The 57,671-nt window shown below is 37.3% G+C and carries 58 protein-coding genes, 1 tRNA gene and 1 pseudogene (2 of these 60 cut by a window edge); 37 read left to right on the forward strand and 23 right to left on the reverse strand.

From position 1 onward, the window contains the following. A protein-coding gene (locus tag OK18_RS13450; RefSeq protein WP_053328311.1) for a hypothetical protein crosses the window boundary here: on the reverse strand, positions 1–683 show its 5' portion. 364 nt of this gene lie to the left of the window's left edge; the window shows 683 of its 1,047 coding nt (coding positions 1–683); its start codon is at positions 681–683; its stop codon lies off the left edge, out of view. A 344-nt stretch (positions 684–1,027) separates the two neighbouring features. Here OK18_RS13450 and OK18_RS13455 point away from each other — a divergent pair, with 344 nt between their 5' ends. From OK18_RS13455 to OK18_RS13505, 11 genes are all read left to right on the forward strand, one after another. Next, the gene (locus OK18_RS13455; protein ID WP_228377612.1) at positions 1,028–1,477 is read left to right on the forward strand and encodes a type VI secretion system contractile sheath small subunit; all 450 of its coding nucleotides are present in this window, start codon (positions 1,028–1,030) and stop codon (positions 1,475–1,477) included. Positions 1,478–1,494: 17 nt separating this feature from the next. Beyond that, positions 1,495–2,856, forward strand: coding sequence for a DUF5458 family protein (locus OK18_RS13460; protein ID WP_050021571.1), 1,362 nt, complete (start codon positions 1,495–1,497; stop codon positions 2,854–2,856). 77 nt (positions 2,857–2,933) lie between these two features. Continuing rightward, positions 2,934–3,395, forward strand: a complete 462-nt coding sequence (locus tag OK18_RS13465) for a hypothetical protein (RefSeq protein WP_228377613.1) — start codon at positions 2,934–2,936, stop codon at positions 3,393–3,395. 115 nt (positions 3,396–3,510) lie between these two features. Then, positions 3,511–4,719 carry a peptidoglycan recognition protein family protein gene (locus tag OK18_RS13470; protein ID WP_053328313.1) on the forward strand — a complete coding sequence of 403 codons (1,209 nt, stop codon included), beginning with the start codon at positions 3,511–3,513 and terminating at the stop codon, positions 4,717–4,719. Beyond that, positions 4,716–5,369, forward strand: a complete 654-nt coding sequence (locus tag OK18_RS13475) for a hypothetical protein (RefSeq protein WP_053328314.1) — start codon at positions 4,716–4,718, stop codon at positions 5,367–5,369. Before OK18_RS13470 ends, OK18_RS13475 begins: the two co-directional genes overlap by 4 nt. Positions 5,370–5,469: 100 nt before the next feature. After that, complete coding sequence (gene mutY / locus OK18_RS13480; RefSeq protein WP_082129193.1) at positions 5,470–6,549, forward strand: A/G-specific adenine glycosylase; 1,080 nt, start codon at positions 5,470–5,472, stop codon at positions 6,547–6,549. Between the two features lie 44 nt (positions 6,550–6,593). Next, the gene (gene gldD, locus OK18_RS13485; RefSeq protein WP_053328315.1) at positions 6,594–7,151 is read left to right on the forward strand and encodes a gliding motility lipoprotein GldD; all 558 of its coding nucleotides are present in this window, start codon (positions 6,594–6,596) and stop codon (positions 7,149–7,151) included. Positions 7,152–7,178: 27 nt separating this feature from the next. Then, entirely contained in the window at positions 7,179–8,102 is a 924-nt protein-coding gene (locus tag OK18_RS13490) for a PfkB family carbohydrate kinase (protein WP_050021567.1), read from the forward strand. 86 nt (positions 8,103–8,188) lie between these two features. Further along, positions 8,189–9,556, forward strand: a complete 1,368-nt coding sequence (locus OK18_RS13495; RefSeq protein ID WP_053328316.1) for a peptidylprolyl isomerase — start codon at positions 8,189–8,191, stop codon at positions 9,554–9,556. A 192-nt stretch (positions 9,557–9,748) separates the two neighbouring features. Then, positions 9,749–10,738 (forward strand): NAD(P)H-dependent flavin oxidoreductase, encoded by a 990-nt coding sequence (locus tag OK18_RS13500; RefSeq protein WP_228377614.1) that lies wholly within the window; start codon positions 9,749–9,751, stop codon positions 10,736–10,738. A gap of 12 nt (positions 10,739–10,750) precedes the next feature. Further along, positions 10,751–11,521, forward strand: coding sequence for an alpha/beta fold hydrolase (locus tag OK18_RS13505; RefSeq protein ID WP_053328317.1), 771 nt, complete (start codon positions 10,751–10,753; stop codon positions 11,519–11,521). Between the two features lie 107 nt (positions 11,522–11,628). On the opposite strand, the gene OK18_RS13510 is transcribed toward OK18_RS13505, so the two are convergent. Both OK18_RS13510 and OK18_RS13515 read right to left on the reverse strand, forming a co-directional pair. After that, a complete protein-coding gene (locus OK18_RS13510) occupies positions 11,629–12,249 on the reverse strand; it encodes an HD domain-containing protein (RefSeq protein ID WP_053328318.1) in 621 nt (206 codons plus the stop codon). Positions 12,250–12,273: 24 nt separating this feature from the next. Further along, positions 12,274–12,573, reverse strand: a complete 300-nt coding sequence (locus OK18_RS13515; RefSeq protein WP_050021564.1) for a rhodanese-like domain-containing protein — start codon at positions 12,571–12,573, stop codon at positions 12,274–12,276. Positions 12,574–12,726: 153 nt separating this feature from the next. On the opposite strand from OK18_RS13515, the gene queG reads away from it, so the two are divergent. The 8 genes from queG to OK18_RS13555 all read left to right on the forward strand — a co-directional run bounded on the left by queG (position 12,727) and on the right by OK18_RS13555 (position 22,090). After that, on the forward strand, positions 12,727–13,671 hold the full coding sequence (gene queG / locus OK18_RS13520) for a tRNA epoxyqueuosine(34) reductase QueG (protein WP_050021563.1): 945 nt from the start codon (positions 12,727–12,729) through the stop codon (positions 13,669–13,671). Positions 13,672–14,022: 351 nt separating this feature from the next. After that, positions 14,023–14,706: a TIGR02117 family protein gene (locus tag OK18_RS13525; RefSeq protein WP_050021562.1), complete on the forward strand. Its 684-nt coding sequence runs from the start codon at positions 14,023–14,025 to the stop codon at positions 14,704–14,706. 3 nt (positions 14,707–14,709) lie between these two features. Beyond that, positions 14,710–15,357 (forward strand): murein L,D-transpeptidase catalytic domain-containing protein, encoded by a 648-nt coding sequence (locus tag OK18_RS13530; RefSeq protein WP_053328319.1) that lies wholly within the window; start codon positions 14,710–14,712, stop codon positions 15,355–15,357. Positions 15,358–15,365: 8 nt separating this feature from the next. Continuing rightward, the gene (locus tag OK18_RS13535; protein ID WP_053328320.1) at positions 15,366–15,830 is read left to right on the forward strand and encodes an SRPBCC family protein; all 465 of its coding nucleotides are present in this window, start codon (positions 15,366–15,368) and stop codon (positions 15,828–15,830) included. Positions 15,831–16,062: 232 nt separating this feature from the next. Continuing rightward, the gene (locus OK18_RS13540; protein WP_050021559.1) at positions 16,063–16,359 is read left to right on the forward strand and encodes a hypothetical protein; all 297 of its coding nucleotides are present in this window, start codon (positions 16,063–16,065) and stop codon (positions 16,357–16,359) included. 59 nt (positions 16,360–16,418) lie between these two features. After that, entirely contained in the window at positions 16,419–17,507 is a 1,089-nt protein-coding gene (locus OK18_RS13545) for an efflux RND transporter periplasmic adaptor subunit (RefSeq protein ID WP_050021558.1), read from the forward strand. A gap of 28 nt (positions 17,508–17,535) precedes the next feature. Next, positions 17,536–20,658: an efflux RND transporter permease subunit gene (locus OK18_RS13550; protein WP_053328322.1), complete on the forward strand. Its 3,123-nt coding sequence runs from the start codon at positions 17,536–17,538 to the stop codon at positions 20,656–20,658. Beyond that, positions 20,639–22,090, forward strand: a complete 1,452-nt coding sequence (locus OK18_RS13555; RefSeq protein WP_053328323.1) for a TolC family protein — start codon at positions 20,639–20,641, stop codon at positions 22,088–22,090. Before OK18_RS13550 ends, OK18_RS13555 begins: the two co-directional genes overlap by 20 nt. A gap of 93 nt (positions 22,091–22,183) precedes the next feature. On the opposite strand, the gene OK18_RS13560 is transcribed toward OK18_RS13555, so the two are convergent. Then, positions 22,184–22,612 (reverse strand): cold shock domain-containing protein, encoded by a 429-nt coding sequence (locus tag OK18_RS13560; protein WP_050021556.1) that lies wholly within the window; start codon positions 22,610–22,612, stop codon positions 22,184–22,186. Positions 22,613–23,293: 681 nt separating this feature from the next. On the opposite strand from OK18_RS13560, the gene OK18_RS13565 reads away from it, so the two are divergent. The 13 genes and pseudogenes from OK18_RS13565 to OK18_RS21950 form a co-directional block, all read left to right on the forward strand. Then, positions 23,294–24,049 carry an SDR family oxidoreductase gene (locus OK18_RS13565; RefSeq protein WP_050021554.1) on the forward strand — a complete coding sequence of 252 codons (756 nt, stop codon included), beginning with the start codon at positions 23,294–23,296 and terminating at the stop codon, positions 24,047–24,049. Between the two features lie 173 nt (positions 24,050–24,222). Then, positions 24,223–24,918 carry a VIT1/CCC1 transporter family protein gene (locus tag OK18_RS13570; RefSeq protein ID WP_050021553.1) on the forward strand — a complete coding sequence of 232 codons (696 nt, stop codon included), beginning with the start codon at positions 24,223–24,225 and terminating at the stop codon, positions 24,916–24,918. 208 nt (positions 24,919–25,126) lie between these two features. Further along, entirely contained in the window at positions 25,127–25,534 is a 408-nt protein-coding gene (tssD, locus tag OK18_RS13575; RefSeq protein WP_050021552.1) for a type VI secretion system tube protein TssD, read from the forward strand. Between the two features lie 238 nt (positions 25,535–25,772). After that, positions 25,773–27,632 (forward strand): type VI secretion system Vgr family protein, encoded by a 1,860-nt coding sequence (locus tag OK18_RS13580; protein WP_082129194.1) that lies wholly within the window; start codon positions 25,773–25,775, stop codon positions 27,630–27,632. Position 27,633: 1 nt separating this feature from the next. Continuing rightward, complete coding sequence (locus tag OK18_RS21250) at positions 27,634–27,933, forward strand: hypothetical protein (protein ID WP_156173286.1); 300 nt, start codon at positions 27,634–27,636, stop codon at positions 27,931–27,933. Positions 27,934–28,118: 185 nt separating this feature from the next. Then, positions 28,119–29,105 carry a DUF2931 family protein gene (locus OK18_RS13585; RefSeq protein ID WP_228377615.1) on the forward strand — a complete coding sequence of 329 codons (987 nt, stop codon included), beginning with the start codon at positions 28,119–28,121 and terminating at the stop codon, positions 29,103–29,105. Positions 29,106–29,116: 11 nt separating this feature from the next. After that, complete coding sequence (locus OK18_RS13590; protein ID WP_053328325.1) at positions 29,117–30,949, forward strand: phospholipase effector Tle1 domain-containing protein; 1,833 nt, start codon at positions 29,117–29,119, stop codon at positions 30,947–30,949. Between the two features lie 3 nt (positions 30,950–30,952). Then, positions 30,953–31,654, forward strand: a complete 702-nt coding sequence (locus OK18_RS13595; RefSeq protein WP_053328326.1) for a hypothetical protein — start codon at positions 30,953–30,955, stop codon at positions 31,652–31,654. Then, positions 31,642–32,910: a hypothetical protein gene (locus tag OK18_RS13600; protein WP_053328327.1), complete on the forward strand. Its 1,269-nt coding sequence runs from the start codon at positions 31,642–31,644 to the stop codon at positions 32,908–32,910. Before OK18_RS13595 ends, OK18_RS13600 begins: the two co-directional genes overlap by 13 nt. Next, entirely contained in the window at positions 32,897–33,583 is a 687-nt protein-coding gene (locus OK18_RS13605; protein ID WP_053328328.1) for a hypothetical protein, read from the forward strand. Before OK18_RS13600 ends, OK18_RS13605 begins: the two co-directional genes overlap by 14 nt. Before the next feature lie 154 nt (positions 33,584–33,737). Continuing rightward, positions 33,738–34,571, forward strand: coding sequence for a tetratricopeptide repeat protein (locus OK18_RS13610; protein ID WP_053328329.1), 834 nt, complete (start codon positions 33,738–33,740; stop codon positions 34,569–34,571). Then, complete coding sequence (locus OK18_RS13615; RefSeq protein WP_053328330.1) at positions 34,571–34,879, forward strand: hypothetical protein; 309 nt, start codon at positions 34,571–34,573, stop codon at positions 34,877–34,879. The genes OK18_RS13610 and OK18_RS13615 overlap by 1 nt, the downstream gene beginning before the upstream one ends. 146 nt (positions 34,880–35,025) lie before the next feature. Beyond that, a pseudogene (locus OK18_RS21950) lies at positions 35,026–35,211 on the forward strand (T9SS type A sorting domain-containing protein); the annotation flags it as partial. A 26-nt stretch (positions 35,212–35,237) separates the two neighbouring features. Here the strand turns inward: OK18_RS21950 and OK18_RS13620 are convergent. After that, positions 35,238–35,317, reverse strand: a tRNA-Leu gene (locus tag OK18_RS13620). 79 nt (positions 35,318–35,396) lie between these two features. Further along, complete coding sequence (locus tag OK18_RS13625) at positions 35,397–36,164, reverse strand: MBL fold metallo-hydrolase (RefSeq protein WP_053329374.1); 768 nt, start codon at positions 36,162–36,164, stop codon at positions 35,397–35,399. A gap of 54 nt (positions 36,165–36,218) precedes the next feature. On the opposite strand from OK18_RS13625, the gene OK18_RS13630 reads away from it, so the two are divergent. Beyond that, positions 36,219–37,646 (forward strand): hypothetical protein, encoded by a 1,428-nt coding sequence (locus tag OK18_RS13630; RefSeq protein ID WP_053328331.1) that lies wholly within the window; start codon positions 36,219–36,221, stop codon positions 37,644–37,646. A gap of 12 nt (positions 37,647–37,658) precedes the next feature. After that, positions 37,659–38,108 (forward strand): GAF domain-containing protein, encoded by a 450-nt coding sequence (locus OK18_RS13635; protein WP_050021536.1) that lies wholly within the window; start codon positions 37,659–37,661, stop codon positions 38,106–38,108. Positions 38,109–38,219: 111 nt separating this feature from the next. Here the strand turns inward: OK18_RS13635 and OK18_RS13640 are convergent, their stop codons facing one another. The 7 genes from OK18_RS13640 to OK18_RS13655 all read right to left on the reverse strand — a co-directional run bounded on the left by OK18_RS13640 (position 38,220) and on the right by OK18_RS13655 (position 42,609). Beyond that, the gene (locus tag OK18_RS13640; RefSeq protein ID WP_050021535.1) at positions 38,220–38,687 is read right to left on the reverse strand and encodes a cupin domain-containing protein; all 468 of its coding nucleotides are present in this window, start codon (positions 38,685–38,687) and stop codon (positions 38,220–38,222) included. Between the two features lie 110 nt (positions 38,688–38,797). Continuing rightward, positions 38,798–39,535 (reverse strand): ABC transporter substrate-binding protein, encoded by a 738-nt coding sequence (locus tag OK18_RS13645; protein WP_053328332.1) that lies wholly within the window; start codon positions 39,533–39,535, stop codon positions 38,798–38,800. A gap of 27 nt (positions 39,536–39,562) precedes the next feature. After that, on the reverse strand, positions 39,563–40,885 hold the full coding sequence (gene mgtE / locus OK18_RS13650; protein ID WP_053328333.1) for a magnesium transporter: 1,323 nt from the start codon (positions 40,883–40,885) through the stop codon (positions 39,563–39,565). A 161-nt stretch (positions 40,886–41,046) separates the two neighbouring features. Continuing rightward, complete coding sequence (locus tag OK18_RS21260) at positions 41,047–41,220, reverse strand: hypothetical protein (protein ID WP_156173287.1); 174 nt, start codon at positions 41,218–41,220, stop codon at positions 41,047–41,049. Between the two features lie 34 nt (positions 41,221–41,254). Then, positions 41,255–41,398 carry a bacteriocin-like protein gene (locus OK18_RS21265; RefSeq protein WP_156173288.1) on the reverse strand — a complete coding sequence of 48 codons (144 nt, stop codon included), beginning with the start codon at positions 41,396–41,398 and terminating at the stop codon, positions 41,255–41,257. Positions 41,399–41,580: 182 nt separating this feature from the next. Further along, positions 41,581–41,724, reverse strand: a complete 144-nt coding sequence (locus OK18_RS21270) for a bacteriocin-like protein (protein WP_156173289.1) — start codon at positions 41,722–41,724, stop codon at positions 41,581–41,583. Positions 41,725–42,060: 336 nt separating this feature from the next. Further along, positions 42,061–42,609 carry a hypothetical protein gene (locus OK18_RS13655; RefSeq protein WP_053328334.1) on the reverse strand — a complete coding sequence of 183 codons (549 nt, stop codon included), beginning with the start codon at positions 42,607–42,609 and terminating at the stop codon, positions 42,061–42,063. A gap of 172 nt (positions 42,610–42,781) precedes the next feature. On the opposite strand from OK18_RS13655, the gene rpsO reads away from it, so the two are divergent. Continuing rightward, a complete protein-coding gene (gene rpsO, locus OK18_RS13660; protein WP_050021533.1) occupies positions 42,782–43,051 on the forward strand; it encodes a 30S ribosomal protein S15 in 270 nt (89 codons plus the stop codon). A gap of 111 nt (positions 43,052–43,162) precedes the next feature. Here the strand turns inward: rpsO and OK18_RS13665 are convergent, their stop codons facing one another. Continuing rightward, positions 43,163–43,522, reverse strand: a complete 360-nt coding sequence (locus OK18_RS13665) for a DUF4260 domain-containing protein (RefSeq protein ID WP_053328335.1) — start codon at positions 43,520–43,522, stop codon at positions 43,163–43,165. A gap of 271 nt (positions 43,523–43,793) precedes the next feature. Next, complete coding sequence (locus OK18_RS13670; protein WP_228377616.1) at positions 43,794–45,206, reverse strand: sugar MFS transporter; 1,413 nt, start codon at positions 45,204–45,206, stop codon at positions 43,794–43,796. A gap of 420 nt (positions 45,207–45,626) precedes the next feature. Here OK18_RS13670 and OK18_RS13675 point away from each other — a divergent pair, with 420 nt between their 5' ends. Next, on the forward strand, positions 45,627–47,834 hold the full coding sequence (locus OK18_RS13675; RefSeq protein ID WP_053328337.1) for a polyribonucleotide nucleotidyltransferase: 2,208 nt from the start codon (positions 45,627–45,629) through the stop codon (positions 47,832–47,834). Positions 47,835–48,009: 175 nt separating this feature from the next. On the opposite strand, the gene OK18_RS13680 is transcribed toward OK18_RS13675, so the two are convergent. From OK18_RS13680 to OK18_RS13705, 6 genes are all read right to left on the reverse strand, one after another. After that, a complete protein-coding gene (locus OK18_RS13680; RefSeq protein WP_053328338.1) occupies positions 48,010–50,298 on the reverse strand; it encodes an outer membrane beta-barrel family protein in 2,289 nt (762 codons plus the stop codon). A 6-nt stretch (positions 50,299–50,304) separates the two neighbouring features. After that, positions 50,305–50,745, reverse strand: a complete 441-nt coding sequence (locus OK18_RS13685) for a MarR family winged helix-turn-helix transcriptional regulator (protein WP_053328339.1) — start codon at positions 50,743–50,745, stop codon at positions 50,305–50,307. Between the two features lie 100 nt (positions 50,746–50,845). After that, positions 50,846–54,085, reverse strand: a complete 3,240-nt coding sequence (locus OK18_RS13690; protein ID WP_053328340.1) for a M1 family aminopeptidase — start codon at positions 54,083–54,085, stop codon at positions 50,846–50,848. A 2-nt stretch (positions 54,086–54,087) separates the two neighbouring features. Continuing rightward, the gene (locus OK18_RS13695; RefSeq protein WP_050021527.1) at positions 54,088–54,960 is read right to left on the reverse strand and encodes an ABC transporter ATP-binding protein; all 873 of its coding nucleotides are present in this window, start codon (positions 54,958–54,960) and stop codon (positions 54,088–54,090) included. A 133-nt stretch (positions 54,961–55,093) separates the two neighbouring features. Then, positions 55,094–55,297, reverse strand: coding sequence for a helix-turn-helix domain-containing protein (locus OK18_RS13700; protein ID WP_002980904.1), 204 nt, complete (start codon positions 55,295–55,297; stop codon positions 55,094–55,096). 1 nt (position 55,298) lies between these two features. Then, positions 55,299–55,814 carry a DUF2975 domain-containing protein gene (locus OK18_RS13705; RefSeq protein WP_053328341.1) on the reverse strand — a complete coding sequence of 172 codons (516 nt, stop codon included), beginning with the start codon at positions 55,812–55,814 and terminating at the stop codon, positions 55,299–55,301. A gap of 165 nt (positions 55,815–55,979) precedes the next feature. Between OK18_RS13705 and OK18_RS13710 the strand changes: the two genes are divergently transcribed. Continuing rightward, complete coding sequence (locus OK18_RS13710; protein WP_050021526.1) at positions 55,980–56,321, forward strand: TfoX/Sxy family protein; 342 nt, start codon at positions 55,980–55,982, stop codon at positions 56,319–56,321. 57 nt (positions 56,322–56,378) lie between these two features. On the opposite strand, the gene OK18_RS13715 is transcribed toward OK18_RS13710, so the two are convergent. Further along, on the reverse strand, positions 56,379–57,455 hold the full coding sequence (locus OK18_RS13715; RefSeq protein WP_053328342.1) for a nucleotidyltransferase domain-containing protein: 1,077 nt from the start codon (positions 57,453–57,455) through the stop codon (positions 56,379–56,381). 37 nt (positions 57,456–57,492) lie between these two features. After that, positions 57,493–57,671: the 3' portion of a nucleotidyltransferase domain-containing protein gene (locus tag OK18_RS13720; RefSeq protein WP_053328343.1), read on the reverse strand. Its footprint extends 574 nt past the window's final position; the window shows 179 of its 753 coding nt (coding positions 575–753); its start codon lies off the right edge, out of view — the gene reads right to left on this strand; it ends in the stop codon at positions 57,493–57,495.

Here is a 57,671-nt window from a genome sequence, read left to right on the forward strand (position 1 = left end):
GGACGGATTCTGTAAATAACCTGGTCGAAGTCATGTATAGGAATAACAACGTAATTATAAGATCGCATGTCACCAAGGAGCCCTATAAGGCAGCGCTCATTGAATTTCACAAACTCCTTGGAAATCTGTGCTTTTTCCAGTTCCGTACAGTTGAGCATATGTTTCTGAATAAAAATATCTCCGGGGATTCCTAAAATATGCTCTTCTATTAAGGTGTTTTTATAAATCAGGAAGTTAATTCTGTTGGGAGAAAGCAGGTCCTCAAGTTCCAGTCCGTAGATGCGGGAAGCATCCGCCTGTTTAATATAAAAATTGGTATAGTTATCATTCAGGATATTTCTCACCCGAACCCGAAATGGCTTAGAATTTCCAAAAGTACAAAAGTCAATTGTATCCACTTTCAGATAGGGTAGAGTAGCGGTATCTCCGTCAGAATGTAGGAGCGTATAAATCTTATTTAAACTAGCCTCTATTTCTTTAAACTCATGTTCAGGGTACATCACGCCAAGCCACAAAGTATCTTTGCCGTCTTTATCGAGAATATTCACGCTGTCACTAAATCTGAGAAGGTCTTCGTACAAAAATTGGATCTTGGTCGTTCTGTTATATTTTTCCAGATATTGCTGTAATTCCTCCGAAATTGGAAATATGGGTTTTCTAAACGCTATTTTTACATCTTTCATCACACAATTCACTTTCTTTAAATATAAAGAATATTTTTTGTAAGATTTGAGGAATTCTTATTTTAACATTCATGTGATACTTTTTATATAGAATAAATCAAACGAAAGTTTTATTTTTTCTTAAATTATTTTATTTTTCATAGCTTAGTGACATCGTAAGGCTTTGGTTTTATGTTGAATAATTGTAGATAAATTTAAATAAATCAAGAAAAATCTTGACAAAATTTTGTATGTTACAGTTTTTTTTTAAATTTAAACGTTGGATTGGTAATTTATTTGACCCATCGGTAAATTACTCAGAAACAGATCCAAACCAGAATAAGAAATCTCAAAATAATAATAATATGGCAATGTTTAATTATGGAGTTGGCGGAAACGAGGTAAAAGTAGACGCTAATGAAGCTATTCAGGAAATACAGGAAAATAAATCACTGATAGTAAGCCAGCTTACAACAGAAGAATCTTATACCCCTGAAATTGTAACAGGATTAAAAACAGTGGAAGACGTTTTCAAACATTTTCAGCCTTCAGTGTCGGTACAGCATGAAACAGAAGACGGAAGTGTGGTGGAAGAGGAATTCCGTTTTCAAAATCTTGGAGACTTTACTCCCAAAAGCCTTACTCAGAAATCAGATTATCTGCAGCAACTGAGTATGGAGCAGGAGCAGTACAACAAAATTGTACGTCAGCTGAAAACAAATAAAATTCTACGCAATATGCTGGAGAACGATCAGACAAGAGCGGCGTTCATAGAAGTATTGAAAGAAGTGGCACAAGAACTTGAAAATAATTAAAGACTTTACATTAAATCATGGATAGTAAATTACAGGCGCAAGAAAGTCAGCAGCAGGGACAGCAGCAACATTCAGGGCAACCGAAAGGTAACCCGCTTGCGGAACTCAATAAAATGGGAGGCTTTGGCTTTGTTGAATCCGTTGTAGACGGAATCGCCAATATGAACCCTACAAGAAAGGCAAGAAAAGAAATCTTCCTTAACGATAGCAATAAAGCAGACGAAAGAAAAGAACTTCTTCAAAAAATCAACCTTTGGGTAAGTCTTTTGGAAGGGAATGAATCTGCAGATAAAATGGCAGAAACATGTAAAAGCAAAGCTCAACAGGCAGATCAGAATCTAAAGAAAAACCTGAAGAATACACTGGATGCTGTACGTTTGCTGGAAACCAACTATAGAACAGTAGCCCAATTCTATAAAAATACAGAACTGGACAAAGTGGATAACGTAAGCATTGTGAATGCAAGCCTTGAGCAGGTTTCGGATCTGGATAACCCTTTGTTCATTGATGCCATCGCTGAAGAATTCAAAAATTACTATGACCGTCTGGACCTTAGGGATAACTATTCAATCCTTGCCATACCAGGATATTTAGGATCCAATAAAGTGATTGAGAAATGGGCCAAAATCTGTAACGAGAATAAAGTAATGATGGTTACAGACTTTGCTAACCTTGATAAACCGGATGACGTAGTAGACTTATTCCACTCAGCAAACCTTACAGGAGGCGAGCTTCACAGAAGTAATGTGATTATGACATGTAACTGGCTGGTAGGAAGAGGAAAAGCTGAAGAAGTAGGCGAAGAGGAAAATGTAGAACTTCCACCTTCCACCTCATTAGCCGGTAAAATCCATAAGACATTAATGTCTCAGGTAGCGGCCGGTAAAAAACATGGTAACATCAACGAAGTAGACGCTGTAAAATTCGAATTGAAGAAAAGTGAAATTTCGCAGTTAGAAAAAATGGGTCTCGTTCCAATGGTAAATGAATACGGAAAAATTATGGCTTTCTCTGCGAAAACATTATTTACAGGAGACAATATTGGTCTTCAGACGTATTCAGTAGTTCGTGTATTCGATTACGTAACCAAAGTTTTATTAGACTTCCTGAACAGAAGAGCCTTCGAAAACTGGAATGCTAAAAATGAAGATGATCTTAGAAGACAGATCGTAACCTTCCTGGATAATATCAAAGGACCGGATAAACTTATTGAAAAGTTTAAAATTGTTCGTTTTGAGCAGGATAGAGTAAACAAAGACAGAGTATGGCTTGACATTCGTATGACGCCTTATTTCCCTACAAAAAGCTTCGTTATTAAATTAGACGGACACAAAGGAGATGATGGTAACGAATGGGATGCAGAATACGCACAGGAATAAAAAAAACATATTTAAAATATAAAAAACCGATGCAATTTTACATCGGTTTTTTTCTACCAATACTTATGAATATTAATATGAAAAAAAAACTTACCATTGTTCTCCCTGCATTATTAATGGTGTTTTTGTCCAGCTGTGAAAAGAAATATCAAAGTCCCGGTCATTATAAAAATGATCTTTTTGCTGATGAGCATCAGGCAGGAAAAGCTTATATCATGAATGAAGATGAGTGTTTTGATGGTAGTGAGCTGGTGATAGCAAGTTCCGGAGTGAAACTGGCAGACAGTTCAAAAGGTCGGGGAAAACCGTTTTTTATTTATAAAATAAGTTCCGGAAAAGTTTTGAAGACCGTCAGAGATTCAGTAGTGGAATATCCGCTTCAGTTTTTATCTAACCAAAGATTGAAACTGAAGAAGGGAGATTCTATGTATGTTTATCTGAAAAAGCTTGAAGGATACCGCTTTATTGTAAAAGACAAGCAAAACCTTAAGTACCAATGGCTGAGGGCAGCACCCGTATATTCTGTGAAGAAAGAATAATTTTTAACGGATTCATTTCAAAATATATATGAAAAAAACAAGCTTCTCGTTATAAGTGAAAGTATGAGTATCCGGAAGATTATTCTTTTGGATCTGACTTAAAAAACACAAAGATATGGTAGGAGTTAGTTTTGAAACGTGGTCTGAGATCAAAAGAAAGCCGATGAATATGGGCAATGCTATGGTCCTGAATGCTTATGTTGCTAAATTTGAAGACAATAAATATGTCCAGATCAATTCGGCTTCTGTAGGCGATACAGTGTATATTATTGTTGAAACAATAGGCTTAACCGGTAAAAAAATAGAAGTGAATCTGTTGGACCGTGATGGGATCCTGGACGGTAAAAACTTTTCTGTAGTAGATTTACTTCAGGATGATAAAGATACACAAGGCTTACTCACTGCAATTGTGGATAAACAGGGAAAGGCCATCTACAAAGTTAAACTCCAGCCTTCTTCAGATAAAAAAGACATTGAAAACTGGGGAAATAAAATCAATAAGACCAAAGATAAAAAAATATATACCTGTTTATTGGTGGATGCTGATAAACATAATCCAGGAGTAAATATTACTTATACCGGACGAAATGCGAAAGATCATGAAAACGATTCCCGGAAATCTTCCAAAACCAATTACTGGCTTGATGAAAACGGAAAATGGTTTGAATTGAAATATTGTGAGTGTAATATTTACTCAATAGACAAAGAATTATTAAAAGGCCCCAATGTTGTTTATACAAAAACAGGCAGTAAAGTAAAAGGAAATATTGGTATCCGGAAAGTTATTGCAATTGTTCTGCATCGAACTATTGGATCTTCAATTTCAGGAGCTATTGCACATTCAAAAGGAACTCATTTTTATGTTGAAGGAACATATGGTGTGGATGGTGAGATATTCCAACCGATCAAACTGGATCAGTATTCCAATCACATTATGAATCAGACTGCAAGAACCAGTCGTTTAGAAATCCAAACTGAAAATTCTATCGGAATAGAAGTGGTGGGAATGGCTTACTATAAAGTAGGGAAGGACTTATATACAGTGTATGATACAAAAATAAAAGATCCGGCTTCAATTAAACTAACAAAGCCCTTCAAAGGAGAAAGGAAAATTGATGGGAAATGGGCTGTTGAAGATATTTATTGGGATAAATTGACAGAAGCACAGATAAAATCTGTGAAATGTATTGTTGCTACTCTGATGAAAAAGTATAATTTAAAAAAAGAAAATATTTTTACCCATGAAGAAATACAGTCAAAAACTGCTGGGGAAGGACAGGTTGTTAAAGATGCTATTTTTCCACTATTAAACGAATGCTTATGAAAAATCTGTTATTGATATTTCTTACATCCATTCTTTTTTCTGGTTGTGGTTCTTTACACGGGCAAAATAAAGTAATAGAACAGTTTGTAAAAAAAGTGGTGGAAACTTACAATCAAAAAGATTCGGAAAAGTTTAACCGGTTAATAAATAAAAACACAGGTCTTATACTTATTACCACTCTGGGGCCTAATAATAGCTGGTCTAAAGTCCAAAAGATATGTCTTGATAAAAAATGTTTGGAAAAAGGAATGGCAGAATCAGTGGGGAATCCTTATCAGTTATTTCTGGAAGAATATAAAACAGGAAATTTGAATTTAAATAAAGTAGAATTTTCGGAACAGTCTTATTTTGAATGTGACAAGATTACGAAGCAGGGGATTTTCATCGCTTCTGAAAATAAATTCCATACACTTTCAGAGTCTGTTAGTCTCTTTATTAAGCATTTTCAGGATATTATTGGTGAAAAGCCTGATCAGAAGAAGAAAAGCGAATTAGAGAAAGATAGAGCAGAGTTTAAAAAAATAGAATTTAAAAGCAGAAGAGTGACGGTAAACAGTAAAGCCGGAACTTTTATTTTTTATATGACTTATATAAATGGGAAATGGTATTTGACGATTATAGACTTTGCTTCTGTGGATTGTAGTGTATAATAAATATTATTGAAATCCTGTTTGTTTATAAACAGATTGTGTCTAAGGGGCAAAAGAAAAAGAATAAGCTTATCTTTGCAGCATTGAATAATGTACATGGATGAAGAGAAATAAACTCTTCAATGAATTAAACAGACTAAGCTTTTTGGAAAAAAATAAAACAGTCACAAGCTTTCTTCATATAGGAAACAGGCTTTTGGAATGGTATAGGAATAATGCCAGGGATTTACCTTTCAGACAGACTAAAGACCCATATAAAATCTGGATCTGTGAAATTGTATTTCAGCAGACAAGGATTAACCAGGGCCTTAATCATTACAACAACTTTATTAAAAGGTTTCCGGATGTAAAAACCTTAGCTGAAGCTGAGGAAAATGAAGTTTTGTTACATTGGAAAGGATTGGGCTATTATTCCAGGGCAATTAATATTCATAAAGCTGCCCGGCAGATTATGAATGATTATCAGGGAATTTTTCCTGCAGAATATGAAGAAATTTTGAAATTAAAAGGCGTAGGCAAATATACGGCTGCAGCGATTTCGAGTATTTGTTTTGGCGGAAAGATTCCTGCAGTTGACGGAAACTTTTACCGCGTTCTAAGTCGCCTGTTTGCTGATGATTTTGATATTTCCAACGCAAAGGCTTTTGCTTATTTTTCAGAACTGGCAACTTTAGTGATGCCCGATAATGTGGGGGATTTCAACCAGGCGATGATGGATCTCGGCTCTGAAATCTGTAAACCCAAAAACCCTCTTTGTGGAGAATGTCCGGTCCATGAAGATTGTCTGGCTTTTTCATTGCAGAAAATTTCAGCCTATCCGGTAAAAACGAAGAAAGTAAAGGCAGAAGACCTGTCTTTGACGTATTATTTTGTTCATAGAAACGGGGAATTTCTGATCCGCCAGAGAAAAGATGACTTTATCTGGAAAAAATTATTTGAATTCCCGTCTTTCCTCCCTGAGACAATGAAAACTTTTATTACCGGCTCAAAAATAATCAGTCATAAGCTTACCCATAAGAACTTAAGCATTGAAATATTTAATGTTGAAGTTACCTCGGAAAAGATCTGGAATGATTTTATCACTGAAAATCAATACCTGATTACCAACTTTGAAGCCTCTCATGAAAAATCATTTCCAAAGCCTTTGGAAAATTACATTCAAAACTCTCTGAAAGACTGAAATTTGTCTTCTGAAATCTGAAATCTAATTTGTACTTTTGCAAAATGATAAAAAAAGTCATTTTTATTTTTGTATCACTGCTTTTAATCTCATGTGGAAAAGATCCGGTTCCGAAACCTTACGGTGAACTGCGTTTGGAATATCCGGTTCCGAAATACCAGAAGTTTGAAAACAATTGTGCCTATACTTTTGAATATTCAGATTTTGCTTCAATAAGCCCGGCCAAAAAACCTTGCTGGTTCTATCTGAATTATCCTGAAATGAAAGCCAAGGTTTTCGTTACGTATTATCCGATACAGAATGACTTTGCAGAACATATTAAGGAAGCAGAGAAAATGGTATATGAGCACACCATTAAAGCCAGTGCTATAGACACTAAATCTTTTGAATATCCGGAAAAGAAAGTGTATGGAAACTTCTATGAACTTAAAGGACAGAGTGCTTCCAACCTTCAGTTTTACATTACAGACAGTACAAAACATTTTGTAACTGCTTACTTATACTTTAATTCCAGGCCTAAACCGGATTCTTTAGCTCCTGCAGTGAACTATATCAAAAACGATATGAAACACCTGCTGGATTCTTTTGAATGGAAAAAATAATTACTTTTAATATACATTGAAAAATATATGAAACTTTTAGTTGTAGGAAGTGTTGCATTTGATGCAATCGAAACGCCATTTGGTAAGACGGATAAAATTTTAGGTGGAGCTGCCACTTATATTGGAATTACTTCATCTATTCTAGGCGTTAAATCTGGTATCGTTTCTGTAGTAGGAGGAGATTTCCCACAGGAACATCTTGATATGTTCACAGACAGAGAGGTAAATATTGAAGGAATTGAAATCGTAAAAGAAGGAAAAACATTCTTCTGGTCTGGTAAATACCATAATGACCTGAACACCAGAGATACATTAGCCACAGAAGTAAATGTGCTGGAAAATTTTGACCCTAAGATTCCGGATTCAATGCAGGACGCTGAAATCTTATTACTTGGAAACCTACACCCGGGTGTTCAGTTGTCCGTACTTGAAAAAATGAATAACCGTCCTAAACTGGTTATCCTTGATACAATGAATTTCTGGATGGATTCTGCATGGGATATATTGATGGATATGATTGCCAAAACCGATGTGATTACCATTAATGATGAAGAAGCAAGACAGCTTTCAGGAGAATATTCCTTAGTAAAAGCAGCTAAAAAAATCCATACAATGGGTCCTGAGTATGTGATCATTAAAAAAGGAGAGCACGGAGCTTTACTTTTCCATGATAACAAAGTATTTGCGATCCCTGCACTTCCGTTAGAAGATGTTTTTGATCCTACAGGAGCAGGAGATACCTTTGCCGGTGGGTTTGCCGCTTATCTTGCCAAAAAAGGGAAAATAGATTTCGATACTATGAAATCTGCTTTGATCGTAGGGTCTGCAATGGCTTCATTTACCGTAGAAAAATTCGGAACAGAAAGAATCCAGGAAGTAAATGAATCAGATATGTTCAGCAGATTGAGACAATTCAAAGAATTGACAACATTTGATGTTGAACTGCAGTAAATAAGTCTTTTTAAGAAATATTTATAATAAAAAATTGAGTGAAATTCGTTAAGAATTCTAAATTTGCAACTTGTTAAAATAGTAAAATGACAAATAAACTAAAAATCACTTTTCTTCTTGGGATCTTCATGATGGTATTCTCTTCCCATATGATGAACGCCCAGCTTAAACAAGGAGATTTAGTGGATGGTATTGCTGCTGTTATTGGGGATGAAATTGTTTTGGAATCTGATGTGAATGAACAGATGAATTATGCAAAACAGCAGGGAGCTTCCGATACAGACAAATGTGAATTCCTGGAAAACCTGATCAGCAATAAACTTCTTGTATATGAAGCAAAAAAAGATACGTTAATTGAAAACCGTTCTGCTGCAATCAAAGAACAGGCTAATGCAAAATACCGTCAGTTGCTTTCTCAATTTCCGGATGAAAAAACAATGCTTGCCGCTTATAAGTTCAGAAATGCTTATGAAATGAAGAATGCGATCGAAAAGATCGATACAGACCAGTATTACGGACAGGCAAAATACCAGAGGGTAACGGATAAAGCAGATGTAACTCCGAATGAAGTTACAGACTTTTATAATATGTATAAAATGCAGTTGCCGCAGGTAAAAGATGAGGTAACCTTAGCGCAGATCATGATGTATCCTAAGTTGACCGAAGCTCACAAGCAAGATTTAATCAACAGATTGAAAAAGATCAAGCAGGATATTCTGGGAGGAGAAAGTTTCGAAAGCCAGGCAAGAATCTATTCTGAAGATGAGGGATCAGCTTCCAATGGAGGTCTGTATAAAAACATCAACAAAGGGCAGATGGTAAAGCCGTTTGAGGCTGCAGCATTAAACCTTCAGGAAAATGAAATCTCTGATCCTGTAGAATCGGATTTCGGGTACCATATTATTCAGCTGGTGAAAAAGTCCGGGAAAGTATATGATGCAAGACATATCTTGCTGAAAGCTACTCCAACGGAAGATGAGATTAAAACAGCAAAAGCAAAATTAGATAGCATCAGAGGTCTGGTTTTAAACGGTAAAATGACATTTAAAGATGCCGCTTTCAAATTCTCAGATGATAAAAGAACCAAATTCAACGCAGGGGTAATTCCTGGAGGAGACGGCTCTGATAAAATTGAAAGAGAAAGTATTCCGGGAACGATCAGCTATGAGCTGGCAGGGTTAAACAAAGGAGATATCACCACAGCTTTTGAAGATGAAGATAACAGAAGAAAAGTGGTAAAAATCATCAGAATGGATGATGTAATCCCTTCCCATCAGATTACTCTGGAAACAGATTTCAGCAGAATTAAACAAATGGCGCTGAATAAAAAGAAAAATGAAATGGTTGAAAAATTCGTCAACTCCAAATTGCCGACAACCTTTATTTCCATAGACGGACGGTATGATAACTGTAAATTTAAGTCCAACTGGAAAAAAGAATCAATCAAAAAATAAACAGATAAGCCTTCAGAACTCCTGAAGGTTTTTTTGTGTGTGAAACCAAGCTTATTCATACTGTTAAATGATTCTGCAAGCCTATTTCATCAACTCCCACAATGAGGCTTTTATTCAGATTTCTGTTTCTCATTTCTGACTGAAATTTTCATTATTTTTTCTTCCCAATCGTTGTTTTTAGTATTTTTACACATGAGCAATTTTATAGATTTCAACTCTGCGAAAAAACTTCATGATATGCAGACAAGCCAAAACAGAATTACACAGCTTTTTGAAATAAAATATCCTGTTATTCAGGCCGGTATGATCTGGCATTCCGGATGGAGGCTGGCCTCAGCCGTTTCTAATTGTGGCGGATTGGGATTAATAGGAGCAGGAAGTATGTATCCGGATATCTTAAGAGAAAATATTCAAAAGTGTAAACAGGCAACAGATAAGCCTTTCGGGGTAAATGTCCCTATGCTGTATCCCAATATTGAAGAGATCATTCAGATTATTTTGGAAGAAGGAGTTAAAATTGTATTTACATCGGCAGGTAATCCCAAAACCTATACGGAATCTTTGCAAAAAGAAGGAATAAAAGTAGCCCATGTGGTTTCTTCTACCAAATTTGCCATCAAATGCGAAGAGGCAGGAGTAGACGCTATTGTTGCCGAGGGGTTTGAAGCCGGAGGACATAACGGTAGAGATGAGACTACAACTTTCTGCCTGATTCCTAATGTTAAAAAACATACCACCAAACCTCTTATTGCTGCCGGAGGCATTGCTTTAGGCTCACAAATGAAAGCTGCCATGATATTGGGAGCAGATGGAGTGCAGATTGGTTCCCGTTTTGCGGCAACTACAGAAGCCAGTGCCCATGAGAACTGGAAAAAGAAAATTACACAATTACAGGAAGGAGATACCCATCTTACACTCAAAGAACTGGCACCGGTAAGAATGGTCAAAAATAAATTTTTCAACGAATTGGAAGAAATCTATCAGAGCGGAAGAGATAAAGATGCCTTAATTGCTTCATTGGGCAGAGCCAGAGCTAAACGGGGAATGTTTGAAGGAGATATGGAAGAAGGAGAACTGGAAATAGGCCAGGTTTCTGCTTTAATCGATGATATTCTTCCGGTGGAAACAGTTTTTAACCGTCTGCTGAAAGAATTTGAAGAAACAAAAATGCCTGCCTTTTAGAATTTTGAATCAATGGGAGGAAGAATAATAGAAGTAAAGGGTAAGAAACTATATACAGAACACAACTATTCATTCGAAAACAGACCAACAATTGTTTTCTTACACGATTCTTTGGGATCTGTCCAACTGTGGAGGGATTTTCCGGCTGAATTGTCTGATGCAACAAATTGTAACGTCCTTGTGTATGATCGTTTAGGTTATGGAAGATCTTATCCTATGCCCACCCACGAAAGACCGGTTAATTATATGGAACTGGAAGCAGATCTTTTGAATGACCTCCTCATCAGGCTAGATATTGATAACGCAATCCTTTTCGGGCACAGTGACGGCGGAACTATTGCTTTAATTACCGCTGCAAAATACCCGGAAAAGGTAGAGGCGATCATTTGTGAAGCCGGGCATATCTTTGTGGAAGAAGTGACCTTAAAAGGAGTGTATGCTGCCTGGGAAGCTTATAAAACTACCAATCTTCCGGAACGTTTACAAAAATACCACGGAGATAAAGTGGAAACCCTCTTTAAAGCCTGGACAGAAACCTGGACCCGGGACGATTACAGAAACTGGAATATTGAATATCTTTTGAAAAATATCACCTGTCCATTGCTATTTATTCAGGGAGAAGCCGATGAATATGGTACATTGGACCAGGTAGAAAAAACCATTTCCCAGGTAAGCGGAAGTGCTGAAAAATATATCATTCCCGGAATTGGCCATACCCCTCATAAAGAAGCACCTGAACAGGTCTTGGAAAAAGCTGCGGATTTTATCAGTAAAAATTCCTGATGTAGTAATTAGCTAAAATGATATTATTTTTGACGTCTTTCAGTAAGGATGGTTCACGTCCGTGTTCGGATCTTAATATTTAGTCCTGGAAAGAGAAACTGCTTTAATTATAACAACTTAAGTTCCGTAGCTATATTTTCTTTGGCCTGCGCTTCGTATTTTTCTTTAAAATAGGCTGTTTTAAAGATGCTCTCAAGTTCAAGAAAATGTTTGAGAACCTTTTTTCGTCCGCGCTTGTAAAGCAGGTCGGGATAAATAGAATATTCTTTACGGATCTTTCGGGTATAATCCAGGTAGATTCCAAAGTCTTTTCCAAGAATTGAAAGATCGGCATCCAGCAAATAATTGAGATCATGATTTTCAGACAGCAAATGCTGCTTGGTTGCTATAATTTGTGTTGAAATAATTTTTATTTCAGATTCATTCACTCCAAGTTCCCGGAGTCTTGATTCTGCAGTTATAGCACTGTTCTCTTCGTTGGACTGAGAAGTGGCGTTATAAATAATATCATGATAGAATACAGAGAAAGAAACGGTAAGGTAATCCGAAATATCATTTTTTACGGTTTCAAGTTCCCGGAACATATTTTCAAGATGCAGAAGGTTATGGTAATATCTGTTTTTTTCAGTGTACTTTGTTTCAATTTCCTTCCATAATCTGCTGATCAGATCCTGATCTTTAGTAAAAGGAAAGCAAAGTTGTTCAAACTGATTTTTTAAATTTACCATGGCAAAAGATAAAAAAAGGAACTTTTAAAAAGTTCCCTTATTCGCTTCCAAAACAGCTTTCAGCTCGGCCCAGCCTCCACCGTTATAACCGTCTTTCAATCCCTGAGCGTTTAAATACTCCAATGCTTTTCCGCTTCTGTTTCCACTTCTGCAGAATAAAATCACTGGTTTCTCAATTGATAGAATCTCATCTTTTCTATCTTCTACCTCACCCAGAGGAATATTCTTTGCTCCCTCTATGCTTCCGTCCATTTCAAGCTCCATAGGCTCGCGAACGTCGATCAATTCATAATTTCCGGATTGTATTACTTCTATTAAAGACATAGTTGTTTATTTAAAAATTAAATTAAGACGAAAGTACGTAATTTTTTTTTGAAATTTTCTATGAATTTACTTTAGAACAGAGTATATCCCAATATAGGATTATTTTAAAAGCTGCAGATTTATAAAATAATCTTAGTTTTGCACTGTGAAATTATGAATCCAACCGCTGAAAAATATTCTTTACTGATTAAATCCAAAGCAAAAAGTTTTGGGTTTCAGAACTGTGGTATTTCTAAAGCAGACTTTTTGGAAGAAGATGCACCGCGTCTTGAGCAATGGCTTAAAAATAACTTCAACGGAGAAATGAAGTATATGGAAAACCATTTTGACAAAAGATTAGATCCCAGGCTGCTGGTGGAAGGCTCCAAATCTGTAATTTCACTGTCTTATAATTATTTCCCCGAAGAAAAGCTGCCCGTTCTTGAAAATTATAAAATCTCAAAATATGCTTATGCAGAGGATTATCATGAAGTGATCAAAGAAATTCTTCGTGAAATGGTGGCAGAACTTCAGGATGAGATCGGCGAATTCGGATTCAGGGTTTTTGTAGACTCGGCTCCTGTTTTAGAAAGAAGCTGGGCAAGGAAATCAGGAATAGGCTGGGTAGGGAAAAATGCCAATCTGATTACCAAACAAAACGGATCCTTTTATTTCCTGGCAGAAATTATCTGTGATCTGGAGCTTATTCCTGATCATGAAACAACAGATCACTGCGGAACCTGCCGGAAATGTATTGATGCCTGCCCCACAGATGCTATTGTTTCTGAAAAAATTATCGATGGAAGCCGCTGTATTTCCTATGCAACTATAGAATTGAAAAACGACATTCCCGGTTATTTTAAAGATAAAATGGAAGACTGGATGTTTGGATGTGATATCTGCCAGGATGTATGCCCCTGGAACAGATTTTCCGCCCCTCATCAGCAAAGCAGGTTTAAGCCTAATGAAGCTTTGAAAAACTTTAAAAAAGGAGAATGGAAAGAGCTTACCCAGGAAATTTTTTCAGAAATCTTCAGAAAATCACCTGTAAAAAGGACTAAGTTTGCAGGATTGAAAAGAAATATTGAATTTTTAGAGCAATCCTCAATCAAATCTTAGTTGAGATTTTTGGTGACAATTCCTTTTCCGGAATTAGTGAAGTTCCGAACAAAAGCAGATAATCAGCCCATTCCTTAAGATTTCTACTCTAAGGAGGGTGAAGATTTTTTTCAATAAGTTCTTAAAAGCCTTTCCCTAAAAAGAAAAATTGACTTTCAGGAGATTAAATCTCACCGAAAATCAACGTCTTTTTTGTATTCTTTTTGGAGCCGTTTTTACTCTTATTTTAAATCTTTTCTGTGACTTGGTGTTTTTACGCATATTTGTGAATATTTCGTAACTAAATATAGTCATTTTTTCGATTAAAACAAATACTTTTATAGAAAATTACAGATTAAATTTTATTAAAACATGACCGTGAAAAGTGCATTATTATATATTTTAAAAATTGTAGGGATCATTTTGGGAATAGTAATCATTTATGTGCTTCTGGGATTACTGATCCCTTATATCCCCGTTTCAGCGAAAGACGACGGACAAAAAAAGGAGATTCCGGTCTATATTTATACCAATGGGGTACATACCGATATTGTAATGCCCGTGAAGAATGATCTTCAGGACTGGAGCCTGAAAATTCCTTTTGCCAATACCAAATCCAAAAGAACGGATTATCAGTATATAGGAATAGGATGGGGAGATAAAGGATTCTACCTTGATACGCCTACGTGGGCTGATCTTAAATTTTCAACAGCTGTGAAAGCTGCATTTTGGCTGAGTGAATCCGCAATGCATTGTACATATTATACAAACATGAAAGAAGGGGATGACTGTAAGATGATTATGATCAGCAGAGGTCAATATGAAAAACTGGTTAAATTTGTCGAAGATAAGTTTGACAGAGACCGGAATGGAAACTTTATGCTGATTCCTACCGATGCTGTTTACGGTGATAATGATGCATTTTATGATGCCAAAGGAACCTACAGCTTTTTGTATACATGCAATACATGGACCAATAATGCTTTGAAAGCAGCAGGTCAGAAAGCGGCACTCTGGACTCCTACTGATTTTGGAATTTTTCAGCACTATAAGTAGAATATGAAAAGACTTTATTTGCTTTTTGCAGTTTTTTTGATTTGCGCCTGTGTCCAGGAAAAAAAAGAAATAAGTGGTAATGATATTATTTCTGAAACAGCCATTGAAAGGAAGCCGGAAGCAGATCTGTCTGCATTAAAAAGCAAAGCAGATGAGGCATTGAAGTTCTGTACGACGAAGGATTTTAATACTGATTTCTGTATTTTGATTGATATGAGCCTTCATTCAGGGGTAAAACGCTTTTTTATATGGGATTTTAAAAATAAACGTATTTCAAAAAAATATCTTGTAGGCCACGGATGTGGAAGCAACTCCTGGAGTAAAGACGATTCCAGAGATCATCCGGAATTTAGTAACGAGGATGGCAGCCACCTTTCATCACTGGGAAAATACAAACTGCAGGGAAGGGGATATAGTGAATGGGGAATTAATGTAAAATACCTGATGCACGGCCTTGAAGAAACAAATGATAATGCATTGGCAAGATATATTGTTTTCCATTCATGGGATATGATGAGCGACGAAGAAACCTTTCCTAAGGGCTCTCCGGAAGGATGGGGTTGTCCAACCATATCAAACAATGCGATGAAAGAAGTTGACCCTATGATTCAGAATTCAAAGAAACCGGTTCTCATGTGGATATATAATTGAAAATAAAAATGAAACATATACTTTGCCGTGAACAGCAATTAAGCTGTGATCTTGAAACTGCCTGGAAATTCTTTTCATCCGCGAATAACCTTTCCCAAATTACTCCGGAAGATATGGGATTCATTGTCCTCACAGAACTGGATGATGATCGTATCCATGAAGGAATGCTTATCGATTATTATATCTCTCCGTTGTTTGGAATTAAAATGAAATGGCAGACAGAAATTATCCATGTTGATTTTCAGAAAAGCTTTACCGATTTTCAAAGAAAGGGTCCCTATAAACTCTGGAAACACCATCATGAATTTTTTCCTAACGAACATGGAGTCCTGATGAAAGACACAATAGAATATGAGCTTCCTATGGGTTTTATTGGAGAAATAGCCCACGGCCTTTTTGTCAGAAAAAAACTGGAATATATTTTTGATTATCGTTTTCGGGTACTGGGTAAATTGTTTAAACAGTCACTTTGACAAATCTCTTAATGTGCAGATGTTTTAATGTTTTCATAAGAGAAAATTTTTAATCTTTGAGAAATTTCATGGTGAAAAATGCCTGTTATTTCTACATTCTTTAAGTTTTTTTAACAAATCGTGGAGCTAAAATCCATCAAAAATTCTTATTTTTGCAAACCACTGTTTTTTACTAAAACTAAGTATTCTGATTGACATGGCAGGTCTGAGGTCATTTTTCTTATTGTATGTAATGTTGCTTTTCACCCTATTCAATTCGAATTGGGCAGAAAAATCATTACAAAATATTCCTCATCTTCCGCACGTAAATAACATCCACCTTTTAGATGTTTATGAGGAAGCAGACATGAATACTCATGCTTTACCTGCGGCTTCAAAAATCGTGAAATACTCAGCACGTAAGGATGATCAGGCCGTCGGAGACTTTTCAGAAATCTTAAAACTGACACCGAAAATCACGCTTCCGGATATTGCGCTTTCCATTATCTGCGGCGTCAGGTCGTTTCTTCATCTCTTCCAGTTGTTTTAGCTTAAGTTATTGAATATCCGCTATTTTTTACGAAAATTTATAACTTAAACATTTAAAAAATGTATTTGAAAAATGTAATAATTTGCAGTCTTGCAATATTATTCGCTGTGTCATGCAGTAAAGCCAAGAACAAAAACAGCCAAAAAGAAAAAGAAGTTCCCATTCTGGAAATCAAAGAAAAAGATACATTGGTCAGCAACCAGTTTGTAACCGATATCCAGGCAAAAAAGAATGTGGAAATACGCTCCAGAATCGGAGGAATTATACAGCAGATTTATGTTAATGAAGGGCAATTCGTACACCAGGGACAGGCCTTATTTAAAATTAATGATGCCGAATTACAGATGGAACTTTTGAAAGCGAATGCTGCTCTCAAACAGACTGAAGCAGATGTTCGTATTGCAGAAGTAGAACTTAAGCAGATTCAGAGTCTCCATGCCAAAAAGTTTGTGGCGAATAACGAACTGGAAATGGTAAAAGCAAAATTGTCTTCAGCAAAAGCAAAACATGCCTTCGCCGAAGCAGAGAAAAAAGCCGTATTACAAAAAATAAGCTTTACCAGGATTACCGCCCCTTTTGATGGGGTTATAGACGTTATTCCCCATAAAGACGGAAGTTTGGTGGAAAACGGAACTTTACTGACGACCTTGTCTCAATTGAATGAAGTCTATGCCTACTTTTCCATTCCGGAAAACTTATATTTTGAGCTTTTAGCCAATGATAAAATCGGAAACCATCAAAAGATCGAGCTTACCTTACCGAATGGGGTGAATTACCAGTTTAACGGAGCCCTGAAGACGGCGGAAGGAGAAATCGACCGCACTACGGGTTCTATTCGTTATAAGGCACTGTTTCCTAATCCGGACCGCCTGATCAAACATGGAACATCCGGAAAGCTTATCATTTCCGAGCACCAGGCCAATGCTATCCTGATTCCTCAGAAATCCACTTTCTCCATTCAGGATAAAACCTATGTTTTTGTGGTGAATAAGCAGAATAAGGTCAAAATGACCAATATTAAGATCGGGACAACACTGAGAGATTCTTACCTGGTGGAAAGTGGTCTTAAAAAAGGAGATTTAATTGTTTATGAAGGAACCCAGTCACTGAAAGACGGAGATATGATTACCGTCAAAAAGAAGTATTAACCTTTCCTAATCTTTAAATCAACTTACCATGGTAGAAATGTTTATAAGACGAAAGGTACTTTCGTTGGTTATTTCCATATTATTTGTACTCCTGGGAATTATGGCATTACTGAAGATGCCGATTACCCAGTTTCCCGATATCGTCCCTCCTTCAGTAACCGTAACGGCAAAATATACAGGAGCTAATGCTGAAGTATCGGCCAATGCAGTAGCTCTTCCTTTGGAACGTGCCATTAATGGAGTTCCGGGAATGACCTATATGTCTACGGTAACTTCAAATGATGGTCTTACTTTAATTCAGGTATTCTTTGAAGTAGGAACCGACCCCGATGTGGCGGCAGTAAATGTTCAGAACAGGGTGACAACTATTCTTGATGAACTCCCTGAAGAAGTGATCCGGGCCGGGGTAACGACTGAAAAAGAGGTCAACAGTATGCTGATGTACCTGAATATCACCAGTACGGATCCTAGCCAGGATGAGCAGTTTATCTATAATTTTACAGATATTAATGTTCTTCAGGAGCTGAAACGTATTGACGGAGTAGGGCGTGCAGAAATTATGGGCCAGAAAGAATACTCGATGAGGGTATGGCTGGATCCGCAGAAAATGGCAGCTTATTCAATTTCAGCAGATGAGGTGATCAGCTCATTGCAGAAACAAAATATTTCGGCCGCCCCTGGAAAAGTAGGGGAAACGTCAGGAAAAACTTCCAGTCAGTTACAATACGTCATTAAGTATAAAGGTAAATTTTTTGAACCCAAACAATATGAAGAAGTCCCAATCAGGTCTGATGTGGACGGAACTATTTTAAAACTGAAAGATATTGCCAAAGTAGAATTCGGGGCAATGAACTATGGAATGGTTTCCAAAACGGATGGAAGACCCTCAGCATCTATTATGATGAAACAACGTCCCGGTTCCAATGCCTCAGAGGTTATCGAAAGCGTAAAGGCAAAAATGGAAGAATTAAAAGTAACTTCCTTTCCTCCCGGTATGGAGTACAATATGGCGTACGATGTTTCCAGATTCCTCGATGCCTCTATCAGTGCTGTATTGACAACCCTGATCGAAGCTTTTATCCTGGTGGGAATAGTGGTGTTTATTTTCCTGCAGGACTGGCGCTCAACGTTGATCCCCGTACTGGCTGTTCCGGTGGCACTAGTAGGAACTTTTGCTTTTATGAATATGCTGGATTTCTCTGTTAACCTTTTGACTTTGTTTGCTTTGGTTCTGGCCATAGGAATTGTAGTGGATAACGCCATTGTTGTCGTTGAAGCCGTCCATGTAAAGATGGAAGAAGGAATGAATGCCCTGGATGCTACCATCAGCGCCACCAAAGAAATTGCAGGTGCAGTAGTGGCTATTACCATTGTAATGTCTGCCGTATTTATCCCGGTTGCTTTTCTTGATGGCCCTGTAGGCGTATTTTACCGTCAGTTTTCACTGACATTAGCTATAAGTATTGTCATCTCAGGAGTAAATGCATTGACACTTACCCCTGCACTCTGTGCAATTATTTTAAAACCTCATGATCATAACAAAAAGAAAACGGTAGTTGACAGGTTTTTCCAGAGTTTTAATACCGGTTTTGACAGACTTACCAACGGATATGTAGGGACTTTATCAAAATTTGCGACAAAAACTACTGTCACTTTTGGTCTATTGTTTCTATTTATTGCACTGACTTTCGTGACGGGTAAATTTTTACCGACAGGGTTTATTCCTATGGAAGACCAGGGAATGGTATATGTAAGTGTTACCACCCCACAGGGAGCAACAGTAGAAAGAACGGAAAAGGTACTGGATGAAGTAACGGTTATTGCCAAAAAGATAGAAGGCGTTGAAAATGTAACCACCCTTGCGGGATACAGTATTGTAACAGAAATTGCAGGTTCATCTTATGGAATGGCTATGATTAACCTTAAAGACTGGAAACAGAGAAGTATTTCAGTAAATGAGCTCATAGCTGAACTTTCCGAAAAAACCAAATCTATTGCAGATGCTCAGATTGAGATCTTTGCACCGCCCACGGTTCCGGGATTCGGAAATACAAGTGGTTTTGAACTGCGTTTATTAGACAGAACCGGAGGTACCATCGAAAATACAGATAAGATTACCAAAGATTTCGTGAAAAAACTTAATGAAGCGCCTGAATTACAAAATAGCTTCACCAGTTTTGATGCTACTTTCCCTCAATACATGATCAATGTAGATTATGATATGGCCGCAAAAAAGGGAATTTCCGTAGAAAATGCGATGTCTACTTTACAAACCATGCTGGGTTCTTACTATGCGACCAATTTTATCCGTTTCAGCCAGATGTATAAAGTTATGGTTCAGGCAAGTCCGGAGCACAGGGATACCCCTGAAAGTATTCTGAACCTGTATTTGAAGAATGATAAAGGTGAAATGGTTCCGTTCTCTACATTTATTACCATAGAAAAAGTATACGGACCTGAAGTATTAACGAGGTACAATATGTATATGTCAGCGATGATTAATGGGGAGCCCGCGGATGGTTATAGCTCCGGAGATGCTATTGCAGCAGTAGAGCGGGTAGCCAAAGAAACCCTTCCGAGAGGCTTCGATATAGAATGGTCAGGAATGACAAGAGAAGAAATTCTATCCGGAAATCAGACCATTTATATCTTTTTGATCTGCCTTCTGTTTGTATATCTTTTACTGGCAGCACAATACGAAAGTTTCCTGCTCCCGATGCCTGTATTATTAAGCCTTCCTACAGGAATTTTCGGTTCCTATATAGCATTAGTACTGGCAGGCCTGGATAATAACATCTACGCACAGGTGGCTTTGGTAATGCTCATCGGACTTTTGGCCAAAAATGCAATTCTGATCGTGGAATTTGCCGTTGCAAGAAATAAACAAGGATTTGATATTGTCCCTGCTGCCATTGAGGGAGCGAGACAGCGTCTGAGACCTATTTTAATGACGTCATTTGCATTTGTAGCCGGACTTATTCCGCTTTGTATTGCCTCAGGAGCCGGAGCGGTAGGAAACCGTTCCATCGGTACTGCAGCAGCAGGAGGAATGCTGATCGGAACTGTTTTCGGATTAGTGATTATCCCTGGCTTGTATATATTCTTTGCAAAACTTGAAAATAAAAAGAAAGATGAGAAGATTAAATCATAGAAATATATGGTATGGCGTAGCTGTATTGAGCCTGATGTCATGTGCTGTCCCAAAAGTAGCTGATCTGAAAAAAGCCCGGAAGCTCCCGGAAGAAATTGTTAAAAACGAGAAAGATGTAAATACAGATGAATTTCAGCAGCTGAATCTGAAAGCGTATTTTACAGATGTCCACCTGCTGGAGCTTTTTGATAAGGTGGTACAGGCAAATCCCGATTTTCAGATCGCACAGCAAAGAGTAGAAATTGCCAATAGCTTTCTCCAGCGATCTAAAATGGATCTTTTGCCTTCTCTTGAAGTTGGCGCAGAAGTTTCCGGAACCCGGTACGGGAAATATACCATGGAAGGAGTAGGGAACTATGATACAAACCTTTCACCCAATATTACTGAGGAACAAAAAATCAACAGGAATGTTACTCCGAATTATTGGCTGGGCGCAAGAAGCAGCTGGGAAATTGATGCCTGGGGAAAACTGAAAAATAAGAGAATTGCCGCCCAGAAAAAATATCTAGCTTCTGCAGAAGGGCTACGCTTGCTGCAGGTAGAACTTTTTACAGATATTGCCAATTTGTATTATCAGCTGGTGGCTTTGGATAATCGGCTTGCCATTTACCAAAAGAACTATACCCTTCAGCAGAGAGCATTTGAAATTGTTTTGGCACAGCGTGAAGTAGGAAAAGCAACGGAGCTTGCTGTGCAGCAGTTTAAAGCGCAAAACAACAACTGGCTTGCTGAGATAGAACATATTAAAGTTGAAATTGTAACTGTTGAGCAGGCAATTACCACACTTACAGGAAGCTATGGAGGGAGTGTAAAGCGTGGAAATACATTGATGCCCACCAATATGGATATTTTAAATAAGAATATTAATGTAGAAGCAGTAATCCATTCGCGCCCTGATGTAGCAGCCAATTATTATGTACTGGAAGCCTCCCAGGCTGATGCTAAAGCAGCCAGAGCAGCATTTTATCCGAAAATCGATATTGGAGCCGGCATTGGACTTAATTCTTTTTCCGTTGAAACCTTTTTCAGGCCCGGTTCACTGGCAGGGCAGCTGTTAGGTGGGTTGATGGTTCCTGTATTTAATAAAGGCCAACTGAAATACGAATTTAAGGTGGCCAGTAAAGAACAGGAAATTGCTTTTCTGAATTATCAGAAGAGTATTACCACGGCATTTAACGAGCTTCAGTCTATTTTAAAACAAACCAGAATATATGAGCGTGTTTTGAAGTTAAAATCGGAAGAAGTCAGCTTCCTGGACCGTGGAGTTGAGGTTTCCAATGATTTGTATCTTACCGGCTACGCCAATTATTTTGAATTGATAAACTCCCAGAAAAGCAAATTGACTGCGGAGCTGGATTTATTACAATTTCAACATCAGAATACCCGGAATAATGTCCTTTTATTTAAGGCGCTGGGTGGAAAACTGGAGTAATAAGTACAGGATAGTTTCTGGTTTGAAAACCAGGGATTATGTACGAAGAAAGCCACCTGAAAAGGTGGCTTTTATTTTATAGGTTATCGATAATTATTTGATTATCTGAATATTAACTGCGGAAAACCCTTTTGGAGATTTCTCTTTTTCGAAAGATACCTTATTTCCTTTTTTTACCAGCTCAGCACAGTTGTTGTTGTGGAAAAAGATATTCTCCTTTGTATGGTCCTCAGTAATGAATCCATACCCTTTTTCACTGTGGAAGGTAATGATTCCGGTTTTTCTTGGATCCTCCTCAGCAATAGGAGCTGCTCCCAACTGAATTTCATCAAGGTTTACTTCCTGTCTGTCTTCAGGAGGGGTAGAAGTTAATCTTCCGAATTCATCTACATACATGAATACATCCTCCAGGTCTTTACCTTTGTTGTTGTTCGTTTTACGTTCTTCGCGTCTTAACGCCTTTTCTTTTTGCTTTTGAATTTTTTTCTTGAAATTTTCCTTTTTAGAAAAAGAATCTGCCATAAATTATTTTTAGTATTTAGTTTCTATATTTTGTATTGGCCGGTTTATTTGTTGTAAGCCCTGACAGTAGTGCACATCTGCATCCTGTTTTGGATTTCCCAATCATCCAGAGCTTTAAAATTCCGACAAGTAATATTCTTAGAAGAACTAAAGTTAAAATAGGGTTGCTTTAAAAGCAGAGACTGAATAAAAGATACCCAGGCCGAAGCTGAAAACAAAGTAGTATATGACCTAATAATAGGCAAATATACAATAATAAAATGAATAATCCTGATTAAATGATTGATAATCAGAAATACTGTTGATAGAAAAATAACATGATGAGCAATGTCACCGTAAAGGACATATAAAAAAATCCCCAGCGGCTGGGGATATGGAAAAATATATTATAGATGATGTGGTGTTAATATGGCTTTGAAATCAGCAAATGCTGTGCCTAAAGCCCATGAACATTGGAATGTTGTCGATAAGTCACACGTTTTTACAACCTTTTTGGAAGATATTGATCTGATAAATAGCAAGATATTGATAGCCATTTTTTTTTTGCCATATTTGAATAAGAATAAATTTATGCAATAAAATACAACCTGAAGGCTAAAAAATAAAATCCGAAAAATTCACCATACTGAGATGACTTTTATTGCCCACCTTTGTTTTATTAATCTTAAAAAAATAAAGAAAATGTCAACACAAGATGTAAAGGGAAAAGTGATTTTAATTGCCGGAGGAGGGAAAAACCTTGGTGGTTTATTAAGTAAAGATTTTGCAGCAAAAGGAGCAAAACTAGCCATTCATTACAATAGCGATAGTTCTAAGGCTGAAAGTGAAAAAACACTTGCCGAAGTGCAGGCTTTAGGGGCTGAAGCTTTCCTGTTTCAGGGAGATCTTACCAAAGTGGAAAATCTTACCCGTTTTTTTGATGAAACTATTTCGCGGTTCGGAGGAATCGATATTGCCATCAATACGGTAGGAATGGTATTGAAGAAACCTTTTGCAGAAACTACAGAAGCCGAATATGATACCATGTTCAATGTAAACTCAAAGTCAGCCTATTTCTTTTTACAGGAGGCCGGTAAAAAACTGAATGATCATGGCAGGATCTGCACCATTGTTACTTCTTTACTGGCAGCCTATACGGGATTGTATTCTACCTATGCCGGAGCAAAAGCACCTGTAGAGCATTTTACGAGAGCTGCATCCAAAGAATTTGGTGCAAGAGGTATTTCTGTGACTGCCGTAGCGCCGGGACCAATGGACACTCCTTTCTTTTACGGACAGGAAACTGATGATGCTGTGGCCTATCATAAATCTGCATCGGCATTAGGAGGACTTACTGATATCAAGGACATTGCCCCATTGGTTGAGTTCCTGGTAACAGACGGCTGGTGGATCACCGGACAGACTATTTTTGCCAATGGAGGGTATACCACAAGATAATGGATATTCCTTAGTTTAATAACAGACCGCTGATAATGTATTGGCGGTCTTTTTTTATTATGTAAACAGAAGTGTTATTGATAGAAAGGCTTTAAAAGTCAGGTAATTTAAAATGATTCTTGAAAAAACATTTCATAACTTTAATTACCATATCAACACAGAAACCGATTAATATGCATCATCAGCTAGAGAAACATTATGTAAACAGGGTTGGCTGGCTTCGGGCAGCAGTTTTGGGAGCCAATGACGGATTGTTATCCACTACAAGTATTGTTATTGGAGTTGCAGCAGCAGAGCCCGAGCGCCATATCATCATCCTTGCCGCCCTGGCAGGAATGATTGCAGGTGCCATGTCTATGGCAGCCGGTGAATATGTTTCCGTAAGTTCACAGGAAGACACGGAAAAGGCAGATCTAATGCGGGAAAAGCGTGAACTTGAAGAAATGCCGGAAATAGAGCTCAGGGAGCTCGCCAAAGTTTATGAAAAAAGAGGTTGTAGTAAAGAAACCGCCATGCAGGTTGCTATTGAACTTACAGAGCATAATGCATTGGAAGCCCATGCCCGTGACGAATTAGGAATTAATGAGATTACACAGGCCAAACCTTTACAAGCTGCCATGGCTTCATTCGGATCATTTGCTGTGGGAGCCTTATTGCCCTTTATCGTTTCTTTGTTGGCTCCTATCACTCAAATGGTATATTTCCAGTATGGATTTTCTATAATATTCCTGATGCTTTTAGGCGCAATTTCAGCCAAAGCCGGAGGAGCTCCCATTGGAATTGCCATGTTGAGAATCTGCTTCTGGGGAACGGTAGCAATGGGAATTACAGCGCTGGTAGGACATCTTTTTGGAATAAATGTAGCATAATACCCAACGGAAATAAAATAGGATTCGAGATCTTTCATTATGTAATATTTTGATTTACAATAAGTAAAAACCCTAACAACTGTTAGTCGTAGAAATACTACACTTTTCCATATTTGCATTGAAATATTCTTTTTATATTGCAAATACTTCTAAATTTGGTGACATACCACATCAAATCACAAAATAATAACGATTAAAATTTACAATCATGGCAGAACGAAATTCAAGAGGAATATTAAAATTCAACAATGGCGAAGGGCAAAAGCTGTTAAAACTTAATTACAGTGTATCCCGTGCTACAGATGTATCCGGAAGAGTAGCATCGGATCCTTCCAATGCTCTTATCAAAATCACAGTAGAAGCTACAGAAAAATCTGATATACTGGAAAGCCTCCTTAACGGTAAATATAAACCTACAGTAGGAGAAGTAGTATTCAATAAATCCCACGAAGAAGGAACATTGACAACCCTAAAATGGAACAATGGCTATGTAATCCACCATGAAGTAGATTTTGATGCTATAGATGAAAACAGTATGTACATCAGTTTTATTGTAAGTGCAGAGCAGATCGATCTGGGAACTTCGTCCTACTTTGGAGCCTGGCCTACAGCGTAAGAATTTTTATTTTTTTAATTTAAATAGACAAAACAGAATAGTACATCCTGAAGGATGCTGTTCTGTTTTTTTATCCGCTATTATTTCTACCGATAATTCAATGGTTTTAAATAATACTTTCATGACTATTTACTTTTAAATATAAGAAGCTTGTGAATTTTGTGTTATGAAACTCATCACTTATGAAAGGTTCGTTTATTTTTTAAGGTAAGAACCTTTAAAAAACACCTTATCTGATATGAATAAAAATATCTCAAATTCTGATATGATTTCGGAGAATCATATTCCCGGGATCAACCGTGTAGTAAAACTGGATATTGTAATTGAAGGCAGGATCATCAGGCACTTCAGGCATTTTCGTCTGGAGCAGAGTGTAAGAAAACATCATGAATTTGAACTTACACTGGCACATGACACATTAGAAGGAGTACAAAACTACGATTTGGAAGAAGCTCAGCAGTTTTTAGGCAAGCGACTGACTGTAGTTTTTAAATATAAAAATGTGGAAGGAACTCCTGAAAGAACTTTTGTGGGAGTCATTACAAAAGTAGGATTCAGTCAGGAAAATCACAGTCTCGGAAATATTGTGCTGAAAGGTTACAGTCCCACTATTTTATTGGACGCTGCTCCCCACACCCAGAGTTTTGGCGGGAACCAGCCCGTAAATATGGGGATTATTGCCACAGAAGTTATTAAACAGGGAATTGACAGCGGTAAGTTTGATGTAAAAGTTAATGCTAAGGCAGCTTCCCAGATTCTATACAGCGCCCAGTATAATGAAACCCATTACAATTACCTTTGCAGGATGGCAGAAGCCTACGGAGAACAGTTTTATTATGATGGGGAAATATTGCATTTTGGAAATATGCCTCCACAAAATAAAGCCCTGGAACTGATCTATGGGAGTAACGTTTCCGATGTGAATGTCGAATTGAAAGCCGTACACATCAAACCGAGTTTTTATGGATATAACAGCAGCTCCAATACAAAGCTTGTTTCCGGAGAAACACCGATAAAGCATGTGGGAAATCTGGCGAAAACAGCCTATAAAAATAATGATGGGATATTCAAAACACCCTCATTACAGGTAGCCCCTATAAAAGCGGCAACGGATATGGATGTGGTTATCTCTCAGACCAGTACTTCAGGAAGCAGAGCCGTAGAAGTTTTTACCGTTTCAGGTGGAACCACCATTCCTTTTTTATACCCCGGTTGTGTGGCAGATATAAAAATGCGGAAAACGGACAGCAATCAAACCGCTTATTTTACCAAACTGATGATGACAGAGGTGATACACGAAGTGGACACCTTAGGACGCTATCAGGGAAGATTTGAAGCAATTGCGTCAGATACGGGATATATTCCCACTCCGGAATTTATTGTTCCCATTGCACAGCCACAAATTGCCACGGTAATATCAAATACAGATCCTTTGGGACAAGGTAGGGTAACGGTAAGATTCGACTGGCAGCTGAATGATCATACCAATTTTATACGGATGATGGCCCCCGATGCGGGAGGAACAGATCAGATTACCCAAAACAGAGGCTATGTAGCGATACCGGAAGTAGGAGATCAGGTGATGGTGGGATTTGTTCATAATCATCCGGACCGTCCGTTTGTAATGGGTGGAATGTTTCACGGAGGAACAGCTTTGGGAGGCGGCGTGGATAACCATTTGAAATCCATACAGACCCGGAGTGGCATCAGGATTTTGATGAATGACGCGGAAGGAAGTGTCAACATTATAGATCCCAGCGGAAATAATTATTTTATGGACGGAAAAGGTAATATTGTAGTGACTGCCCCTAAAAATATGACATTCAATGCGGGAGAAGACCTCAACATTAATGTAGGAAAAGATATGAAAACAAGCGTGGGAAATGATAATGCCATCAATGTTATCAATGATCACAGGTTTACGTCCAGGAATTATAAACAGACCGTTAATGAAAATAAAACAGTCAATGTTACTGGTGATTTAAAAGAAACTACTTCTACCACTACCCATAAAGCAAAAAATGGTGATATTGTATTACAAAGCTCGGGGGTGGCCAAGGTGCTGGGGAAAATAGATGCTAAAGTGAATAAAGGATAATATGCTGAAAAAAATATTGATTGCGCTATTTTCAAGTATATTTTCTGTAATACTCACCGGTATCATTACATTAGGTATCCTGGATCTTACAAGATATAGTCATGGAGATTGCGGATGGATTGCAGTATGGCTTTGCGGAGCATTTTTGCCTATATTGTTTTTTCTGCCGTTTATAATAGCAGATCGACGGCAAAAGAAGACCATAGATGATTTTATGCTGTTCTGTGTATATTCAGGCTGTACCGTTTTTATCATCATATCTGTGATATTACTGATTCTGGTTCCTCAAATCTGTTCATAAATGAGGTAAACGGAACGGAATTACACCGTAAAAAGAATATTAAAAATAAATCATGCACCATAGCAGAGGTGATGATTTATGTTAAGGTTTTAATAATGAATAATATAACGAAATATCTAGTTAGCCTTCTGTTTTTTATCCAGATTTCGTGTCAGGAGAAAAAAGACTATAAAAAAACTGAAACTATGACAAAATATGAATGGACTGAAGGGACGTCTGCTCCTTTAGGATTTCCGATGGAAGTATACAAAGGCGGAATAGAGTGTGAAGGTGGGGAATGGGTAAGCTTAGGCTTTGGCATAGTTCCGGGAAGAAATGATTGGGGAGCTATTAACCATGGGATGGGGAATGGTTTTAAAAGCCTTCCTTCCCGGCTTGATTTTATCTGGATGTCTTATATGGAAAACCAGTTTTACATGATTGATACTCCTATTGATATCGCTATAATTAAAGAGTATTTTGGAAAAGGATATGATACAAAGGGAAGAAGCGGTAAAAACAAGCATTTAAACTTTGATGAAATCGGTGTGGGAATGGCTCCCGGAGGTGTAGTTGTCGTATGGGTGGCAGGTGTAGGAGTCCAGAAAGAAATAGGAAGGTATCAAGGTAAAAAAGTAACGATCCCTGAATCCGAAATCGCTAAGCTGGACAGCCATGAAAACCGTTTTTGGCGGAAAGATTATCTCAATGAAGTATTCAATAATGGTAAGGTTATTCCTGCAGAGATACGGGAAAAAAATAAAGACAAGCCTATTCCGTTCGGTTTGTGGGATACCTATAGAATACGGTACAGCTGGAAACCGGTCTTTGAGCTTCCGGGAAATGCCAGGCTCAATCCATCAATAAATGTTAAAATATTTGCAATTAATGGAGAAAAAGAACAGTTTGACACTGCAACAGGCATATTGGCTGAAAATCAACAGAGGGCAATTCCAAAAAGCATTATTTTTGATTATATAGGTGCGGATAATAAAGTGTATGGAGCAAATTGCGACCTGAATGAAGAATCAGGTTTCGAAGCTTTTAAGGTTGTGTTTGGTGATGATCCTGGTTCAACCAGGGCTGATATTATTGTTAAGGTAAATGAGGCGAACAGCTACTTTACGATAAAAGTAAAGGGAGAAAACGGAAAAGAAGCCTTTATAAAAGCAGATAAAATAGAAGTTTTCTAAAAACAAAAGCTATGGGAAAAACTTTCGTATACAACACCGGCACTGCTAAACCTCCTGTGGATGAGCTGCATGTGGAAATAGGAGTGTTTTTTGATGGTACTTTGAACAATCTGAAAAATACCGAATTAAGAGCCAAGTACAGGGATGGCAAGAATCAGATAGAAAGCACTGATGATAAAGAGACCATACTAAAAAAGGAAAAGGCAATTGAAGATACAAGGGCCTTACAGGAAAAAGAATATAAAAAACTTAAAAATAAAGAAATATCAGATACCGATTCTGAATATGAACGCTACCTTAAGGCGAGTCATCGGGCATGGCTGGATAAACAGGGAGTAGATAACAGTTTTAGTAATGATTATACCAATGTTGCAAGAATGTATAAATGCTGCGAACAATATAATTATGGCGTCTATGTGGAAGGTATTGGTACCCTTGATAACAGCAGGGATGTAGATGACGGATTCCAGTACGGCTCCGGTAAAACAGGAGTGAGGGGAAAAGTAAGAAAAGGATGTGAAATGGCTGCTGACAGAATTAAAAAACTTACTTCTGCGGCAAACGGTAAAATAAGAATAACAAAAATTACCATTGACACCTTTGGATTTAGTCGAGGAGCTGCCGCCGCAAGAAATTTTGCTTATGAGATCAACGGGAATAAAAGAACCAAAGATGTTGAGATCAGAAAATCAAGGAAAATTGTGGGGTATAACCAGGTTAACTCTCCTGAAGGCCCGGTTATGGTTCCTGAATACGGAGATATCTGGGTGGATAAGGACAATACTGAAGTAGACCCGCAATATGTTATAAATGGGAAGCTTCCGAGATTTGGTTTTCTGGGATATTATCTTCTCAGTAAGGATATCCTGACAAAAGAGGAATTAGACAATCTGGATCTGGATGTTCGTTTTATTGGAGTCTATGATACCGTATCGTCGTATGAAGAATATGGTGATATGGGAGGAATCAGGCGTGTAGGGTGGGAAGGAATGAAACATTCTGCCTTAGGGCCTAAATACAATTTCGGAGACGATGTGGAACAGTTACAGTTGCTGAACCCCGGATCTTATTTTAAAGCCGTTCATTTTACAGCAGCTAATGAGCACCGGGAAAACTTTTCATTGACACGGTTCCCCGGCAGTATCGAAAAAGAATTTCCGGGAGTTCATTGTGATGTTGGTGGAGCTTATGAAAACGGGATGGAAGTGGTGGACGAAATAGAAACTTCTAACCATAAACCTTTATGGTTTTTAAATAAGCGGAGACAGCAATTGATAGATGAGCATTGGTACGACGAGGAGCAAATTGAGATTAATAACAGTTTTCTCAATGTAATAACAATGGGAGGGGTATACCGTAAAATTACAGGAACCCGTTTTTTGAGGAAAGAATACAGCTATATTCCGCTTCATTTCATGGAAGAACATGGGGTTAATTTGTATGATCATCAGTTGATCATGAAAACAGAGACAAGCTATTCCATAGAGCATGATCAGTACCTGCCTTCTGCAAAAGATCTCCTGCATGGCTACGTCTTTGAGGGTGAAGGAAAATGGAACTTTAAAACAGATGAAGAATTTGAGAAGGAAAAGCAGGAAAGAGCAAGAGAAAGGCTATTAAATCCGGAACCGGAACCTACATCAGAACCGGTACCTGATGAAATACTGGATGAAAATGGTAATAAAATTAAAGCCACCACGTTGCAAGGAGTTACCGTTACCGGCTATCATCCTCAGACGTTACTGAGGATTATCCGTAATCAGTATCTTCACTGGTCTGCCAACAGAGACTGGATGGGGATGGACCCCAATAATGATTATCAAAGAAGAATATATCCGGAATAAATAATGGTTAGTATACTGCAAAATCTTCATCAGAAAACATACAGGCTGGAAACAATAGTTACAGAACAGAAAAATCCGGTTTATTTTACCACGAAAAGCTATGCAAGACAAGTTGAGGTATATTATTTCGGAAAAGTAAAGGAGCTGCATCAGTTTCAGGTTTTAATAGTAGACTTTGATTTTTCGGATGATGAAAACGCCATGGGGAAACTGATAAAAAAGATAAGCTATTTATTTGATGAACTGAAATGTAAGGCGGATGAAGAAGGAAATATAATGACAGTAGATAATCTGTTATCCCTTCGGCTAAGATGGGTACAAATACAGGAAGAATTATCCAAAAGTCATAAAGGAGATGTGATGGACAGGTATTTTGGTCAGGTCACCAATTTACTGGAGGATGAAGATAAGCTTATTGGATTCCTGGGAGGTTATAATATGTTTGGACTTCTTTTTAACGGTCTATTCAATTCCTTTGACACCAAAATGAAAAGAGAATCTTCCGAAGGCTTTACAGAAATAATGACTCCTGTAAAAAATGGAGATACAGTGACTTTGAAAATCTCAGCAGAAAACCTCGAAGGATCAGGTGTCGAACATTTCAGAGGATTGTTTGTATGTAAAAAGAATCACTATGAAGAAGGATTTATAGAAATCAGGAAACACAATTATCATTTAAAACATTCATTGGTATGGACAGGGTAAAACGTGATGGAGAAAATACTTCTCCCGAAACTCAGACTCAAAATACAGCACAGGATAATGATAAAATGAAGGCGGCCAATAGCCAGAAAATAGACGGCAAACGTGCGGAAAATGAAGAGAAAGATAAAGCTGAAGAAGGTTTATTATTGGCCATAGATGGTGCTAAAATAAAATTCAATGCTCATATGGGAACATTTAAAGTGCTGAATAATGTACCGACCACGCAGGATAAGCTTACAGGAACTGTAGTAGAAAAACAGATACCTAATTTTATTTTTGATGATGGTTTTCAGATGATTTCCCTCACAGACTGGCAGGATTTTGGAACTGCAAAAGTTCAGGATAATTATGTATTGTTAAAAAAATCCACTTTACCGGGAACAGGCAAAATGCCGGGAAATGTACCGCCCGAAACAGGAAAAATAGAATTTGTAACCTCCGGACAGGTAAATATTCCGGAAAGTATTGATGCGAAGGGAGCGCCGGTGCCGGAACAGGATATAGAATATATTTATTATTCTAGGGATGGATTTTATTTGGGAGGATTGGAAAATAGTGGTAAAGTTTATTTATCTAATCACGAGGAATATGATAAGGCTAAAAAGGAAAAAAAGTGGTCTTTAATAAATAAAGAGTCGAATTTACTGAAAGATAAAGGAATAAATATTTCCCATACAAAATTTGTAGAAAAAGCGTCTACAATATATGGTGAAAGTTCAGCGTATAGAAATAATATTGGTATTGAACGAGAACTTGAGTTAGAAATGTTTGCTATAGCATCGGTCCATAAAATAAATAAAGTTGCTTACGGTATTAGCAGCCAACAGGCGATTTTATTTAGAAATACAAAAATTATAAAAAGAAATAATACAAAAATGCAGTTAGCTTTATCTGCTATTATTAGTTCGCTAACTACAGATGACGATCCTAGCAACGGAGCAACAATGTGGGATGGAGCAGAACAAGCTGCATTTCCAATTGGAGATGACAGATTTTCTTCAGGAAAATTCGAAATTCATATGAATACGATGGGTTGGTCAATTTCAGAAGAGCATTATAGTAAATGGAAAACCGGAGTAGAGAGACTAGGAGCACCTTTCAATGCACCAAGAGAAAAGTATACCCCTGGCAAAAACCCTAAAAATAAGTATTCTACAATGAATACAATAGCACTTGAATCAAGAGCAGTATATTTAGGAACTATTTTTTGGAAAGAATTAAAAACCAGAAAAAAGAAACCCAATGAAAAGAAATAATCTATATCTTATTTTGTTGTTTTTTTATACCAGTTGCATGTCTCAGAAAAACGATTATAAAGTAGTTTATTCGAGCAACAATGATATTAAAATTAGCTACTATTTTCATTCTGATAATAAAGAATATGCAAGAGTGTATGGTAATTCAATAAAGAGTGACTCTTTAGCGTTTGTTCAAAATAAAAATGATTTAATTGTAAATGAATTTAAGTATAATGATAAGGAGAAAAAAAGATTACCTACAGGAAATATTAAGTATATTAATTATTATACTAAGCTTTCGGATATTATTGCCTCAGAAAATGCTTTTTCAATAGATGAGGTCCCCGTAAATAACCTTAATTTTATCAAGAAAGACTGGGAAATAAAAAATATTATTGAGAAAAATTGTAAACAATCAAAAGTTGGATTTAATAATTGTGATTTTATACTTCCATCAAATAATGAATTTCCCTATTGGCCGAGTAGCGCAGTTATAGCATCAGCTAAAATAAGAGTCAAAGAAAATAGCCTGGAAGAAATAGAATTAGAAGCGAAATATCAGGATAATTCTTTTAATTATAAAAGAAGCTACTATTATAATGATGACCAAAAAATTGAAAAAATAATTACTTCTATAAAAGATAACTCTTCAACAGAATCTTATGAAGATAAATTTATTATCGTAAAATAAATAATTAGTTTTGAGGGTTTATTTTCATTATTCCTAATTTTAACAGGATTCTATTTTAAAAAAAATATATTTTCAAAGAAGTTATAGAATTATTCTACAAAATCATATAGCAACAGAAGAGATGCTTTTGATAGAACGGTTAAAATATTTAAAGATGATCAATAAAATTTTTTTATTACTTTTATTTTTAGGAATAAGTTGTAATTCTCAAACTTCTCGATTAGAATCTTTATTAAAATCAAATGAAATTGTAACCCAGCTCCATAATGATTTTAACAATGACGGTGTCCGTGATGATTTATATATTTTAACATTAGAAAATACTAAAAGTAAACAACAACCAGAAGACCTTACTCGAAGAAAACTTCTGATTGTTTTTAATAATAAAAATAAAACATTTACTTATGAAAATGACGTTATTCTACCTTGTAAAGAATGCAGTGGCAAATCTGATATGAATATTGATAATCTGAAATTTAAGAATAATCTGCTTTCATATACCACTTGTATTGCCCCTTTTGCCTCGGATAAATACTCTGTTATAGATTTTACATTACAGTTTTCAAAAGACAATTTTTATCTTGCTAAATACAGAGAGAGTTACTTTTCAGTTGAAGCTGATGACAGTGTCACAATAGTGTTAGATAACACAGATCTTCCAGGAATGAAGTTTAATTATTATGATTGGGTAGCTAATAAAAGTTGGTTGGATTATATAATTATTTCGTCACATAACATTACTAAACTCAATGATTTTGCATTTAATCTTGGAAATGTTAATCCCTCAATATCAATTCAAATACTTGAGAAAATAATTAAGAAATATCCGGATAGGGTGGTAACATATCTTAATATCGCAGATAGTTATTGGGCGACCGGGAATAAAGAAGCTGCAAAAAAGAATTATAAACAATATCTTTCTTTAATGAAAGCTCAAAAGAAAGATCTTAATAAAATTCCCAGGTATGTTGAGGAAAGGATAAAATAATGAAAAATCTTTTTACAGTATTTATATTTTTTATCGCAGGTTTTGCTTTTTCTCAAACGGGAAAGAGATTACCCATTATTTCGGTATCAAAATCTTATAAATTAGGGTTTAATGAATACAATAAAGAATTCAATATGTATCAAAACCCATTTATTTTGAAAAGAGGTAAGAAGTATAAAATACAAGGCTATGATAATTCCAATTATTCAGGAGGTCAAATTTTAAGCATATCACCCAATAGAAGATTTATAGTTATGGATTACACCGTAACTACACAGCTAAAATTGCCGGAAATCCTGGGGAACTAATATTGGAAATAAATAATATTGAGGTTGCAACAATACCCTGCAGCTCCATTGCAACTACAACGACTATTGATAATCTGAATGTAACCGGTGATTTTGTAATTAAAATTTTGAACCCCAATACAGGACAGCGAATTGCAATTGATGATTTGACCTGGACATGTTTTTCAACTTTAGGAGTTAATGAAAGCACTAAGTCAGTTCAGCTTTCAATTTATCCTAATCCAATTAAAAACGGTGAGTATCTACACCTTAATAAAATGGTAGAGGAAATTAGTATTTATAATAGTCAAGGGAGATTAATTAAGAAGTCTGGAAAATCAAAAACCTCTGAAAATCAAAAGATTTCAGAGGTTTTTTGTACCCAGGACCGGGATCGAACCGGTACTCCTAAGAACTGGTGTTTGAGACCAGCGCGTCTACCAATTCCGCCACCTGGGCAAGTATATACCTTGTTTTGAATCGGTGTGCAAATATAGAAATTTTTATTAATATTCAAAAGTTTTTTGAATAAAAAAAATTAGAAATTAATCTCTAAACCATCGTAGGCAAGGTGGATTCCGGGTGGAAGCTGCTTATCCTCAATATCATGCAGGCCAAGGTGATGACTGATGTGGGTTAGAAATAATTTCTCAGGTTGTAGTTCTTCAAATAATTTAATAACATCCGGAAGAATAAAATGAGCAGGGTGCGGATCAAATTTTCTGATACAGTTTAAAATCAATACATCCAGACCCTTCAGTTTTTCCTTTTCTTTTTCTGAAATGAAACCCGCATCCGTAATATAGGCCAGCTTTTTAAATTTATATCCGAAGACAGAGATTTTATAATGAATCACTTCAACAGGAGTGATTTCTGTATCCAAAACAGTGAATGGCTTATTTTCAATTTCATGAAGTTCAAAGGCAGGAGCTCCGGGGTACCTTACATCTGCAAAAGCATAGGGAAAGCGGTTTTTAATTTCATGGGCCACTCTGTGGTAGCAGTAAAGCGGGACGTCTTTGCCGCTTTTAAAAATCAGGGGTCGCATATCATCCAGTCCGATGACATGATCATTATGTTCATGAGTGATCAGGGTAATATCTACGGTATGCTCATGGTTGCTAAGCATTTGCTGTCTGAAGTCAGGGCCGCAGTCGATCAATATTTTTTTATTTTCCTCCGTAGTGACCATCACGGAAGAGCGTAAACGTTTGTCTTTGGGATTTTCAGAAGTACACACTTCGCATGTACAGCCAATAACGGGCACACCTTGCGAAGTACCGGTTCCTAAAAATTTCAACTTCATTTTGTTTTGAGGTTGGTTTAATTTTGGTAAATTTACAAAAAATTTCATGTCCTAATGTATCAGAAACTAACTCCTAAGCAAAAAGCATTAACAATTAATCTAGATCCTACTATTTATGGTACTTTCGCAGAAATTGGAGCAGGGCAGGAGACTGTTCGCCACTTTTTTAGAGCAGGGGGAGCTTCCGGTACAATTGCTAAGGCGATGTCTGCTTACGACAAAGATTTTAGTGATGCCATCTACGGAAAAGAAGTAAAAAACAGGTACGTTACCCAAAACAGACTTCGTAAAATGCTTCGTTATGAAGTTGCATTGATCGAAGAAAGAATTTCAAGGGATAATAATCCGGACAGAAAGTTCTTTTCCTATGCCAATACCGTTACCACGATTAACTTTGACAAAACAGTAAAAGGCCACGGTTGGGTAGGAATCCGTTTCCAAACCAAAGAAAATGAAGATTACAACGAGATTGTTATCCATGTGAAATTCAAGGAAAATGATGCCACCTTACAGCAGGAAACGTTAGGAAACCTGGGAGTGAACCTTATTTTCGGAGCCTTTCATTATTTTGACAATCCGAGAACCCTTGTTGAATCTTTATATGATGATATAGCAAAAGACAACCTGGAAATTGATATGATTGATTTCAGCGGTCCTGCATTTGAATATGTAGATAACAGGCTGATGTCTCTTCAACTGGTAAAAAATGGTATGACCGATGCCGTTATTTTTAATTCCCAGGGAAACAACATGCTTCCTGCAGATGTACTGTATAAGAAAAATATTTTTGCGGTGCGGGGAAGTTTCAGGCCGGTAACGAAAGTGAATATTGATATGCTTCAGAACGGTCTGGATATGTTTTTAAAAGATGCCACCTGCACCCATGAAGAAACGGAAGTTCTTATTGAAATCACAATTTCCAACCTGAGGGCAGATGGTGATATTGATGAAAGAGACTTCCTGGATAGAGTAGATATTCTCGGGAAATTAGGATATACGGTTATTATTTCAAACTTCTCGGAATATTACAGGCTGATTGATTACTTTGCTTCCTACACAGGAGGAGACATTGGAGTTGCCATGGGGGTCAATAATCTATTGATGGTATTTGACGAAAAATACTATAAAGATTTATCCGGAGGAATTCTTGAAGCATTCGGGAAATTTTTCCGAAACGGTATGAGGGTGTATCTGTATCCTTATAAAGATCCTGAAACCCATCTGTTGCTGGATTCTTCAAATCTTAAAGTAGAGGAAAACCTGAAAGAATTGTATAAATATTTCAAACGTAATAATCGTATTGTAGATATTACGAATTATAATCCGGAGTTCTTAGAAATTTACTCACGGGAAATATTAAGAAAAATTGCATGCTGCGTTAAAGGATGGGAGACCCAGGTTCCGGAAGGCGTTGCAGAAATGATCAAAGAACGTGGAATGTTTGGTTACAAAGAAGAACTTTCATTTAAACAATTCTCTTAAAAATATTAAATAATGTCAGAATTAAAAAAAAGACTTTCCTCTATTCTTGAAAGTCCCAAACATAATACAGAAGAAAAACTTGAAAAAGTTTGCCACCTGCTGGACCAGGAAATTTCTTATTTCAACTGGACAGGCTTTTACTTTAAAAATGGGGATAAAGATGAACTGATCCTGGGACCCTATGTGGGAGCCCCTACAGACCACACCATTATCCCTTATGGAAAAGGAATTTGTGGCCAGGTTGCCGTTTCCAATGAAACCTTTGTTGTTCCCGATGTAAACGAAGAAAGCAATTACCTGAGTTGTTCCATTGATACCAAAGCTGAAATTGTGGTCCCGATATTCAAAGATGGGAAAAACATTGGCCAGATTGATATTGATTCCCATACCATAGATCCTTTTACAGATGAAGATCGCGAACTATTGGAATGGTTATGTAATGAAGTTTCAAAAATTTTATAATTGAATTTCAGCAATACATCATATAGACTCCGGCTTTTACAGCTGGAGTTTTTTTGTCACTATTGAAAAAATGAGGTATTCAAATAGAAATCTTAGAATTACGGTTACTTATTATGGATTATAAGTGGTAATGACAAACAGTATTAACGGTTCATCCCCTGTGTTTTCAATAGAATGGTAACCAATAGAACTAATGGCGGTAATGTCTCCCTTTTGAAGGGTTTTTTTACGCACAGGACCTTGTATCCCCGTTCTTTCCCGGTATTCCCCGGTTCCATGTACCACAACATATAATTCCTCTTCATTTCTTTCATTATGGGTATGAAATCCGGATTCATCGCCTTTTTTCAATAATACCATGTAAGCCGCCAGCCGGTTATTAGCCAGTTCCTGGTGACCGAACATCTGTATCATATATACGGTTCCGTTACCGCCATACATGTTTTCACGTTTATCTATGCGGGTAATGCTCCGTTCATTCTTTCCGAATGCCATTACATACAGGTGAATGTATTTTGAAACTTCTTGTATAACGTGGTCAAATTCTACGCCTTCAGATAATATAACTGTACCGGACATGTGCTTTAGTTTAATGCAGCTCAATGTACCCAAAAATATATCATAAAGCAAGCAGAGCTCATTAAAGTTTTAAAAATAGTCTGGGTATTACTTATGTTGTGGTAGCAAAGTCAGTCTTGCATTGCCTGTACCTCCGTCAGCAATTCTTTAAAATAGTTTTCACATTTCGCGATATGCGTTCCATACCAGGAGAATGCTTCACCATCTACAATCATTATCTTTTTATCAGGATAAAAGACTTTTAGCTCTTCAATATGTTTTTCTTTAAATGGAAACGGTTCGGAAGATAGCATAATAAGATCAGCTTCTGCAAGATCCTCAGGAGTAATTTCAGGATAGCGGGTTTTATCTTTAAAAATATTTTCAAAACCGGTTTCAGATAAAATCCTGTGAATGAATGTGTCTGAACCAACCGACATATAAGGGTTTTTCCAGATAAGATAAGCTGTTTTTATACTTGTATCAAGCTTTGCCTGATTAAGGACATCATAGATTTTGAGATTGAACAATTGTGCTCTTTCCTCCCTTCCAATCAGCTTTCCAAGGTTCTTAAGCAGATAATAATTATCTTCTATTGTTTCTACGTTGGTTACCATAACCTTGAAGTCATTCATTAAAGCTTCCACCTGCTCTTTTACATTTTCCTCCTTGTTGGCAAGGATAAGATCCGGTTGTAAAGCTTTGATTTTTTCAATATTGATGTTCTTGGTTCCTCCGACAATCGTTACGTTTTTTACTTTATCTTTGGGATGTATGCAGAATTTAGTCCGGCCTACAACCTCATGTCCGGTTAATCCAAGATCAAATAAAGCCTCAGTAATAGAGGGGACAAGTGAAACAATTTTCATATTGGCATAGTAAGATGATGCCTAAAATTACAAAAGTTTTCCGGTTAAGAAAAGTCCCGCTACCGTAAAATAGATGATAAGTCCGGTAACATCTACCAGGGTGGCAACGAAAGGGGCAGAAGATGTAGCAGGATCGAGTTTTAATTTCTTTAAAACAAACGGAATCATCGATCCGGATAAGGTTCCCCATAATACAATGGCAATCAGTGATACGGAAACACTTAAACCTACATATACCCAATATTGGCCATAATCGAAAAGGCCTATTTTTTGCCAAAGCATAATCCTGATAAAGCCAATGATCCCTAAAATAGCTCCCAGGCACAGTCCGGAAATAATTTCTTTTCTCATCACGTACCACCAGTCCTTAAGGCTGATTTCCTGAAGGGCCATAGCACGGATAATCAATGTAGCTGCCTGTGAGCCTGAATTCCCACCACTGGAAATAATTAAAGGAACAAACAGGGCAAGAACAACCGCTTTCTCAATTTCTTTATCAAAATATCCCATGGCAGATGCTGTCAGCATTTCTGATACAAAAAGAATAATAAGCCATGTAGCTCTTTTCTTGATCATTTCCGTCCAGGAAGTTTGGGTATAGGGGAGATCTAAGGCTTCCAACCCCCCGAATTTCTGGATGTCCTCTGTATTTTGCTGCTCAATTTGGTCGAGGATGTCATCTATTGTTACAATTCCTACCAGAACACCGGCCTCTGTAATAATAGGGAGTGCGCCACGGTCATATTTTTCAAAATAAGTAACTGCATCCTCTTTTGAAGTCGTTGTGGTAATCGCCACAAAATGATTGTCTGTAATATCGGAAACCAGGGTGTCCTCTTCTTCAAGAAGTAAAGTTCCGATGGCGAGGTCATCAATCAGCCGGTTTCTTTCATCCACTACATACAGGTAATTCATGGTTTCTACCTTCTTACCTACTTTTTTAATTTGCTGGAGACACCGCTTTACCGTCCATTCCTTACGGATCTGGATATAGTAGGGGGTCATCAGACGGGCAATAGAATCCGAATTATACCCTAAAAGTTTTAAAGCAATCCTTCTTTCCTGTGGGTTAAGATGATTGATGGAATATTTAATCAGCTCATCCGGAAAATCCTCAAAAAGGGCAGTCCTGTCATCCGGTGTCATCGCATTAAGAATTTCAGAAACATCATCGCTTCCGATACTCCTGATGGTATCTTCCTGAAAATCCGGATCAAGATGGGAGAAAACTTCGGCTTTGTACTCTTTCGGAACCTTCAGGAACGCGAGTAGCCTCTCATCAGCTGGAAGTTCACTGAGAGTTTCGGCAATATCGGCAGGGTTGAAGATAAGTTCGTCTCTAGAGTTCAAAACGTGAAATTTTAGGATATGCAAAAATAATTCAAATTTTTAAGACTGGCCAATAAACTGGTAAATTTAAGGATTAATTAAAGTCTGAAGCTGTGTAATAAAGAAAAACACCCGCCGGAGCGGATGTTGAAAAATTAAATTTTAAAATGCATGCAGGCCCATTATTCCAAAATAGGCTCACATTGTATTACGGGAGAGGGAAGGCAAAACCCTCCGGTACAGCATTCACCGGGATCACATTGGGGTTCGGTGGTTCTGCATTTTCTGGCCTGAAGGCTTCCTTTGATTTCTTTTTGCTCTTTTCTGCTAAGCTTTTTGAACGTTGTAGCTGACATGGTGACTAATTTTAAGTAAGATTAAAAATATTTCCTAGTCTTCAATACAGGCATATTCCATACAGACGCCCCTGCAGCAGATTCCGATAAAACATGGTCTGGTTTCACTGCATCTTTCAATCAGTCCCCCGTTAATTTGCTTTGCTTTTTCTCTACTGAGTTTCTTTAAATTTTTCATGTGATTTGATTTTATAGGTTTGTTAAGTTTTACTTATTCCAGACAGATGAACGGTGAACAAATTCCATAGCAACACCATCCGGCAGCACATGGGTTGGAATCACTACATCCTGTTAATTTGCTTTGCCTTTTCTCTGCTGCTTATTCAGTAATGATAAGACAGGTAATGGAATGTGTTACCATTATTCCAATGGGCACATTTGTGGACTGCAAATTCCATCACAACACCATCCAACAGTGCATGGACGGGTGATGCTGCATCTGGCAATAACACCTCCGTTAATGTGTTTTGCTGCTTCTCTGCTGATTTTCTTTAAATTTTTCATAGGATTTAGATTTTAATGTTTCACTAAAATAACAAATATTTTTCAATTATTCCTATTTTGGTGAAAATATTGCGTTGGTAGTCAGTATTTTATAGATGTTTTGGAGATATTTAGAAAAATAGAGTAGTGTAAAAGGAAATGCAGCGAATGACAAATTAACGGTAAAGCATGCTTCTGTTTTGAAGCCGGAACTATTATAATCGGTTATAAATACAGTATAAAACGAGCTGTAAAAGACTTCCTAATAATGGATGAATGGTAAAAGCGGTGTGAAATGAAAGGATAATTATGAAAATAGATCGAGAAGCAAATTTTCAAATAAATTTTACAGTTTAATTAAAGCTCTGCCTCTGCAGGTTTTAATTTCCTCAGTTTTTTTATAATTCCTCTTATGGCACCATCGGTACCTATCTTAACGGAATTCACAGTTGATCCCAGCAAACGCATATTTTTTCTGTAAGTGTCATGGTCTGTTTCCGTAACGAGATTCCCATCAGCACTAAAAAGCTTCATGCTCACCACAACCTGATTAGAAAAGACATATTTCCCGAGACCTACTTTGAAATAACGTACTTTAGAAACAATTGCAAAATCGGCATCGTTATTCACACAGTAATCCATAATGGTTTGTTTATCTATGCTGTCAAAAGGAACCTGAACTTCAGCCCGGAGCATTTTGTTTTTTCTCCCGCTGAAATTATCAGTTACAGCATCAAAGAAGGCATTATTGGTAGGCTCTTTTATTTCATCAATATCAGGCTCTACCTCAGGATTGAAGTATAAAACTTTTTTTATTTTGTCCTCAGCATTCCTCTGTGCTTTTACCAAAGTAACGCCTGTCAATAAAAAAGTGATAACTGCTGTAAAGAATATAATTTTTTTCATTTGTAATTCGAATGCAAAACTACTGCCTTTTTGTTGGATTACATACAATTTATTAAGAATTTTTTAACATTTTTTTCTATCAATTTTAATTTATGAAATCATAATGTTTGCAAAATCAAAAAATAGTCGTAATTTTGCACCCGTTACATAATAATCATTAAACAATATTGGAATGTACTTAACAACAGAAAAAAAGCAGGAAATTTTCGCAAAACACGGAAAATCTGCACAAGACACAGGAAGTGCTGAAGGACAAATTGCACTTTTCACTTTCAGAATCAACCATCTTTCTGCTCACTTAAAGAGCAACCATAAAGATTTCAACACTGAAAAATCTTTGGTTAAGCTGGTAGGTAAAAGAAAAAGATTACTAGATTACCTTAAAAATAAAGATATCGCCAGATATAGAGCGATCATCGCTGAACTAGGTTTAAGAAAATAATCTATAAAGATTTTCAAAAACAAAGCAACTTCGAAAGGAGTTGCTTTATTTTTTATAAGCAAAGAGGGCGACAAAGTCTCCAGTTTTGCACTTATCTGTATGTTCTCCAACTTATTCCGCTTTTTTACCAATTTTTCCCAAATGCGTATTCTGAAAACTATCCGGATATTTCAAACCATATCCTAATATTCTGTCAAATGCGGAATGCGAAAATAAAATAGCTCCGATCATCTGTAAATAAGGGAGTGCGAGCACCGTGCCGGCAAGATAAACAACAATAGCAATTCCTAAATGGTGAAACAGGTTATAACAAAAGGCACCTGCTTTATTATTAATCGTATATCCCAGCATGGAAATATCAGGAGCAAGGAAAAGTCCTGCAAACCACCACCAGGAGTATCCCGTTTGTGCAAAAGCTAGAATTCCAAGGATTAAAAAGGCTGCGTATTCAAGTTGTAACTGAAACTTCATCAGAATAAGGAATTTAATGATTATATAAATTAAGTCGGAATTTCGGGAAGAAAGTTACATACAAGGCCAAGAGTTTAGGATCAGAATGCTTCTAAAAGTGCAGGCGCCTGTATGTGTAAGAGTGCAAGAATGAAATAATATTTTGTGATTAACGATGTGCTTATGATTTAAAAATGAGAATTTTTATTGCTTGCCCATAAGATAAAGTCGTGAAAATATAACAGGCTGTTCCGGAAATGAAACAGCCTGTTTAAATTATTTTATATAGAGGTTAATGTCCTGATTTCGCTTCAGTGCTTTCTACATGCCCCAGAAATTTGGTGCAGTAAGCTCCGAAAATAAGAATCACAAGATAACAGAACACCGGGATGATAAATGACTGCTGTACTCCGAACTGGTCTGCAAGATACCCCTGAAGAATAGGAACGATAGCTCCTCCTAAAATTGCCATCACAACCAGGGATGAGCCCTGACTTGTATATTTCCCCAGTCCTGAAATCGCCAAAGTGTAGATATTGGAAAACATGATTGAATTGAAAATTCCGATTCCCAAAACACTGTACATGGCCATTTCCCCATGATTAACCATAGTTGAAATCAGCAGGATAACATTAATTGCGGCAAAAATGGAAAGAGTTCTTGCCGGAGCCGCTTTCCCCACAAAGAATGCTGCAAAGTTCAGTAATATAAATACCAGGAAAAAGCTTATTTGGGCAAAACTAAGGTTAACAATGCTGAAAATCACAAGGAAAACCAATGTGGCAGCTCCTAGCATAAAAACTGCTTTTTTAGCCTGGCTCATCGATTGGTTTAATGAAATAGCTCCAAGGAAACGTCCGATCATTGCACCTCCCCAATATAATGAAAGATAATTTTTACTGATCGCTTCATTGAATTTCATGGTTTCTTCAAGGAAACTGATAATAAAACTTCCTACTGCCACCTCACCTCCAACGTAACAAAACATGGTAAAGACTCCGAATTTCAGGTGATTAAATTTCAATGCTCCCCATCCTTGGAGTGTTTCTTCAGTTTCCATTTGAAACGAAGGAAGCTTCACTCTTGAAATTAATAAACCTACCAACAGGAGGATGGCAGCGAAGATTAAATAAGGTATTCTTGTTGCCACCGCACTGAATGTTCCGTCCGGTTCCGAAAATAATTCAAAAATTAAGTGTCCTCCCAATACGGGCGCAATCGTAGTTCCGAAAGCGTTGAAAGCCTGTGTCATATTTAAGCGGCTGGATGCTGATTCTTCTGAACCCAGCAATGAAACATACGCATTGGCTGTGATCTGCAAAACAGTGAAACCTAATCCCAGAATAAACAATGCACCTAAAAACAAAGGATAATAAGAGAAAGTGGCTGCCGGATAAAACAGGATACAGCCGAAAGCTGCCAATACAATCCCGAAAAGAATTCCTTTTTTATATCCCACTTTATTGATAGGGTCACCTTTGGAAATGGAAATAAGGAAATAAACCAGGGAACCGATAAAGTAAGCTCCGAAAAAGCAGAACTGTACCAGCATGGATTCAAAAAAAGTCAGTTTGAAAAGTTGTTTCAGATAAGGGATCAGAATATCATTCATACAGGTAATGAATCCCCACATAAAAAAAAGCAGGGTGATGGTGATCAATGGAACCGTATAATTCCTGCTTTGTGATTGTACTTCTTTATTCATAAACATTTATTTAATATAAAAGGGGCCCTTTCTTCGATAAGGATACCTTAATTTTTTGCCTGCAGCATATTATTTTGTGAAGTAAGGCAAATATAAGAGATAGGTTTGTTGTTTTGCAATTGTTTTCCAGTTTTATCTGTCAGATATTATTTTCTTTTTTTGAGACAATAATACAAAAAAGCAATGATTTTTTAGGACAATTTATGAAAAAACAATTTTCATTTTTTGCCAATAATAATGAATAAGTTCTGAATTAAGTTGAATCTTTCATTTGCCGACAGACATAATTTTATAATCCGATACCTTATTTATACAAACGAAAAATTTAATATTTCATTATTATATAGTACCTTTGCAAACGAAAATTTAAAGAGTTTAAATATTAATCATACTCAATACGGAGTATAAAGACGAAAATTTATGAGTATACCTCAAGCGTTTACAGAAACGGTTACCCTTGCAGATGGCAGGGAAATCACGATTGAAACGGGGAAGCTGGCTAAGCAGGCTGACGGATCCGTAGTTGTTAAATGTGGTGGGACAATGCTTTTAGCAACTGTTGTAGCCAATAAAGAAGCAAATCCCGGAGTAGACTTTTTACCATTAACAGTAGATTACAGGGAAAAGTTCTATGCGGGAGGAAGAATTCCAGGGAATTTCTTCCGTAGAGAAGCAAAACCATCTGATGATGAAGTGCTTACTATGAGATTGGTAGACAGGGTATTGCGTCCGCTTTTCCCTGAAGATTTCCATGCGGAAGTACAGGTGATGATCTCACTGATCTCTTATGACAAAGAGGTGATGCCTGAAGCATTAGCCGGTCTGGCAGCTTCTGCGGCCATCGCCATTACAGATATTCCTTTCAATGGACCAATGTCTGAAGCCAGGGTAATAAAAATAGACGGAGAGCTATCTGTAAACCCAAGTTATGAAAATTTATTAAAAGCAGATATCGATATTATGGTGGGAGCTACTAAAGACTCCATCGTAATGGTAGAAGGTGAGATGAAAGAAATCTCCGAGCAGGAAATGCTGGAGGCAATCAATTTTGCTCATGCAGAAATCAAAAAACAGATTGAAGCCCAGGAGAGATTAGCTGCAAAAGTAGGAAAATCTTTCCCTAAAAGAGAATACAGCCACGAAGAGCATGACGAAGCCATTCGTGAAAAAGTATGGAATGAATGCTACAACAAAGTGTATGAAGTAGCAAAAACTCCATCCAATAAAGAAGAAAGAGGAGAGAAGTTCAAAGCAGTTCTTGAGGAATTTTTAGCCCAGTATGCTGAAGATGAAGAAGAATTGGCAAGAGTGACTCCTTTCGTTAAAGTATATTACCACGACGTAGAGAAAGAAGCTATGCGTCAGATGATCCTTGAAGACAATATCCGTCTTGATGGTCGTGATCCGCAAACGATCCGTCCGATCTGGTCAGAGATTGACTATCTTCCGGGAGCTCACGGTTCAGCAATCTTTACAAGAGGGGAAACCCAGTCTCTGACTGCCGTAACATTAGGCTCTGTAAAAGATGCCAACATGATCGACAGCGTAATCACGCAGCACGACGAGAGATTCTTCCTGCATTATAATTTCCCTCCGTTCTCAACTGGTGAAGCAAGACCTTTAAGAGGTACATCAAGAAGAGAGGTAGGACACGGAAACCTGGCACAAAGAGCTTTAACAGCAGTAATTCCCCAGGAAAACCCATATACCATCAGAATTGTTTCCGATATCCTGGAATCAAACGGTTCCTCTTCAATGGCAACTGTTTGTGCCGGAACATTGGCATTAATGGATGCCGGAGTTCAGATTACAAAACCTGTTTCAGGGATTGCAATGGGATTGATTACGGATAAAAAATCAGGAAAATGGACTGTACTTTCAGATATCTTAGGTGATGAAGACCACCTTGGAGATATGGACTTCAAAGTAACCGGTACAGCAGACGGTATCACAGCTTGTCAGATGGATATTAAAATCCAGGGACTTTCTATGGATATCATGGAAAAGGCTTTAATGCAGGCTAAAGACGGAAGATTACACATCCTTAATAAAATCACAGAAACTATTGCCCAGCCAAGACCGGATGTGAAGCCTCATGCTCCGAAGATGGTAATAATGGAGATTGCAAAAGACTTCATTGGAGCGGTAATCGGGCCTGGTGGAAAAATTATTCAACAGCTACAGAAAGATACGGATACGGTTGTTTCAATTGAAGAAATCGGAGAAATCGGACGTATTGAAATTGCCGGAACAGACAGGGAGAAAATCAATGCTGCGATCGCTAAGATCAATGAGATTACCTTCGTACCGGTTGTAGGTGAAGTATACAAAGGTAAGGTAGTGAAAGTGATGGATTTTGGAGCTTTTGTGGCCATTGCCAAAGGTACTGAAGGACTTCTGCACATTTCAGAAATTGAATGGAAGCGCCTTGATAAGGTTCCATACGCTGAAGGTGATGAAGTAGAAGTAAAATTCATGGGGTATGATGACCGTAAGAAAATGAAGCTTTCCCGTAAAGTTCTTTTGCCAAGACCTCCAAAACCGGAAGGTAAACCGAAAGCTGAAGGACAAGGAAGACCACAAGGCGGAAAACCTGCAGAAAACCAGACGCCTACTACAGAAGCATAAGAAATATTCTTAGATATGAAAAATCCCTCATTTTGAGGGATTTTTTGTTTGTATAGGGTTGAAAAGTGCAACCAGAAGGTTTTTACCTGTGATAACATTAAATGCTTTATAGGTCAGGGTTTATTTTTTCTCTTTTAATTGTATATGCTCCCTTGCATCTTCAACAGTCTTTATTTCAGCTTCCGATTCTTTGTTTTAAATCCTCAGCTCCCCCGGTTTTTCTCGGCTGTCCGTTTTTAGAAGAACCAAAGTTATAAGTGTAGGAAAGTGTCACCACACGGGAGTCCCTTTTCACAACAAAATTTTCTACATAATTATTAAAAACAGTTTGTGCTTTAGGGTTACTGGAGAAAAATACATCGTTGAATGCAAGCTTCAGGATGCTGTTATTTTTAAATTTCTTCTGGGCTCCTATATTCAGGTACCAGATGGGTCTTACGTCCATATAGGCATAAATTTCCCGGGTTCTGTAATTGCCTGTGACTTCTGCTGTGAATCCATTTCCTAATTTGAAGGAGTTGATGCTGTTGATATTGAAATTAAAATTTCCTTTGTTGTTGATCTGGGTTTCAGAAACATTTCCGGTGTAAGTCGCATAATAAAAATTGGCATTGTTATTCATGTCCCACCATTGGGTCACTTTTACAGGAGCGATCAGGTAAAGGCCGTAGTTAGAGACCGAGCTGAGGTTTTCAATAGTTTGTACGGTCACATTTTTACCATCTTCTATAACAGGCTTGATGACATCCGTAATATTGTCACTGGTTTTACTGTAGCTTAATGTAAAGAAATATTTATTGCTTAAGCTATAGGTAATTTCATAATTCATCATGGTTTGTGGGCTCAGGTCAGGATTTCCGGTTTTGGAAGTGGTAGGATCCAGATAGAACTTAAACGGGTTCAGCTGCATATAACTGGGTCTTGTGATCCTTCTGCTGAAATTGATTTCCAGGTTGCTTTTATCCGTCAGGTCATAAGAGAAAACAGCACTTGGAAATAATTGCGTATAATTTTGTTTATTAACCTGATTCGTAGCAAGCTGTGTTCCTTTTATGTTGGTATTCTCTACTCTTAAACCGGCTGTCATTTTTAATTTTTCCCATTTTTTGGAGACATTTCCATAGATGGCATTAATATTTTCTTCATAAATAAAATGATTGCTCTTTGAAGGATCAAAAACCGGATTTCCGGCGTCTAAATTGAAAAACTTCAGATCACTGTCGTTTTTTACAAAGCTGGTCTTAATTCCTCCTTCCAGTTTCCAGTCATTTTTTAAATTTTTAGCGAGATCAGATTTTAATGAATAAATATTTAATTTTCCATTGATATCACCTTTTAAAATATCAAGCCTGTCAGAATTTTCAGATATCAGGTGGGTTTTTGTTTCAAAATTTTGAAGCGAGGAATTGGTATAATTAATATAATCAAAATCTGTAGTCAGTTCCGATCCTAAAGAATCAAGAGCATATTTATGGTTCAGGTTCACCGAAAAATTATCCCAGTCATTTTTTGTGGTACTCAGTGTATTGAAAGTACTTTCAGGAATGCGGTTGTTGTTCAGTGTTATATTGTTGTTATCACCATCCAGATTAAGCCTGCTGGTGACCAGGCCTAAAGAAAAGCCCAGCACATTTTTATCATTCATATAATAGTCCATTCCGGCTTTTGCCACATGACTTTTAATGCCAAACTTTAGATAATTATCCTGTAAATAAGCTTTTTCAAAATTATTATTGTTATAAAAATTTCTATCCAGGATCAGGTGGTTGTAAAGCTCCCTGTAGGCAAAACTGTAATTTCCGAATATATTGAACTTTTTATTCCTGTGATTAATGCTGAAGCTGTTATTGTTCTTCACATACTTTCCTGTTCCTATAGAGGATGAAGGAAGCCCTTTCAGATAATTGGCGAGATCACTTCCGGTCATTGGTGTATTTTTACCATCAATCTGGATGAGCAGGTTTCCTTTTCCCCTGAGGCTGATATTATCATTGGAATCAATGTTGACTCCCGGTGCCTTTTCCAGCACTTCAAAAGCTGAGTTTCCTGTACTGGCAATACTGTTTTCGACATTCATAATCATTTTTCCGTCCTGTCTTTCAATCAGGGGCCTGGTCTTTGTAATGGTTACTCCTTCAATTGATTTTATTTTCAGGTCAATAGGAGGGAGGCTGGTATTGCCTGCCAATGCAATATTGTCAGAATGATAGATTTCAGAGCCGTTTCTGTTAATCTTTAACCGGTAAGTTCCGGGCTTCAGGTCATTGAAACTGAACTTTCCGTTGGCATCTGCAATTTCTGTTTTAATAAGTTTCTGTTCAGAGTCGAATAAATTGATTTCCATCTGCTCTGTTTTCTCAGAGGAAATAGTGCCTGACAAGGACAAGCCCTGCATAGTTTGTGCTGACAAATAACTGCTGAACAGGAACATCCAGATCAGCAGAAATGAAAATATTCTGGCCATAGTGTTTTATTTTTTTGAATTGAGACAGTTTTCTGAAATTTTAAGCAAAGCGGAATACATCACTTCCAGCTCTTTTTTACTAATCCCCTCTAAAGCCGTTTTTCTGTTTTTTTCAACAATATTCTGAACCTTTTCTATGATTTCCTTTCCGGATTCTGTCACTTTTAAATTGGTTTTCCTACGGTCTTCAGGGTGTACGTGTCGTATAATATATTCTGACTTTACCATGATATCAATGATTCTGGTTACAGAAGCATTATCTTTAAATACCAGATCACCAATCTCATTCTGGGTAATTCCCGGGTTTTCCAGAATAGCCTTGATGATAAGCCATTGATCTATGGTTATCGTAAAACCGTTTGCCTTTAGCTGACGTTGTGCATAGTTTCTATAGGCCCTTATGGCTTTATCGATATTGTAGAATATAATTGAATTTAGTTTTTCCATGATATCATTAAAATGATAAATCAATTATTGATATATCAATTAATTGGTTGACCATCAATATACCTTTGTTACACTACCCTGAAATTTTTTTTAAAATAATTTAAAAACTGCCAATAGGATCATTGATTTTTTCCTTTACAGATGGGCCTTTTAGAGAATAAGAGGGAGCTGTATTTTCAATCACTTTAAATAATCCGTCGATTTGTGGCCGCATTCCCGGAGGAGATACATGATAAAACTCTTTGAGAAGATCCAGAGAACCCGGCTTTTTAGGGTACCGGTTGTTGCTTAGGAAATTCCTTAAAGCCAGATTTACTTTTTCCTCCCCAATAAGTTCACTTAATTTTACCATAGCAACAGCACCTTTAGAGTATGAAATATGGGGAACTTTCCCGGTAGCCCTGTAAATAGGAACATTTTCAGATAATCCTTTTTCATTGTCATAGATTTGCTGATGTACGCGGATTCTGTCCGTCATTTTTTCTTTACCATGCATTTTTTTGTAAAGCATCATTTCTGTATACATGGCGAGAGTTTCTGTAAGCATTACGGAGCCTTCACGGTGATCAGGGTCTATCTGGCTGTTGCCCCACCACAGATGGGAGAGTTCGTGGCCCGCGAGTTCATTGATGACATCCTGTTCTTTATCAGCATGAATGTTGGCATGGAATATCATATCTTCAGGCATAAAGATGACTGATGGGTACGCTGTAGCCGCAAAACCTCTGGTAAATGATGAAATTTCTGCGAAAGTAATGGTACTGAAAGGGTATTGCCCAAAATTCTGCTGGCAATAATCCAGGGTGAGTTTTGCATTCTGAATAAGATGCTCTACATTTTCACCATGATTTTTATGATACAGAATGTTGATCAGGATTCCCTTGTAATTTACTTTCTGAATCTGATATACTGCGGATGAAAAGGCAAACCGGAAAGGGATATTTTTCGCGTAATATCGGGAATAGTTCCTTCCTGCTGTACTCCAGCTTTTTATAAGATCTCCGGTACCCACAGCTGTTTGATTGCCCTCTGTAGAAAGGGTCATATCCAATGTAATAAAATCTTTTTTAAATACTGCCGGATTTTCGGGACTCTGTAATGGCTCAAGCTTTCCGAGCCGGTATTCTTTCCTTTTTTGCTCATCCTGTATTTCTTCTCCTTTCTGGTATCCGATGCCCGGATAATACCTGCTGATTCTTGCAAATGAACCGTTTTCTATAATAGCATTGAAAGATTGGTGACCGTTAACGGCAAACCATTGGTAAGACAATTCAAAATCAAGGACAGCTTCAGTTTCTGGAGCCATTGGCTGGTTTAATGAAATCTCAGCCGTATTTTCGGCAATTGGAATAATTTCTGATCCGTATTTAAAAATTGCAGATTTCAATCGCAGATCTTTATTAAAATTGATCAGGATTTTACTGACAGGACTTTCTGTTTGATTTTTCAGGAGGTATTTTCCCGTGATTTCATACGTGTTCTCAGATGGATAGAGTTTAATTTCAGTAGTTACACCGGTGATGTCAGGTTGTGGCAGATGTTCATATTGCCGGAATTTTTTTTCATATTGCGCAGCATGCAAAACGGAACTTTCTTCATTTTTTGGGATATACCCTTTCATAAAAAGTGATCCTGAATAGATCCCTGAAAATAAGAGAAGAAAACAAACGGAATATTGAATAACAGAGAGCTTTTTAGTTTTTATGAAAAGAACAGCCAGCCATAACACAGCCATGATACCGACACCAAATAAAAGCCTTTGTAAAAAAGCCTCTTCGTAGGTTCCGTACCCATTAAAATCACTGTAACTGCCTCTGAAATCTGAAAATATTCTTAAAAGCGGATAAGAAAATAACATTTGGGAAGCAGGGCCGGCGAATACAAATGAAGATACAACAGATATGCCCAAAGCAATAAACTTGTTTTTTATAAGGTCATTGATCAACAGTATCAGGCTGGTAAACAAGATCAATGGAAAAGTATTAAAGATAAATACTCCGAGATAAGCATTCCAGTCCAGATGCCCATACCCGTAAACAGTCTGGAAAACGATTCCTTCAATAATTGAAATCCCCGTGAAAAAAAACAGCAGGATACTCATGGAAATACAATGACCTGCCCATTTTGCTTTTGAGAAAAAAGTACTTTTTTCAATAAGGAAAAAGCCGGATGAGTGACTCCTCCAATACAGGTCGTTGAGAAAATAAACCACGACCAATATACCCAATATATGGAAGTTTTCAGAAATGGTGGTTGCCATCAGTCCTGAACTGGCGTATTTTTGAGGCAGGCGGATCCCTTTCTCAATTTCGGCATACATTTCCATTCCTATGAAGAATAGCAGGAGGATGGTGACAGCAGGAATAGTAACGGTTTTAAATAAATAAATCAGGTCGGTTTTTGCAAATGACAGGATGGCCTGAACGGAAGATTTTCTATTGAAAATTGGGAATGCAACCTTGTATTCCTCCGAAGAAATCACAGGTGAAGAATAGCGCTGAGGCTCTTTTTTTATTTTTCTTTTTGAAATATGGGAAAATGAGAACAGTCTGAAGGAAAGCAGCAGGAAAATAACTGATATTCCAGAGAACATAAGCCTGTTGAACAATAAATAATGCGTAAAAGGTACAATTTGTGTGTTCTTCTGATGAACGGAAAACACTTTGGCATCCATAAAATAAGAGGAAATGCCGAAAGGATCAAGCCATGCCGAAAGTTGCTGTGCTTCCAATGACTGAGGCATGCTTCCTGCCATAAAAGGAGAATTGGAAAATAGCAGGACAACCATGTACAATACATACAAGAATAAACCGGTTACAACAACGAGTAATTTTTTCCTGATGATGAAAGATACAAAAAACAACAAACTGCTGATGAAAAAAGTATTGAACAGACCGAAAACCAGCAAAGGATATAAGTAATACACCACTTGGAATCCATCCTGCATTTCGCTTCCTGTCCGCATTGCCTGTCCAGTCATAAAACCAGTCATAAGAAAAAAGAAACTTAAAAAAAGTTGTACATAATACGAACAGAATTTTCCGGTCAGATAAGATTTTTTATCGACCGGAAATGAGAACATCAGTAAATCGAACCGGCTATCAGCTTCCTTGAAAAGCAGCTGTAAAGCATAAATGACTCCGGGAAAGATGAGCGAAATGCTGAGTAGTCCGGTCATAAAACCAATGGTATAAGGTGAGTTTAAAAAAATACCTTCTCCAACGGTAAGATTAAACCGGCTGCCGCAAAAGATACCTATTCCTGTTAAGGCTAAGGCAATCAGGTACCCGGACCGGTGCTTTATATGGCGTCCGGCCTCAAATAAAAATATAGTGTTCATGACTAAGGTTTTTGAGTTAGAGTATGAAAGTAAACATGTTCCAATAAAGGTTGTACAGAATAGAAACCTTTGGGATATTCCTGAGAAAAAACGGTGATATGCAGTGCTCTTTCAATTAGCTGCTGGCTGATAATATCATAGTGTAAAGTATACTGTTTCAGCTCATTTTTATCGATAGGTTTAGACCATATTTTGTTTTCCAGTTCTGCAATTAATGCTCCCGGGCTGCCTTGTATAAGGATCTTACCATGATTCATAACAGCCATTTCCGAGCAAAGGTTTCTTACATCTTCCACCAGATGGGTGGAAAGGATCACAATAACATCCCGGCTGATGTCATTCAGCAAAGCATTGAAACGGTTGCGTTCCTCAGGATCTAGACCGGCCGTAGGTTCATCTACGATGATGATCTTGGGTGCACCCAATAAAGCCTGCGCCACTCCGAATCGCTGCTTCATTCCCCCGGAGAAGGTATGAACCTCTTTATTCCTGAAATCTGCAAGGTTGACCTTCTCCAGTAGATTTATAATCTGATTTTTCCGCTGATTCTTGTCTGAAACACCCTTCAATACTGCGATATGTTCCAGCAGATCATATGCAGAAACCCTAGGGTAAACCCCGAAATCCTGAGGCAGAAACCCCAAATGTTTTTTGATATAATCTGGATTCTGGGTAACATCCGTTCCGTTAAAGATGATATTCCCGGAAGTAGGTTTCCGGAGGCCTACAATGGTTTTCATTAAAGATGATTTACCCGCTCCATTAGGACCAAGCAGGCCGAACATTCCGTTTTTGATCTCCAGTGAAATGTTCTGAATAGCTTGATGTCCATTAGGATAAGTGAGGCTGAGCTGGTTAACAGATAATGTATTCATAATTTTGAGTTTGGGTAATACAATGACAGGCGGTCTTTCGACAGCTGTTTTTTGAAGTTAGAAGTTAGTGGGCTGGAAGCTGGAAGTAATGGGAAATTTTAACTCTTAATACTTGGCTTCGCTCCGTAGCCGGCTATTCTTTAAATTCAAGAATATCTCCGGGCTGGCATTCCAGGATTTTGCAGATGGCCTCAAGGGTATCGAAACGTACTCCTTTGGCTTTTCCGGTTTTCAGGATGGAAAGATTGACGGGAGTAATTCCCAGTTTTTCTGCCAATTCTTTACTCTGCATCTTTCTTTTGGCAAGCATTACATCCAAGTTGACTATAATCGGCATTTTATATAAATAGATCTTGTTCGTTTTGCAAATGTAGCCCTTGTTTAAAAATATTGGCAAGAAACAGGCAGAAAATTCCAAGCATAAAGTGAATAAACACCAGTCCCCATATAATACTTTCCACTTCCACAAAGAAACTCGCGATAATAACCAGGGGAAGGGGAATGAAAATATTATACAGGTAAAATCTCTTAAGTTGACCTATATTTTTTTTCGTAAATAATTTGTCGCGGAAGAATACCCTGAAAACTCCGGCAGAAAGCCAGAAAAAAATTCCATAGGAAATTAAAACCAGAAGAAATGAAAACATAATGTACGGATGATTGTTTTCAATATTCAGAAAAGGACTTTCCGTAAACGGATAATTGATGTGAAGGTATTGTCCGTCTTTGTACGGAACAACAGAAAAATCCGTAGCTAAACAAAGAATGGAGTATACAAAAGTGATTAAATAGCCTACCGAAAGAATACAGCAGATATAAAATAAAATCTTTGAAATAATTCTGGTCTGGTTCATGTCATGATCATTAATTGATATTGCAAATGTATAATTAATTATCGTAAAACAATAATTAATTTAAATAAAAATTTATTTTTCTCGATTCAAAATTATCAATAAACTGGTCGGAATAGCGTGATAATCACAGTTTTTAAGTAATTTTAAATAATAAAAATTGAAATCATGGCTTACAGTACTGAACTTGCCGACCGCGTACGGGAACGACTCTTGGTGGAAAATAATATAGAAATTGAAGAAAAGAAAATGTTCAGCGGACTGTCTTTTCTTGTGAATGGAAAGATGTGTATCAGCATCAGTCATGAGAATCTTATGTGCCGCTATGATCCGGAGTTGGAAGAAGAGGTTTCGGAAAAGAAAGGATTTCTGCCGATGATCATGAAAGGGAAGCAACTCAAAGGATACTGCTATGTAGAACCTGCCGGATTTCAAAAGCCGGATGATTTTGAATACTGGATCAAAATATGTCTTGATTATAACCCCATGGCAAAGGCTTCGAAGAAATGAATGGAAAAGAGTTGTGAATAAGAGTGATGAAATTTTCAGTCTCACAATCCATCACTCTTATTTATAGTTATCATGATTTCCGTAAAGCTTTTCTCTTATCCGGACCAGAGTCTTTGTTGTTTTTTCTAAATCAGGATAATCAGGCAGGCTGGAAACAGAATAATGGTTTTCTATAGATTGTATCAGTTTTTCTGCCTTTTGCATAATATCTTCATAGGACTGGTTCCCAGCTTTGATATCCAACAGTTCGTCGCGATTTTCTACACGAACAGTCAATGATCGGGTTTTAAAAATCTGTTCACAGGATTGCAGCAGCCGGATGGTATGCATCATATTCTTGCTGTCATAATTCTGTCCGTGCTTCTGATTGACATTGTAACGGTCTTCATTACGCTCCGCTACCCATTTCCAGTATTCCCTGTAGTCTTTGCAGTAAACAGAGTAGGCATCCAGATTGCAGAACACGTAGGAAACAGGTTTTTCGTCTTTAGGAACAGATGATACAGAAACTTGATTGGCCTCTTCATTCTGAATAACTCCTTTATAACCCAACGTCCCTGATTCATCATAAAATACAGCATACATGCCCTTGGTATGGTCAATATTTGTTAATCCGCATTTTTCCTGAACCTTTCCATATGCTGAAAGCCACTTTTTCAAAGGAACGGAACCCTGGCCTTCAAGAACGAAACAAAAATCCAGGATAGACTTCCTTTCCTTTTCAATAGGATTGAGAATCTTTTTGTTGAGTCCTTTGGCTTTTTTTATCTGCGAAATGGCATAGCCTGCAAAGCTGTCTTTGCATACTTTAGATAAAAAGTCCTCGGTTTTCAACAGATCCATCAGCGGATGTTGGTAAAGAATACAATCCTCCGGACTTGCCAGGATTTCCAGAATATTAGGATTATTCTTCTGAAGCAGTTCCACAAATCTCCCGATTTCATAATAGGTAATATCATTCGTTTCATTGGAAATCTGCTGAATATAATTCAACCCAAAGAAATCTTCTTTCGGCAGATAATATACCCCACGGATATCTGTATCTGAATTTTCCGTCGCCAGCCCGAAAGCGCGGCTTCCGGAGATGGCTTCAAAGAGGAGGAGGTTGTTGTTTTTAAGGTCTTGGATGGTCATATTCTAAGTGGATTCAAATTTATAATATACTTTAAGATTAACATTTCTCCAAGATCTCCCTGAAAACTCTCTCCATCTCAGCCTTATCTGCTTTTCCTCCCGGAAGACCCTTTGATTTTTTCTCGTTCTCTGCGATTGTTTTTTCAAGAAAACCAAACAACGCCCAATCATTCGGATGATAGTAAGATTCTCCTTTGGTGGCTTTTAAAGCAACGA

Origin of the sequence: Chryseobacterium gallinarum, from assembly GCF_001021975.1 — a bacterium.
Lineage (GTDB): Bacteria > Bacteroidota > Bacteroidia > Flavobacteriales > Weeksellaceae > Chryseobacterium > Chryseobacterium gallinarum.

Excerpts from the sequence above, each read along its gene's own strand:
- OK18_RS13545 (WP_050021558.1), top strand. The coding sequence starts at position 16,419 with ATGTATTTGAAAAATGTAATAATTTGCAGTCTTGCAATATTATTCGCT.
- OK18_RS13515 (WP_050021564.1), bottom strand. The coding sequence starts at position 12,573 with ATGTCTTTAATAGAAGTAATACAATCCGGAAATTATGAATTGATCGAC.
- OK18_RS13655 (WP_053328334.1), bottom strand. The coding sequence starts at position 42,609 with ATGAAAAAAATTATATTCTTTACAGCAGTTATCACTTTTTTATTGACA.
- OK18_RS13510 (WP_053328318.1), bottom strand. The coding sequence starts at position 12,249 with ATGGTAAATTTAAAAAATCAGTTTGAACAACTTTGCTTTCCTTTTACT.
- OK18_RS13475 (WP_053328314.1), top strand. The coding sequence starts at position 4,716 with ATGAAAAATCTGTTATTGATATTTCTTACATCCATTCTTTTTTCTGGT.
- tssD (WP_050021552.1), top strand. The coding sequence starts at position 25,127 with ATGGCAGAACGAAATTCAAGAGGAATATTAAAATTCAACAATGGCGAA.
- OK18_RS13700 (WP_002980904.1), bottom strand. The coding sequence starts at position 55,297 with ATGCCGATTATAGTCAACTTGGATGTAATGCTTGCCAAAAGAAAGATG.
- OK18_RS13645 (WP_053328332.1), bottom strand. The coding sequence starts at position 39,535 with ATGAAAATTGTTTCACTTGTCCCCTCTATTACTGAGGCTTTATTTGAT.
- OK18_RS13535 (WP_053328320.1), top strand. The coding sequence starts at position 15,366 with ATGAAACATATACTTTGCCGTGAACAGCAATTAAGCTGTGATCTTGAA.
- OK18_RS13595 (WP_053328326.1), top strand. The coding sequence starts at position 30,953 with ATGGTTAGTATACTGCAAAATCTTCATCAGAAAACATACAGGCTGGAA.
- OK18_RS13675 (WP_053328337.1), top strand. The coding sequence starts at position 45,627 with ATGAGTATACCTCAAGCGTTTACAGAAACGGTTACCCTTGCAGATGGC.
- queG (WP_050021563.1), top strand. The coding sequence starts at position 12,727 with ATGAATCCAACCGCTGAAAAATATTCTTTACTGATTAAATCCAAAGCA.
- OK18_RS21270 (WP_156173289.1), bottom strand. The coding sequence starts at position 41,724 with ATGAAAAATTTAAAGAAAATCAGCAGAGAAGCAGCAAAACACATTAAC.
- OK18_RS21265 (WP_156173288.1), bottom strand. The coding sequence starts at position 41,398 with ATGAAAAATTTAAAGAAACTCAGTAGAGAAAAAGCAAAGCAAATTAAC.
- OK18_RS13690 (WP_053328340.1), bottom strand. The coding sequence starts at position 54,085 with ATGAACACTATATTTTTATTTGAGGCCGGACGCCATATAAAGCACCGG.
- OK18_RS13590 (WP_053328325.1), top strand. The coding sequence starts at position 29,117 with ATGGGAAAAACTTTCGTATACAACACCGGCACTGCTAAACCTCCTGTG.
- OK18_RS13615 (WP_053328330.1), top strand. The coding sequence starts at position 34,571 with ATGAAAAATCTTTTTACAGTATTTATATTTTTTATCGCAGGTTTTGCT.
- OK18_RS13570 (WP_050021553.1), top strand. The coding sequence starts at position 24,223 with ATGCATCATCAGCTAGAGAAACATTATGTAAACAGGGTTGGCTGGCTT.
- OK18_RS13460 (WP_050021571.1), top strand. The coding sequence starts at position 1,495 with ATGGATAGTAAATTACAGGCGCAAGAAAGTCAGCAGCAGGGACAGCAG.
- OK18_RS13695 (WP_050021527.1), bottom strand. The coding sequence starts at position 54,960 with ATGAATACATTATCTGTTAACCAGCTCAGCCTCACTTATCCTAATGGA.
- OK18_RS13680 (WP_053328338.1), bottom strand. The coding sequence starts at position 50,298 with ATGGCCAGAATATTTTCATTTCTGCTGATCTGGATGTTCCTGTTCAGC.
- OK18_RS13525 (WP_050021562.1), top strand. The coding sequence starts at position 14,023 with ATGACCGTGAAAAGTGCATTATTATATATTTTAAAAATTGTAGGGATC.
- OK18_RS13540 (WP_050021559.1), top strand. The coding sequence starts at position 16,063 with ATGTTGCTTTTCACCCTATTCAATTCGAATTGGGCAGAAAAATCATTA.
- OK18_RS13465 (WP_228377613.1), top strand. The coding sequence starts at position 2,934 with ATGAAAAAAAAACTTACCATTGTTCTCCCTGCATTATTAATGGTGTTT.
- OK18_RS21260 (WP_156173287.1), bottom strand. The coding sequence starts at position 41,220 with ATGTCAGCTACAACGTTCAAAAAGCTTAGCAGAAAAGAGCAAAAAGAA.
- OK18_RS13550 (WP_053328322.1), top strand. The coding sequence starts at position 17,536 with ATGGTAGAAATGTTTATAAGACGAAAGGTACTTTCGTTGGTTATTTCC.
- OK18_RS13710 (WP_050021526.1), top strand. The coding sequence starts at position 55,980 with ATGGCTTACAGTACTGAACTTGCCGACCGCGTACGGGAACGACTCTTG.
- OK18_RS13500 (WP_228377614.1), top strand. The coding sequence starts at position 9,749 with ATGAGCAATTTTATAGATTTCAACTCTGCGAAAAAACTTCATGATATG.
- OK18_RS13455 (WP_228377612.1), top strand. The coding sequence starts at position 1,028 with ATGGCAATGTTTAATTATGGAGTTGGCGGAAACGAGGTAAAAGTAGAC.
- OK18_RS13580 (WP_082129194.1), top strand. The coding sequence starts at position 25,773 with ATGAATAAAAATATCTCAAATTCTGATATGATTTCGGAGAATCATATT.
- OK18_RS13640 (WP_050021535.1), bottom strand. The coding sequence starts at position 38,687 with ATGTCCGGTACAGTTATATTATCTGAAGGCGTAGAATTTGACCACGTT.
- OK18_RS13505 (WP_053328317.1), top strand. The coding sequence starts at position 10,751 with ATGGGAGGAAGAATAATAGAAGTAAAGGGTAAGAAACTATATACAGAA.
- OK18_RS13490 (WP_050021567.1), top strand. The coding sequence starts at position 7,179 with ATGAAACTTTTAGTTGTAGGAAGTGTTGCATTTGATGCAATCGAAACG.
- OK18_RS13705 (WP_053328341.1), bottom strand. The coding sequence starts at position 55,814 with ATGAACCAGACCAGAATTATTTCAAAGATTTTATTTTATATCTGCTGT.
- OK18_RS13665 (WP_053328335.1), bottom strand. The coding sequence starts at position 43,522 with ATGAAGTTTCAGTTACAACTTGAATACGCAGCCTTTTTAATCCTTGGA.
- mutY (WP_082129193.1), top strand. The coding sequence starts at position 5,470 with ATGAAGAGAAATAAACTCTTCAATGAATTAAACAGACTAAGCTTTTTG.
- OK18_RS13560 (WP_050021556.1), bottom strand. The coding sequence starts at position 22,612 with ATGGCAGATTCTTTTTCTAAAAAGGAAAATTTCAAGAAAAAAATTCAA.
- OK18_RS13630 (WP_053328331.1), top strand. The coding sequence starts at position 36,219 with ATGTATCAGAAACTAACTCCTAAGCAAAAAGCATTAACAATTAATCTA.
- gldD (WP_053328315.1), top strand. The coding sequence starts at position 6,594 with ATGATAAAAAAAGTCATTTTTATTTTTGTATCACTGCTTTTAATCTCA.
- OK18_RS13610 (WP_053328329.1), top strand. The coding sequence starts at position 33,738 with ATGATCAATAAAATTTTTTTATTACTTTTATTTTTAGGAATAAGTTGT.
- OK18_RS13555 (WP_053328323.1), top strand. The coding sequence starts at position 20,639 with ATGAGAAGATTAAATCATAGAAATATATGGTATGGCGTAGCTGTATTG.
- OK18_RS13685 (WP_053328339.1), bottom strand. The coding sequence starts at position 50,745 with ATGGAAAAACTAAATTCAATTATATTCTACAATATCGATAAAGCCATA.
- OK18_RS13600 (WP_053328327.1), top strand. The coding sequence starts at position 31,642 with ATGGACAGGGTAAAACGTGATGGAGAAAATACTTCTCCCGAAACTCAG.
- OK18_RS13470 (WP_053328313.1), top strand. The coding sequence starts at position 3,511 with ATGGTAGGAGTTAGTTTTGAAACGTGGTCTGAGATCAAAAGAAAGCCG.
- OK18_RS13605 (WP_053328328.1), top strand. The coding sequence starts at position 32,897 with ATGAAAAGAAATAATCTATATCTTATTTTGTTGTTTTTTTATACCAGT.
- OK18_RS13495 (WP_053328316.1), top strand. The coding sequence starts at position 8,189 with ATGACAAATAAACTAAAAATCACTTTTCTTCTTGGGATCTTCATGATG.
- OK18_RS13565 (WP_050021554.1), top strand. The coding sequence starts at position 23,294 with ATGTCAACACAAGATGTAAAGGGAAAAGTGATTTTAATTGCCGGAGGA.
- OK18_RS13530 (WP_053328319.1), top strand. The coding sequence starts at position 14,710 with ATGAAAAGACTTTATTTGCTTTTTGCAGTTTTTTTGATTTGCGCCTGT.
- OK18_RS13670 (WP_228377616.1), bottom strand. The coding sequence starts at position 45,206 with ATGAATAAAGAAGTACAATCACAAAGCAGGAATTATACGGTTCCATTG.
- OK18_RS13715 (WP_053328342.1), bottom strand. The coding sequence starts at position 57,455 with ATGACCATCCAAGACCTTAAAAACAACAACCTCCTCCTCTTTGAAGCC.
- OK18_RS13625 (WP_053329374.1), bottom strand. The coding sequence starts at position 36,164 with ATGAAGTTGAAATTTTTAGGAACCGGTACTTCGCAAGGTGTGCCCGTT.
- OK18_RS13585 (WP_228377615.1), top strand. The coding sequence starts at position 28,119 with ATGACAAAATATGAATGGACTGAAGGGACGTCTGCTCCTTTAGGATTT.
- rpsO (WP_050021533.1), top strand. The coding sequence starts at position 42,782 with ATGTACTTAACAACAGAAAAAAAGCAGGAAATTTTCGCAAAACACGGA.
- OK18_RS13635 (WP_050021536.1), top strand. The coding sequence starts at position 37,659 with ATGTCAGAATTAAAAAAAAGACTTTCCTCTATTCTTGAAAGTCCCAAA.
- OK18_RS21250 (WP_156173286.1), top strand. The coding sequence starts at position 27,634 with ATGCTGAAAAAAATATTGATTGCGCTATTTTCAAGTATATTTTCTGTA.